This window comes from Vagococcus hydrophili (assembly GCF_011304195.1).
GTDB classification, from domain to species: Bacteria; Bacillota; Bacilli; order Lactobacillales; family Vagococcaceae; genus Vagococcus; species Vagococcus hydrophili.
Window position 1 is genome coordinate 807398 of record NZ_CP049887.1, and the last position, 57671, is coordinate 865068.

53 protein-coding genes and 1 riboswitch (1 of these 54 cut by a window edge) are annotated in these 57671 nt (G+C 35.3%); of the genes, 15 read left to right on the forward strand and 38 right to left on the reverse strand.

What is annotated here, in order from left to right; genetic code table 11:
* On the forward strand, positions 1-1695 hold the 3' portion of the coding sequence (locus G7082_RS03930) for an ABC transporter ATP-binding protein (RefSeq protein WP_166033919.1). The gene continues 66 nt to the left of window position 1, outside the view; the window shows 1695 of its 1761 coding nt (coding positions 67-1761); the start codon falls outside the window, past its left edge; it ends in the stop codon at positions 1693-1695.
* A gap of 128 nt (positions 1696-1823) precedes the next feature.
* On the opposite strand, the gene G7082_RS03935 is transcribed toward G7082_RS03930, so the two are convergent.
* The 3 genes from G7082_RS03935 to G7082_RS03945 form a co-directional block, all read right to left on the reverse strand.
* Entirely contained in the window at positions 1824-2300 is a 477-nt protein-coding gene (locus G7082_RS03935) for an LURP-one-related family protein (RefSeq protein WP_166033920.1), read from the reverse strand.
* Positions 2301-2373: 73 nt separating this feature from the next.
* The gene (locus G7082_RS03940) at positions 2374-3063 is read right to left on the reverse strand and encodes a YjjG family noncanonical pyrimidine nucleotidase (RefSeq protein ID WP_166033921.1); all 690 of its coding nucleotides are present in this window, start codon (positions 3061-3063) and stop codon (positions 2374-2376) included.
* Positions 3064-3083: 20 nt separating this feature from the next.
* On the reverse strand, positions 3084-3569 hold the full coding sequence (locus G7082_RS03945; protein ID WP_166033922.1) for a MerR family transcriptional regulator: 486 nt from the start codon (positions 3567-3569) through the stop codon (positions 3084-3086).
* Positions 3570-3656: 87 nt separating this feature from the next.
* Between G7082_RS03945 and G7082_RS03950 the strand changes: the two genes are divergently transcribed.
* The gene (locus G7082_RS03950; RefSeq protein ID WP_166033923.1) at positions 3657-4391 is read left to right on the forward strand and encodes an SDR family oxidoreductase; all 735 of its coding nucleotides are present in this window, start codon (positions 3657-3659) and stop codon (positions 4389-4391) included.
* Positions 4392-4714: 323 nt separating this feature from the next.
* On the opposite strand, the gene G7082_RS03955 is transcribed toward G7082_RS03950, so the two are convergent.
* Together G7082_RS03955 and G7082_RS03960 are read right to left on the reverse strand one after the other, a co-directional pair.
* Positions 4715-5239, reverse strand: a complete 525-nt coding sequence (locus tag G7082_RS03955; RefSeq protein ID WP_166033924.1) for a folate family ECF transporter S component — start codon at positions 5237-5239, stop codon at positions 4715-4717.
* Between the two features lie 41 nt (positions 5240-5280).
* Positions 5281-5385, reverse strand: a riboswitch (THF riboswitch).
* Between the two features lie 59 nt (positions 5386-5444).
* Positions 5445-5822: a methylglyoxal synthase gene (locus G7082_RS03960; RefSeq protein WP_166033925.1), complete on the reverse strand. Its 378-nt coding sequence runs from the start codon at positions 5820-5822 to the stop codon at positions 5445-5447.
* 126 nt (positions 5823-5948) lie between these two features.
* Between G7082_RS03960 and G7082_RS03965 the strand changes: the two genes are divergently transcribed.
* Positions 5949-7055 carry an ABC transporter ATP-binding protein gene (locus G7082_RS03965; RefSeq protein WP_166033926.1) on the forward strand — a complete coding sequence of 369 codons (1107 nt, stop codon included), beginning with the start codon at positions 5949-5951 and terminating at the stop codon, positions 7053-7055.
* Between the two features lie 147 nt (positions 7056-7202).
* Here the strand turns inward: G7082_RS03965 and G7082_RS03970 are convergent, their stop codons facing one another.
* The 6 genes from G7082_RS03970 to G7082_RS03995 form a co-directional block, all read right to left on the reverse strand.
* Positions 7203-7784, reverse strand: coding sequence for a hypothetical protein (locus tag G7082_RS03970; protein ID WP_166033927.1), 582 nt, complete (start codon positions 7782-7784; stop codon positions 7203-7205).
* Between the two features lie 76 nt (positions 7785-7860).
* Positions 7861-8748: a 16S rRNA (adenine(1518)-N(6)/adenine(1519)-N(6))-dimethyltransferase RsmA gene (gene rsmA, locus G7082_RS03975; protein WP_166033928.1), complete on the reverse strand. Its 888-nt coding sequence runs from the start codon at positions 8746-8748 to the stop codon at positions 7861-7863.
* Positions 8741-9319 (reverse strand): ribonuclease M5, encoded by a 579-nt coding sequence (gene rnmV, locus G7082_RS03980; protein WP_166033929.1) that lies wholly within the window; start codon positions 9317-9319, stop codon positions 8741-8743. The genes rsmA and rnmV overlap by 8 nt, the downstream gene beginning before the upstream one ends.
* Positions 9319-10089: a TatD family hydrolase gene (locus G7082_RS03985; protein ID WP_166033930.1), complete on the reverse strand. Its 771-nt coding sequence runs from the start codon at positions 10087-10089 to the stop codon at positions 9319-9321. The genes rnmV and G7082_RS03985 overlap by 1 nt, the downstream gene beginning before the upstream one ends.
* A gap of 83 nt (positions 10090-10172) precedes the next feature.
* The gene (gene metG / locus G7082_RS03990; RefSeq protein WP_166033931.1) at positions 10173-12179 is read right to left on the reverse strand and encodes a methionine--tRNA ligase; all 2007 of its coding nucleotides are present in this window, start codon (positions 12177-12179) and stop codon (positions 10173-10175) included.
* A gap of 306 nt (positions 12180-12485) precedes the next feature.
* A complete protein-coding gene (locus tag G7082_RS03995) occupies positions 12486-12755 on the reverse strand; it encodes a GNAT family N-acetyltransferase (RefSeq protein WP_166033932.1) in 270 nt (89 codons plus the stop codon).
* A 126-nt stretch (positions 12756-12881) separates the two neighbouring features.
* Here G7082_RS03995 and G7082_RS04000 point away from each other — a divergent pair, with 126 nt between their 5' ends.
* From G7082_RS04000 to G7082_RS04010, 3 genes are all read left to right on the forward strand, one after another.
* A complete protein-coding gene (locus G7082_RS04000) occupies positions 12882-14228 on the forward strand; it encodes an Nramp family divalent metal transporter (protein ID WP_166033933.1) in 1347 nt (448 codons plus the stop codon).
* Between the two features lie 81 nt (positions 14229-14309).
* The gene (locus G7082_RS04005; protein ID WP_166033934.1) at positions 14310-14846 is read left to right on the forward strand and encodes a hypothetical protein; all 537 of its coding nucleotides are present in this window, start codon (positions 14310-14312) and stop codon (positions 14844-14846) included.
* 143 nt (positions 14847-14989) lie between these two features.
* Positions 14990-15838: an AraC family transcriptional regulator gene (locus G7082_RS04010; RefSeq protein WP_166033935.1), complete on the forward strand. Its 849-nt coding sequence runs from the start codon at positions 14990-14992 to the stop codon at positions 15836-15838.
* Between the two features lie 574 nt (positions 15839-16412).
* Here G7082_RS04010 and G7082_RS04015 read toward each other — a convergent pair.
* A complete protein-coding gene (locus G7082_RS04015) occupies positions 16413-17063 on the reverse strand; it encodes an HD domain-containing protein (RefSeq protein WP_166033936.1) in 651 nt (216 codons plus the stop codon).
* 106 nt (positions 17064-17169) lie between these two features.
* On the opposite strand from G7082_RS04015, the gene G7082_RS04020 reads away from it, so the two are divergent.
* Positions 17170-18585, forward strand: a complete 1416-nt coding sequence (locus G7082_RS04020) for a cryptochrome/photolyase family protein (protein ID WP_166033937.1) — start codon at positions 17170-17172, stop codon at positions 18583-18585.
* Positions 18586-18632: 47 nt separating this feature from the next.
* On the opposite strand, the gene G7082_RS04025 is transcribed toward G7082_RS04020, so the two are convergent.
* Genes G7082_RS04025 through G7082_RS04035 form a run of 3 tightly spaced genes read right to left on the reverse strand, consistent with a single transcriptional unit; the run spans position 18633 to position 21231 of the window.
* Positions 18633-19787, reverse strand: coding sequence for a hypothetical protein (locus tag G7082_RS04025; RefSeq protein ID WP_166033938.1), 1155 nt, complete (start codon positions 19785-19787; stop codon positions 18633-18635).
* Complete coding sequence (locus tag G7082_RS04030; RefSeq protein WP_166033939.1) at positions 19774-20403, reverse strand: ATP-binding cassette domain-containing protein; 630 nt, start codon at positions 20401-20403, stop codon at positions 19774-19776. Before G7082_RS04030 ends, G7082_RS04025 begins: the two co-directional genes overlap by 14 nt.
* A gap of 12 nt (positions 20404-20415) precedes the next feature.
* Positions 20416-21231, reverse strand: coding sequence for a helix-turn-helix domain-containing protein (locus G7082_RS04035; RefSeq protein WP_166033940.1), 816 nt, complete (start codon positions 21229-21231; stop codon positions 20416-20418).
* Between the two features lie 269 nt (positions 21232-21500).
* Here G7082_RS04035 and G7082_RS04040 point away from each other — a divergent pair, with 269 nt between their 5' ends.
* From G7082_RS04040 to G7082_RS04060, 5 genes are all read left to right on the forward strand, one after another.
* Complete coding sequence (locus G7082_RS04040) at positions 21501-22562, forward strand: DUF871 domain-containing protein (protein WP_166033941.1); 1062 nt, start codon at positions 21501-21503, stop codon at positions 22560-22562.
* Positions 22563-22565: 3 nt separating this feature from the next.
* The gene (gene murQ / locus G7082_RS04045) at positions 22566-23453 is read left to right on the forward strand and encodes an N-acetylmuramic acid 6-phosphate etherase (protein ID WP_166033942.1); all 888 of its coding nucleotides are present in this window, start codon (positions 22566-22568) and stop codon (positions 23451-23453) included.
* 15 nt (positions 23454-23468) lie between these two features.
* Positions 23469-24893 (forward strand): PTS transporter subunit EIIC, encoded by a 1425-nt coding sequence (locus tag G7082_RS04050; protein ID WP_166033943.1) that lies wholly within the window; start codon positions 23469-23471, stop codon positions 24891-24893.
* Between the two features lies 1 nt (position 24894).
* Positions 24895-25530, forward strand: a complete 636-nt coding sequence (locus G7082_RS04055) for an HAD family hydrolase (protein WP_166033944.1) — start codon at positions 24895-24897, stop codon at positions 25528-25530.
* 69 nt (positions 25531-25599) lie between these two features.
* A complete protein-coding gene (locus tag G7082_RS04060; RefSeq protein ID WP_238842692.1) occupies positions 25600-26445 on the forward strand; it encodes a MurR/RpiR family transcriptional regulator in 846 nt (281 codons plus the stop codon).
* Between the two features lie 215 nt (positions 26446-26660).
* Here G7082_RS04060 and G7082_RS04065 read toward each other — a convergent pair whose 3' ends face one another.
* Genes G7082_RS04065 through G7082_RS04080 form a run of 4 tightly spaced genes read right to left on the reverse strand, consistent with a single transcriptional unit; the run spans position 26661 to position 30306 of the window.
* Entirely contained in the window at positions 26661-27626 is a 966-nt protein-coding gene (locus tag G7082_RS04065; RefSeq protein WP_166033945.1) for a siderophore ABC transporter substrate-binding protein, read from the reverse strand.
* A gap of 18 nt (positions 27627-27644) precedes the next feature.
* On the reverse strand, positions 27645-28403 hold the full coding sequence (locus G7082_RS04070) for an iron ABC transporter ATP-binding protein (RefSeq protein ID WP_166033946.1): 759 nt from the start codon (positions 28401-28403) through the stop codon (positions 27645-27647).
* Positions 28400-29347 (reverse strand): iron chelate uptake ABC transporter family permease subunit, encoded by a 948-nt coding sequence (locus G7082_RS04075; protein ID WP_420825025.1) that lies wholly within the window; start codon positions 29345-29347, stop codon positions 28400-28402. The genes G7082_RS04070 and G7082_RS04075 overlap by 4 nt, the downstream gene beginning before the upstream one ends.
* An 8-nt stretch (positions 29348-29355) precedes the next feature.
* The gene (locus G7082_RS04080) at positions 29356-30306 is read right to left on the reverse strand and encodes an ABC transporter permease (protein WP_166033948.1); all 951 of its coding nucleotides are present in this window, start codon (positions 30304-30306) and stop codon (positions 29356-29358) included.
* A 150-nt stretch (positions 30307-30456) separates the two neighbouring features.
* On the opposite strand from G7082_RS04080, the gene G7082_RS04085 reads away from it, so the two are divergent.
* Genes G7082_RS04085 through G7082_RS04095 form a run of 3 tightly spaced genes read left to right on the forward strand, consistent with a single transcriptional unit; the run spans position 30457 to position 32456 of the window.
* Entirely contained in the window at positions 30457-30915 is a 459-nt protein-coding gene (locus tag G7082_RS04085; protein WP_166033949.1) for a DUF1694 domain-containing protein, read from the forward strand.
* Positions 30916-30972: 57 nt separating this feature from the next.
* A complete protein-coding gene (locus tag G7082_RS04090; RefSeq protein WP_166033950.1) occupies positions 30973-32055 on the forward strand; it encodes a serine hydrolase domain-containing protein in 1083 nt (360 codons plus the stop codon).
* A gap of 23 nt (positions 32056-32078) precedes the next feature.
* Positions 32079-32456 carry a hypothetical protein gene (locus tag G7082_RS04095; protein WP_166033951.1) on the forward strand — a complete coding sequence of 126 codons (378 nt, stop codon included), beginning with the start codon at positions 32079-32081 and terminating at the stop codon, positions 32454-32456.
* A gap of 195 nt (positions 32457-32651) precedes the next feature.
* Here G7082_RS04095 and G7082_RS04100 read toward each other — a convergent pair whose 3' ends face one another.
* From G7082_RS04100 to G7082_RS04190, 19 genes are all read right to left on the reverse strand, one after another.
* On the reverse strand, positions 32652-32900 hold the full coding sequence (locus G7082_RS04100; RefSeq protein WP_166033952.1) for a hypothetical protein: 249 nt from the start codon (positions 32898-32900) through the stop codon (positions 32652-32654).
* A 110-nt stretch (positions 32901-33010) separates the two neighbouring features.
* Positions 33011-35290 carry a bifunctional glutamate--cysteine ligase GshA/glutathione synthetase GshB gene (gene gshAB / locus G7082_RS04105; RefSeq protein ID WP_166033953.1) on the reverse strand — a complete coding sequence of 760 codons (2280 nt, stop codon included), beginning with the start codon at positions 35288-35290 and terminating at the stop codon, positions 33011-33013.
* 147 nt (positions 35291-35437) lie between these two features.
* A complete protein-coding gene (locus tag G7082_RS04110) occupies positions 35438-37342 on the reverse strand; it encodes a PTS fructose transporter subunit IIABC (RefSeq protein ID WP_166033954.1) in 1905 nt (634 codons plus the stop codon).
* A 21-nt stretch (positions 37343-37363) separates the two neighbouring features.
* Positions 37364-38278 carry a 1-phosphofructokinase gene (gene pfkB, locus G7082_RS04115; RefSeq protein WP_166033955.1) on the reverse strand — a complete coding sequence of 305 codons (915 nt, stop codon included), beginning with the start codon at positions 38276-38278 and terminating at the stop codon, positions 37364-37366.
* Positions 38275-39027 carry a DeoR/GlpR family DNA-binding transcription regulator gene (locus G7082_RS04120; protein WP_166033956.1) on the reverse strand — a complete coding sequence of 251 codons (753 nt, stop codon included), beginning with the start codon at positions 39025-39027 and terminating at the stop codon, positions 38275-38277. The genes pfkB and G7082_RS04120 overlap by 4 nt, the downstream gene beginning before the upstream one ends.
* Before the next feature lie 275 nt (positions 39028-39302).
* Complete coding sequence (gene ftsY, locus G7082_RS04125) at positions 39303-40592, reverse strand: signal recognition particle-docking protein FtsY (RefSeq protein ID WP_166033957.1); 1290 nt, start codon at positions 40590-40592, stop codon at positions 39303-39305.
* A gap of 14 nt (positions 40593-40606) precedes the next feature.
* The gene (locus tag G7082_RS04130; protein WP_166033958.1) at positions 40607-41419 is read right to left on the reverse strand and encodes a Cof-type HAD-IIB family hydrolase; all 813 of its coding nucleotides are present in this window, start codon (positions 41417-41419) and stop codon (positions 40607-40609) included.
* Positions 41420-41434: 15 nt separating this feature from the next.
* Positions 41435-45010, reverse strand: a complete 3576-nt coding sequence (gene smc / locus G7082_RS04135) for a chromosome segregation protein SMC (RefSeq protein ID WP_166033959.1) — start codon at positions 45008-45010, stop codon at positions 41435-41437.
* Positions 45011-45028: 18 nt separating this feature from the next.
* Entirely contained in the window at positions 45029-45733 is a 705-nt protein-coding gene (gene rnc / locus G7082_RS04140; protein WP_166033960.1) for a ribonuclease III, read from the reverse strand.
* Positions 45734-45852: 119 nt separating this feature from the next.
* Positions 45853-47634 (reverse strand): oligopeptide ABC transporter substrate-binding protein, encoded by a 1782-nt coding sequence (locus G7082_RS04145; RefSeq protein WP_166033961.1) that lies wholly within the window; start codon positions 47632-47634, stop codon positions 45853-45855.
* A gap of 23 nt (positions 47635-47657) precedes the next feature.
* Positions 47658-48503 (reverse strand): ABC transporter permease, encoded by an 846-nt coding sequence (locus tag G7082_RS04150; RefSeq protein ID WP_166036014.1) that lies wholly within the window; start codon positions 48501-48503, stop codon positions 47658-47660.
* Positions 48504-48584: 81 nt separating this feature from the next.
* Positions 48585-49547: an oligopeptide ABC transporter permease gene (gene opp4B, locus G7082_RS04155; RefSeq protein ID WP_166033962.1), complete on the reverse strand. Its 963-nt coding sequence runs from the start codon at positions 49545-49547 to the stop codon at positions 48585-48587.
* A gap of 1 nt (position 49548) precedes the next feature.
* Positions 49549-50496 carry an ATP-binding cassette domain-containing protein gene (locus tag G7082_RS04160; RefSeq protein ID WP_166033963.1) on the reverse strand — a complete coding sequence of 316 codons (948 nt, stop codon included), beginning with the start codon at positions 50494-50496 and terminating at the stop codon, positions 49549-49551.
* Positions 50496-51500, reverse strand: a complete 1005-nt coding sequence (locus G7082_RS04165; RefSeq protein ID WP_166033964.1) for an ABC transporter ATP-binding protein — start codon at positions 51498-51500, stop codon at positions 50496-50498. The genes G7082_RS04160 and G7082_RS04165 overlap by 1 nt, the downstream gene beginning before the upstream one ends.
* 514 nt (positions 51501-52014) lie before the next feature.
* The gene (acpP, locus tag G7082_RS04170; RefSeq protein ID WP_166033965.1) at positions 52015-52254 is read right to left on the reverse strand and encodes an acyl carrier protein; all 240 of its coding nucleotides are present in this window, start codon (positions 52252-52254) and stop codon (positions 52015-52017) included.
* Positions 52255-52360: 106 nt separating this feature from the next.
* Entirely contained in the window at positions 52361-53365 is a 1005-nt protein-coding gene (gene plsX / locus G7082_RS04175) for a phosphate acyltransferase PlsX (RefSeq protein ID WP_166033966.1), read from the reverse strand.
* Between the two features lie 51 nt (positions 53366-53416).
* The gene (gene recG, locus G7082_RS04180; protein WP_166033967.1) at positions 53417-55456 is read right to left on the reverse strand and encodes an ATP-dependent DNA helicase RecG; all 2040 of its coding nucleotides are present in this window, start codon (positions 55454-55456) and stop codon (positions 53417-53419) included.
* Between the two features lie 75 nt (positions 55457-55531).
* On the reverse strand, positions 55532-57169 hold the full coding sequence (locus G7082_RS04185; protein WP_420825026.1) for a DAK2 domain-containing protein: 1638 nt from the start codon (positions 57167-57169) through the stop codon (positions 55532-55534).
* A 94-nt stretch (positions 57170-57263) separates the two neighbouring features.
* Positions 57264-57626, reverse strand: a complete 363-nt coding sequence (locus G7082_RS04190) for an Asp23/Gls24 family envelope stress response protein (RefSeq protein ID WP_166033969.1) — start codon at positions 57624-57626, stop codon at positions 57264-57266.
* Positions 57627-57671 lie beyond the last annotated feature (45 nt).

Here is a 57671-nt window from a genome sequence, read left to right on the forward strand (position 1 = left end):
AAAGAAATTATTTTAGCTACTATTTTTGGAATTCTTAACGGTCTTTCTGTTGTCACAACCACGTATTTTATTGGTAAGTCGGTGGATACAATGGTTGGAATTCACCAAGTTAGGTTAAAAGAATTGTCGCATATCGTGATTCTTTTATTAGCGATTACAGCAATTACAGCTTTTTCTCAGTGGTTTATCCAAACATTAGGTAATCATGTTGCTTATTTTTCTGTTGCTAAATTAAGAAAAGATACCTTTAGTCACCTTAATAAGTTACCACTCCGATACTACGATCAGACAGCACACGGTGACATTATGAGCCGATTTACGAATGATTTAGATTACATTTCAGAAGCCTGTGCTGCCATTTTTAACAATGTTTTTTCAGGCATGACAATTGTTATCATTTCTTTAATCAGCATGTTGAAACTAAGTCCTATCTTAACTTGTGTTGTTCTTCTTTCTACAAGTTTTATTTTCTTAGTTAACTGGGTGGTCGCTAAAAAAAGCCAAAAAAATTTCGCTGAGCAACAAAAAAAAGTTGGAGAAATTTCTGGCTTCTTATCAGAAACGATTCAACAACAAAAAGTCATTAAAGCATTTCAATTTGAAGATACGTCTCAAGAGAACTTTGAAGGATTGAATCAACAATTACAACACGTTGGAGAAAGAGCTCAATTTATCTCTTCTCTAACAAATCCATTATCTCGTTTTATTGATCATTTAGGGTATTTGATGATTGGCGTTATTGGTGGAATCTTCGTGATTAAGTCTCCTGAAACAATGACTATTGGAATTATCACCAGTTTTATTATTTATTCGAGTCAGTTCTCCAAACCTTTTATCGAACTTTCTGGCATTACAACTCAAATCCAAACAGCCATTGCAGGCTTAGACCGAATTTTTAGTTTAATCGATCAACAAGAGGAACCATCAGATACTACCACTGATTCCTCCTTTTCCATACATTCTGGGAAAATTGTTTTTGATCATGTTTATTTCTCTTACTTAGAGAATCAACCATTAATTGAGGATTTTAATTTAATTGTTGAGCCTGGTGAAACTGTAGCGATCGTCGGGAAAACGGGAGCAGGAAAATCGACTTTAGTTAATTTGTTAATGCGTTTTTATGACGTGAATCAAGGAAGTATTTCGATTGACGGTAGGCTCATTCAAGATATTCCGCGGGACAAATTGAGGCAATCTTTCGGGATGGTTCTTCAAGAAACGTGGCTCTTTGATGGAACGATATGGGATAATCTCACCTTTGGTAATCAGCATGCCACTGAAGAGCTAGTTATCTCTGCGTGTAAAGAAGCTGCTATTTATCATTTTATTGATACCTTACCTGATAAGTTTAATACTCATCTAGGTCAACGTGGACTAAGTATTTCTGATGGTCAAAAACAATTACTAACCATTGCTAGAACAATGATTAGCCAACCACACATGTTAATTTTAGATGAAGCAACTAGCTCTATTGATACCTTGACGGAGCAAAATATCCAAGCAGCTTTTTTGAAAATGATGAAAAATAAAACAAGCTTTATTATCGCTCATCGTTTATCTACTATTAGAGAAGCAGATAAAATCATGGTCATGGATCAGGGAAGTGTTGTAGAGATTGGTACCCATGAAGAATTACTCCAAATAAAGAATGGTTTTTATTACACCCTTTACCACGCTCAGTTTAAACATTCTTAAAAAATAATAAAAGGCATTAACCAAGCGTCCTCTTGGTTAATGCCTTTTACACTAGTAGTGATTGTGAAAAATATTCCTGTTTTATTATACAAATATTAGCCATTTTAAAAGATTAACTGTTATTATTTTCAAGAAACAGTGCTGAAATTCACAAAATCTAATAAAGAAAGCAATGCAACTAGAGAAAGTTCATTCTCAGGTTCAAAAATAGTTAGCTCGTATGAATCTTCTGTTGCTATCCATCTTTTTCTTACTTTAGCTACTTTACGATAGCCTAACATTATCTCAAATGACATTTTTGATAAATAGCCTTCAGTATGCATTTCTTTGCTTTCAACTATATAATTTGATCCATGAGTTAGCATTTCTTTTTCTACATTAAATACCACCTCATTATCAACTTCAATTATGTATTTTTCTTCTGCCCCCATCTCTACTTCCTTAACAACGGCGACAATTTCTTTTCCAATCGTTTTCACAGTTATTTTAGGAGTGTCTTTTTCTGAGGATATTATAACAGTATATTCTTCCTTACCTTTTCGATTCACAACAGTTGTTGTTTCTCGAATACTAGTCTCACCTTGTTTCATAATCAGTTGCTTCATTAAACCACTCCTTCTTGTTTAATTTCTACACCTGTATTATAACACAAAAGTATGTGATTTTGGTTACAATTCACTAATTATTTAATATATTTTCTATTTGTTTTAAATTAGTACATATAAAAGTAGGTTTATCATCTCCAACCGATTCATTAAAGTTATTTATCCAGATAGAATCAATCCCTACTCGATTAGAACCTTTTATATCAGAGGTTAAGCTGTCTCCTACCATCAAAACTTTACTTAAATCTTTTATCTGTTCTTGAATAAAAATCGCTTCAAAAAAACGCATGTCAGGCTTTTCAAACCCTACCTCTTCTGAAATGTACAACTCTGTGAAAAATTCACTTATATCTGCATTTTTTAGACGTTTCCTCTGTGTTCGTCCGACACCGTTTGTTCCAGCATAAATACTATAACCATCCGCTTTAAGCTGTTTTAATAACTCAACGGTCCCATCCATAACGTCATTGCGATTTTCCAGAAAAGTTCGATACTCATCGTCTGCCACTTTCCCATCAACTTGAAGACCTTTTAAAGCAAAAAATTTAGCAAATCTTGTTTCTAAGACGGTTTCTTTTTTTATTCGTCCCTCTTCTAATTTTGTCCATAATTCATGGTTAATCTCTTTATATTCAGCAAATGTTTCCTCATTAAAAATCACACCATACTTTGTAAACATTGCTTTTAAAGCGTGATGCTCCGATAAACTGAAATTTAATAATGTATTATCTAAATCAAAAATGATATGTTCATATTTCTTCATAAAAAAATTCCTCCTAATAGTTACTTTTTATAATGATGTGGCGTATCACTCACTCGCCACTTTTCTTCACTTTGGTTGCTATTATACTGTTTTAAGACCTCTGGGTTCAAGGATCTTGTCCCCTCTTTAAAATGGATCGATTCAGTTTGAGCTTCGCAAGCTGTCTCATAGTACCATTTCTTCCACTTTAAAAAAGCAAGCATCATTTCTAAAGATTTAATTTTTCCCTGTAAAGCATGCTCTTTTTCAGAGAAAAAAACCTTCCTTTGTTTTAAAGTAGTGTCACCCAACATAGTCCATTCTACAAATTGCCCAATTTCTTTAACGGGAACATCTGATAATTTCAAACACTGAATCACTTCTAAATATTTTAAATCCGTCTCACTAAATTCACGGTAACCAGATTCATTTCTTTTAACAAAAGGAAGCAAACCATTTTTGTCATAATAGCGTAATGTATCTGTTGAGATATTTGTGATTTTTGCCACTTCTCCTATGGTATACATTTTTTTCCTCTTTTCTCTTGCCTTGAAGTTAGCTCCAAGGTTTATGCTTCTATTAGTTTCTATAAATAATAAGGATGTGTGTTAAAAATGTCAACTAAACCATTAATCGTCATTACAGGAGCCAGCTCAGGATTCGGTGCTAAGGCGGCTCAACTATTTAATTCAAAAGGATATCCTATGTTGTTACTCGCTCGCCGGATTGAAAAGATCGAGGAACTTCCTCTGAATTTTGAAAATGTCATGATTGAACAAGTAGACGTCGTTAATAAAGAAGCGTTTCGACAAGCGATTAGTAAAGCTGAAGCTATATACGGATCGACAGACTTACTAGTTAATAACGCTGGTGTCATGCTCTTAGGAAATATTATGAGCCAAGAAGAAACAGAGTGGGAAACAATGCTTCAGACGAATGTTTTAGGCGTTTTAAACGGGATGAAAGCTGTTTTAAGTCAGATGACTAAAAGAAATCACGGAACAATCATTAACGTTTCTTCAATCGCTGGTTTTAAAGCATTCACTGATCATACGGCTTATGTTGCAAGTAAATTCGGGGTTCACGGACTAACAGAAACCATTCGCCAAGAAGTAGCCGATAGCAATGTCCGAATCTCGCTTATCTCACCAGGAGCTGCTGAGACAGAGCTTTTAAGTCACGTGACTAATCAACAGTCTCACGCTGATTATATTGCTTGGAAAGAAAGTATGGGCGGTTTAACTTTGGATCCAGAAAAAGTAGCCGAAGCGATTGCCTTCATTTACGAAATGCCACAAGAAGTCACCATAAGAGAAATAACCATCGCCGCCACTAAACAACAAGCGTGATGAAAAAGGCGTTCAGCTCCAAGCAACTGGAGGAAAATAAAAATAATTCGTGCTTTTTGAATTAATTTTATTTTTTGAAGTTGCCGCAGGAGTTGCCTTTTGAATCCATACTAACAAGCGTGATGAAAAAGGCGTTCAGCTCCAAGCAACTGGAGGAAAATAAAAATAATTCGTGCTTTTTGAATTAATTTTATTTTTTGAAGTTGCCGCAGGAGTTGCCTTTTGAATCCATACTAAACAAGCGTGATGAAAAAGGCTGTTTTACTCCAAGCAGCTAAAAAAAAGAGATTCTAACATTTTATATGTCAGAATCCCTTTTTTAATTAAACGCTAAATTTAACAATTTGTTTTTGAAACACTCTAATATTCACCATTGAATAGGTGATAAACACTTGAATCACACACATAATACTTGAACTGATAATACGAGCAGGTAAAAAGCCAAACACAGCGTTCCCTTGCATCATATATAACCATAATGTATTAAGTGGCAGACTTAAAAGAAATGTTACAATAACATTTACTAAAATAATACGAGTTAATGTCAGATCTTTTTTGTGGTAAAAGCTACTATAGATGATCCCTGCTAAAAAGGCAGTCAATGTAAATCCTGGGAAGTATGCACCACCTGCCGGGAAAAGCATCGCTCCGATAAAATCACATAAAGCATTCGCACTACCAGCTACGATTGGACCAAATAAAATGGCCATAATCACCACTGGAATAAAGAAAAAGCTAATCTTAACAAATCCCGTTGTAATTGATAAAAATTGCGACAACACAATGCGCAGAGCCATTAACACCCCCATCAAAGCAATTGTCTTCGTTGTAAAAACTTGTTTTTCCATTCTAGCATCTCCTTTTTTAGATAGAGTTGCTACATCCATTATGCAGCGAATGCGAAAATAATGTCGCAAGTGCTCCTCTAGCACTTTTCGTCCAGTGAGCTACATCCCATCCCACTGGCACTTGACGCTTTATTTCCTACTCTGTTTCATTTTACACTAAGAACTATATCACATTTTTGAGGGATTACAATAAAGGGGATGACGGTCAATTTTCCGCCAAATTTTGGAGTTCTTTAAATAATAAAATTGCTGTACTTTTATTTGTTGCTAAAGGAACTTCGTAGACGTCACTCAGACGAATCAACGCGTTCACATCTGGTTCATGAGGTTGCGCTGTTAATGGATCTCTTAAAAAGATAATCATGTCCATCTCACCTTCTGAAACTTTCGCACCAATTTGTTGATCTCCGCCTAAAGGCCCTGATTTGAAACAATGAATACTCAACTTAGTTCTCTCCATTATTTTTGTTCCTGTTGTCCCTGTCGCAAATAATTCATGCTGATTTAGAATAGCTTCATACTTCTGGGTAATTTGAATCAAATCTTCTTTCTTTTTATCATGAGCAATTAACGCTATTTTCATAATAACACTCCTTATTTATTTTTTAGTCATTTTGACATAAATGATTGGTCACTTTTAACATTGTAAGCGTATTACATTTTCTATTATACTCTATGTAACAAATGAATCGAAAGAAGGAAACTCGACATGGTAGAAATCGCATTAAAACATATACATAAAAAATATGATGGTAACCCAAATTATTCAGTAACAGACTTTAACTTAGATATTCAAGATCAAGAATTCATCGTTTTTGTTGGGCCATCAGGCTGTGGTAAATCAACAACATTACGTATGGTTGCTGGTCTTGAAGATATTTCAGAAGGTGAATTATGGATTGGAGACCGCATGGTTAATGATGTTGCTCCTAAAGACCGTGATATCGCCATGGTTTTCCAAAACTACGCACTATATCCACATATGACTGTTTTTGATAACATGGCATTTGGTTTAAAACTTCGTAAATATGACAAAGCTGAAATCCAAAAACGTGTGGATAATGCTGCTGATATTTTAGGATTAACTGAATACTTACAACGTAAACCTGCCGCTTTATCAGGTGGACAAAGACAACGTGTGGCTTTAGGTCGTGCCATCGTTCGTGATGCTAAAGTGTTCTTAATGGATGAGCCTTTATCAAACTTAGATGCTAAATTACGTGTGGCAATGCGTGCTGAAATCGCTAAATTACACCGTCGTTTAGAAACAACAACGATCTACGTTACCCATGACCAAACAGAAGCGATGACAATGGCTGACCGTATCGTTATTATGAAAGATGGTTTCATCCAACAAATCGGAACACCAAAAGAAGTATATGATACACCTAACAACGTTTTCGTTGCGGGCTTCATTGGATCACCTGCAATGAACTTATTCAACGTTACTTTAGGCGAAGATGGTTACATGACAGACGATGCTGATTTACGCCTTCAAGTTCCTGAAGGTAAATTTAAAGTTCTTAAAGAAAAAGGTTACGCTGGTAAAAAAGTTGTCTTTGGTATTCGTCCTGAAGATATCCACAGTGAGCCAATCGTAAAAGATGCGTCACCACATAGCGTTGTGACTTCTGAAGTAGTCGTATCTGAATTATTAGGCGCTGAAACAATGCTTTACACTCGTACAGGTCAAACTGAATTTATCTCTAAAGTAGATGCTCGTTCTGCTTACGTTCCAGGTGAACAAATTGAACTTGCTTTCAACTTAAATAAGAGCCACTTCTTTGACGCTGAAACAGAAGAAGTTATTCGTTAATTAAACTTATTCCCTCTTTTCACTTTTTATTAACCAATTAAGTGAAAATTAAAAGCTTGATCCTAGAAGTAAAAGGATCAAGCTTTTTTATTCTATGTTAGATTGTTTAGTCCAGATTCAAGCGGCAGTCCCTCAACAACTTCACAACTAAACGCCTCTTTTATCTCTCTGTTTAGCCGCTAAGTAAACAGGTAGCTTAAACTTCGTCCCAATTTTTTCTGCAATCGTAAACGCTATGGTGAAGTCAACTAAGCTATGGATAAAGCCACCAATTCCAACAAAGACAAACACACTAATGAAGAATCCTGATGTATAAGTTTCTGCTGATAACCTACCATTCATAAAGAAGATCGTCACAACTAAGGTTTCACAAATCGCATGAATTAACCCAATCACCACATTAAACGCGATCATTTTTTTAGGCGAGCTGATAATATTTGGTCTCTTCGATAAGAAAAGCGCCCCTAAAAACGCAAAAATCACATGAGATAAAGCTCTCATTGCAATAATAAAAGGCGTCGTTAAGAAAAAACCAAAGGCTGTCCCTAAAGCAACTAACACAGCTACTGTAGGAGACACGAACATTGCTAAAAATACTGGTACGTGACTTGCTAAAGTATATGACGCAGGACCTAACACAATCCTGACTGGCATAACCATCGGTATCATAATCCCTAACGCAATTAACAGTGCTGCGTAAGTTAATGATTGAACTGAATTTTTTTTCATTTACATTCATCTCCAACATCTTTTTCAACTATGATAACGATTGAACAGACTTTTGTCAACGAACATTGTTTATGAACTAGGCTTCTTTATTCGCAATTAAGCTGTTTGATAGGTTTCCAAATTCTTGTATACTTAAAGTTTCCCCGCGACGCTTTGGATCAATCTCGCATTCTGCTAAGGATTTTTCTAACCACGCTTTAGTCGCTTCATCTTTACCAAAGAAACTTATTAAGTTGTTCCACAAAGTTTTTCTACGTTGCATAAAAGCTGATTTCGTTAATTTGAAGAAGAATTTTTCATCTGTCACTTCCACAATTGGCGTTGTTCTCTTCGTTAATTTAATGATCGCTGAATCAATATTAGGTTGTGGAATAAACGCTGTCTTAGGAACAATAAACGCTAATTCTGCTTCCATGTAATATTGAACAGCAATTGATAATGAACCATATGCTTTTGTACTAGGTACAGCCGCAATTCGGTCTGCCACTTCTTTTTGCATCATCACAACCATTGTTTCAATATCTAAATTAGACATTAATAAGTGCATCATAATCGGTGTCGTGATGTAGTAAGGTAAGTTTGCCACCACTTTAATTCCACCATCTGTTGAAAACGTCTCTCTTGCTACCGTTTCAATGTCAGCTTTCAACACGTCTTCGTTAATAACGGTCACATTATCATAAATACTCATGGTATCATCTAGCACTTCAATTAAGCGTTGGTCAATTTCAAAGGCTAAAACTTCCCCATTAGAACGTGCTAAGTGTTCCGTTAGTGCACCAATCCCAGGACCAACTTCAATAATATGGTCTTGATCTGTTAATTCAGCTGCAGCTGCGATATTTCTTAAAATATTTGGTTCTGTTAAAAAGTTTTGACCTAAACTTTTTTTAAATGAAAAACCGTATTTTTTTAGTATTTCTTTGGTTCTACTTGGTGTTGCAATATCCTTATATTCACTCATTTTTTTCACCCTCTAAAATTTCTTTCATCGCTTTTGTAAAAATCTCTTTTTCAATATGGAACATCTTCAACCGTTTTTTCAATTGCTTCCCATTAGTGTAGCCAATATTTAGTTTTTCTCCTAATAATTCTCTTCTAACTTTAGCGTGAGGTCCTGCAATTAAGCCAAAACGAATTAAATCTTCTGTTTCTATCTCTGATTCAAATAATTCAACAGTTGGCGTTGAGACATTTTTCAGTGCATCAATGATCGTTTCATTACTCGCATGCTCCACACCTAAACTGTTCCCCTTTTTTTGAGGTTCTCCTTTTTTCCGAGAAATAAAGGCATGTTTAGCTGTCGGTACAATTTCTGCAATTTGTTTTCTAATTTTCTCACCGGAAAAGTCTGGATCAGTAAAAACAATGACGCCTCGCACTTTTTCTGCATGTTCTATCTTTTGTAAGGTTTCTTGACTTAAAGCTGAACCATTCGTTTCAATTGTGTCAGCATCGACTACCTGTTGGATTCGCTTGGTATCAGATTTTCCTTCCACAACAATAATTTCTTCTATTCTTATTTTTTTTGTCATTATTCACCAATCCTAAATAAACGATGGGCATTTTCTCTTGTCACCTGTGCTACCTCTTCAAAAGGAATATTTCTCAACTCAGCGATTTTTTCTGCCACATAACGCGTATACCCTGGTTCATTTCGTTTACCACGATAAGGCATCGGCGCTAAGTAAGGAGCATCGGTTTCAACCAATAACTTATCCATTGGTACAACGGTTGCTGCTTCATGAACTTCAAAAGCTTTCTTAAAGGTCACCACACCACTAAAAGAAATGTGCATTCCTAAATCTAAAAAGCGTTTTGCCCATTCACCGTCACCACTAAAACTATGCATAATCCCGCCAATATTATGGATTTTTTCTTCTTTTAGTATTTTATAAGTATCCTCAATAGCATCTCTCGTGTGAATACTAATCGGTAAGTTCATTTCTTTAGCAATCGCAATTTGTCTTCTAAAAATTTTATCCTGAACTTCTTTGGGATCTTCCATCCAGTAGTAATCTAAACCAATTTCACCTAGTGCCACAACTTTTGGCGTTTCTAATTGATGTTGTAATTTAGTTTCTATTTCTTTTGAATAACTACCCGCTTCTGTTGGATGCCACCCAATAATGCTATAAATATCTTCATAGGTATGACTTAATTCTAAAGACTTTTCAATTGTTGGGGTATCAAAGCCCACAACAGCCATTTCAGTCACACCAAGTTCACGTGCTCGCTCAATCACTTCTGGAATTTCTGATTCAAAAGCTTCTACATTTAAATGAGTATGAGTATCAAAAATCATTTTTTCTCACTCCAATCTTCTTCATTTTAACACAAAAGAAAACGACTGAAAGAACTAACGCTTCCTTTCAATCGTTTTTTTAATTAGGCAATAATCGCGCCATTTTCAGCACATTTTGGTGCTTCCACAACATATAATTTACCATCCGCATTTTCAGCTGATAAAATCATCCCTTGACTAATTTCACCGCGCATTTTACGAGGTTTTAGGTTAGCAACAATCACGACTTTTTTACCAACAAGTTCAGTTGGTTCTGGATAAAATTCTGCAATTCCTGAAAGAATTTGACGGTGACCTTTGTCCCCTGCATCTAAACGGAATTGAAGTAGTTTATCGGCACCCTTCACTTTACGGCAATCAATGACTTCTGCTACTTTTAATTCAACTTTATCAAAGTCTTCATATTTAATTTGTTCTTCTTTAGATGAAACAAGTTCTGTTTCTTCTGGATTGAAGACTTCTTCTTCTTTCACATTCGTTGTTTGAGCCATTTGCTCTTTAATGTAAGCCACTTCCACTTCCATGTCTAGACGTGGGAAGATTGGTGTTCCTTTACTAATAACTTTTGTATTTTTAGGAAAATCACCGAAACGAATATCTAACATAGATAAAGTTTCTTCACCTAAGCCTAACTGGCGTAAAATTTCTTTTGGCGCTTCTGTTAAGACAGGTTGTAATAGAATCGCTGCAATACGTAAACTTTCAGCTAAATGGACCATGACACTGTTTAATTCAGCTTTTCTCTCAGGATCTCTTGCTAACACCCAAGGCTCAGTCTCATCTATATATTTATTAGCGCGAGAAATTAATTTCCAAATTTCGCCTAACGCCACGTTAAATTCCATTTTTTCCATTGCTTTATTATATTTACCGATAATATCAGCAGCTGTTGTTGATAATTCACTATCAAATTCAGTCACTTGTGATGCATATGACGGGATATTTCCCTCACAATATTTATTAATCATCGCAATCGTACGATTTAATAGGTTTCCTAAGTCATTGGCTAAATCGTAGTTTACACGAGCCACAAAGTCTTCAGGTGTAAAGACGCCATCTGAACCAAATGGAATAGCGCGCATTAAATAATAACGTAAAGCATCTAAACCATAGCGTTTAACTAACATTTCTGGGTAAACAACGTTACCTTTTGATTTAGACATCTTACCGTCGTTCATTACTAACCAACCGTGAGCAAAAATCTGTTTTGGTAATGGTAAATCTAGGGCCATTAACATAATTGGCCAATAGATTGTATGGAAACGGACAATTTCTTTTCCAACCATATGGACGTCAGCTGGCCAATATTTTTTAAAGTTACTATCATCTTCAGTACCATAACCTAAGGCTGAAATATAGTTTGATAACGCATCAATCCACACGTAAACTACATGTTTTGGATCAGCATCAACTGGAATTCCCCATGAGAATGACGTACGACTAACTGCTAAATCACCTAAACCAGGTTTAATAAAGTTATTAACCATTTCGTTTTTACGAGAAACAGGCTCAATAAAATCAGGATGAGCATCGTAGTATTCTAATAAACGGTCCGCATATTTGCTCATACGGAAGAAGTAACTTTGCTCTTTAACAAGCTCTACTTCGTGTCCACTTGGTGCTTTTCCGCCGATTACTTTACCATCTGCATTACGGTAAACTTCAGCTAATTGGTTTTCAGTAAAGTACTCTTCATCAGATACTGAATACCAACCTTCATATTCGCCTAAGTAAATATCACCTTGGTCTAACAATTGTTGGAAGATTTTCTTCACTGTTTGCATATGACTTTCGTCTGTTGTACGAATAAATTTGTTGTAATCAATGTCTAGTAAGTTCCATAATTTTTTAACATCTGTTGCCATATCGTCAACATATTCTTTGGGTTCAATCCCTAATTGTTCTGCTTTTTGTTCAATTTTTTGACCATGCTCATCTAAACCAGTTAGATAAAACACATCAAAGCCTTTCAAGCGTTTGTAGCGAGCCATTGCGTCACAGGCAATTGTTGTGTATGAACTACCAATGTGCAATTTTCCACTTGGATAATAAATGGGGGTTGTGATATAAAACGTTTTTTTATCCTCCATTTGTAAACCTCCTCGATTATTATGGGCAAAATGACACCCATTTTTACATATAGTCCTCAATATTATAACACAATTCAAAGTCTTATTTAAGAAAAACAAAAAAAGAAGCAAAAAGCTTGCTTCTACTGACTTTTACTATCTGTTTTTCTGCCCATTAACAACACTATTTCATTCAAAAATCACTTTTTTGTTTTTGTTCCACATAAAATACGGTTGTTTTATTTAAATGAATCCCTTATAATCATAAACTGTGGTGTTCATTCATCATATTTTAGGCTAAGGCTGTCTTCGGGCAGTCTTTTTTTGTTATTTTTTAAGTAAATCTTGATACTCTAAGTGTGTTTCAAAATACTTCACAACATAAGAACAAGTTGGAATAATTTTGATGTTTTCATTTCGGGCTTTTTTTATAATTTCTAAAACTAATTTTTCTGCCAATCCTTTACCTCTTTGACTCGGATCAACAAAAGTATGATTTACCTCAATAACATCATCCATTACTGTCTCCCAAGTAATTTCAGCCACCATTTTTCCATCTTCATTTAAATAAAATCGCCCATTTTCTTCTTGAAACATGCGTCCCACTCCTTTTCATTTATCTCTCTTTAACTATATACAATTCAGCTTCTTAAAACAATTCTCTTGCTTTTTTGTTTATTTAAAAGCATAATTTAGGTACACCTAAAAAGGAAGTGTCTTTATATGAATAAACACCAAAATTTACTTACTGATAAGCTTAATGGTTTAAGCTTACCCGAAATAAACAATACCGTTTCCGTCCCAAAAAATGCAAGTTTTTTAAGGAAATTACTCGCCTATTCTGGTCCAGGAGCTCTGGTTGCTGTTGGTTACATGGACCCAGGTAATTGGGTAACCTCCATTGCTGGTGGGGCGCAATACGGGTATTTACTCTTATCTGTTATCTTAATTTCTAATATCATTGCCATGATGCTACAGTACATGTCAGCGAAATTAGGTATTGTCACAGGAATGGATTTAGCCCAAGCAACACGCGTTCACACAAATAAAAAAATGGGGATTTTCCTTTGGATCATGAACGAACTTGCTATTATGGCAACAGATATTGCTGAGGTAATCGGGAGTGCAGTTGCTTTAAATCTTTTATTCGGGTTTCCTCTGCTACTCGGAGTCTTTATTACTGTTCTGGATGTCTTTTTACTCCTCATGTTAGCAAAACTTGGCTTTAGAAAAATCGAAGCAATTGTCATGACTTTAATTGCCACTATTTTTGTTATTTTCATGTACGAGGTTATATTAGGACAGCCCAACATGAGTGACTTATTTCAAGGGTTTATCCCTAGAAAAGAAGTATTAACTGATAACGGTGCCTTACTTCTTGCTCTAGGAATTGTAGGGGCGACAGTTATGCCTCATAACTTGTACCTTCATTCTTCGATTGTCCAATCAAGACAGTATGATCGTGAAGATAAAGCTGAACTAAAAGAAGCAATTCGCTTTGCTAAATGGGATTCTAATATTCAATTATTTTTCGCTTTTATTGTTAACTGTTTACTATTAACACTTGGAGCGACATTATTTTTTGGTCATGGTGACTCATTAACAACACTGGGCTCTCTATACCATGCCTTATCTGACTCAACTGTCGTAGGAGCGATTGCTTCACCAGTGCTTAGCGTTCTGTTTGCTGTTGCTCTACTGGCTTCTGGTCAAAATTCAACGATTACAGGAACCTTGTCTGGGCAAATTATCATGGAAGGTTTTATTAAATTACGACTTCCAACTTGGGCTAGACGTTTAGTCACACGTCTTCTCGCCATCATTCCTGTCGTAATTGCGATTATTTTATTTGGAGACTCTGAAGAAGTTGTAGAGAAATTACTAATCTATTCACAAGTCTTTCTAAGTGCAGCCCTACCTATTTCGATTATTCCTTTGACTATTTTTACTAGTCAAAAGAAATTAATGGGCGACTTTACCAACCGTTTGTGGGTAACCGCTTCGGCTTGGATTATCACGGTTGTCTTAACTATTCTTAATGGCTACCTTATTATCTCGACTTTTGTGTAAAATATCATAAATTGTATTGGTACTTTCTCTGACATCGTTTATAATAAAGGTATAAAAATACTATTATTGGAGGCCTACAACATGTTTCAACAACAAAAAGTTTACAAAAGCATGGAGAACCGCAATTTTACCCCTGAAAGTTTGTTAGCAGAATTAGAAGATCTTAAACAATTTAAATTTGAAAATATTTCTTACACTGGTATTAGCTTAAACATGGAAATGTTGATTACTCAATATTTACGTGACGCAAAATTCAGTTTAATCGAAGTTCAAGGCGGTTTAGCTAAGAAGAATTTCACGACTTGGCATGCCGATTTAACGTTAGCTATCAACATCTTTAATCACTTTGCTGAATTTACTCAAAATCATTTCAACTACTATTTAGAAGAAGCTAAAAAATATCAAGCTGAAACTGGCAATAGTAATACATCAAAAGAATACAAAGCTTACTTTGAACAAGGTAATTCTATGTACTTCCATGATGTTTTACACAGTGTGTTTGATCTTTCTAGAAAACTTGATTTAAGCATCGATGATTTCAAAGAAGCCTTAGCTTCTGATGAGTTAAACCTTGCTGATTATGAATTACCTGAAAAGAAAGTTTTCGAAGGTAAATAATTCAAAAAAGAGCTATCCTTCACATCCGTTTTAGTGAAAGATAGCTCTTTTTTATGACTGACTTTTTTTGCCAAGTATTATCCATTTCCTTATCATAAATTTAGTTATGATTACTTCAGAAGAGAGAAAGGCGGAAACCATTAGTGAATGAATTTGCTGCAGTTTTAGAATACATTGAGGAACATTTATCCTCAGAAATCAATATGAAAGATATCGAACGCTTGGCCCAAATGTCAGAATATAATTTTCAAAAAATATTTTCTATTTTAGCTGGTATTTCTTTAGGTGAATACATTAGAAAAAGAAAACTCTCTCACTCTTTATACGATTTAAAAGAAACAGATATGAAAATCATCGATATTGCTTTTAAGTACGGCTATCAATCATCTGAAAGCTACAGCAGAGCCTTTCAACAATGTTTCCAAACTTCTCCTTCTAACGCTCGAAAAAATTGGGATAACCTTAAAATTTTCCCCAAATTATCGATTCGAGTTCAAATTAAAGGAGGAAATGAAATGAATTATTACATGACAAAAGAAGCTACTTTTTTAGTCACAGGAATTAGAGAAAGTTACACAACTGTTAATGAAGGACAAGCAAAAATTCCACAATTTTGGGATAGGTTTAACGATACAACTCTTTTTGATCAAGTTATTAATGAGAAAGATGCCACAACACCTAACACAGTTCTTGGTATTTGTTTACCTGGTGAAGGTGAGGCTTATGATTATTTCATCGGCGTTAGAAGTAGTGAAGAAACAACTAATTCTGAACTAGAAACAATCACCCTTCCTGAAACAGATTGGGCTGTTTTTAAAGCTGTCGGAAAAGTCCCAGAAGCTATTAGAGAGACGTATCAAGAAATTTATGAATCTTTCTTCCCTAGCACGTCTTATCAGCAAAGAAACTTACCCGATTTTGAATCCTACCCACTTGATTTAGACCCAATGTCAGAAAACCACGTAACAGAAATTTGGATCCCTGTTAAATAAGAGTGAATAAAAAATCGTTTTGCTCTAAGCAACTGGAAGGAACAGCAAACAATCCGTGCTTTTGGGATTGATTGCTGTTCCTGAAGTTGTCGCAGGAGCAGATTTTTTATTCCTGACTAAACAAGCGTGATGAAAAAGGCGTTTAGCTTCAAGCAATTGGAAAAAATGAAAAATAATTCACGGGTTTCGAATTAATTTTCATTTTTGAAATTGCCGCAGAAGCTGCCTTTTGAATCCATACTAACAAGCGTGATGAAAAAGGTGTTTAGCTTCAAGCAATTGGAAAAAATGAAAAATAATTCACGGGTTTCGAATTAATTTTCATTTTTGAAATTGCCGCAGAAGCTGCCTTTTGAATCCATACTAACAAGCGTGATGAAAAAGGCGTTTAGCTTCAAGCAATTGGAAAAAATGAAAAATAATTCACGGGTTTCGAATTAATTTTCATTTTTGAAATTGCCGCAGAAGCTGCCTTTTGAATCCATACTAACAAGCGTGATGAAAAAGGCGTTTAGCTCCAAGCAACTGGAGGAAATAGAAAACAAAAAAGAGGATGCTGCATCCTCTTTTTTTGTTACTCTCCCCAATCAGAGATAAAATCTTCCACAAACAATTCCATCAATTGTTGGCGTTTCTCCGCTAAATTCTTGGCAGCCTCTGTGTGCATCATATCTTTTAACAAGAATAATTTTTCATAAAAATGGTTGATCACAGTTTGATTAATTCGGTAATCTTCTTTTGTCATATTTTTACGAGCAGGAATAGCCGGATCATACATCGCGTGTCCTTTTCGCCCTCCATAATAAAAAGTTCGCCCGATTCCAATGGCTCCAATTGCATCAAGACGGTCCGCATCTTGAACAATTTTTGCCTCTAAAGATAGAACCTCATTTGGATTTTCTAATTGGTGGCTAAAAGAAACATGATCAATCACTTCGAAAATATGCTGACTATCTTTTCTATCAATACCAATTTCATTCAGAAAAGCAGTTAACGACTCCCTAGCAAGACTGACATCAGATACTAATTTATCATCCATCACATCATGGAGATATGCCCCCGAAAAAACGATAAATACGTTACCACCTTCTATTTTTTGAATTTTCTCGGCAGATCTTACTACGCGATAAATATGATCCATATTATGTCCCGTTTTATCATTTAGTAATACTTTTTCAGTGTATGCTTTGATTTGTTCTAGTTGTTTAGCTTCTATTTGGTTCAAAATTAGTTCCCCCCACTCTTTTTTACTAGTTTACCAATAAAAAATAAACTTGGCGATTTTATAGATTAATTAATTTTTGTTACAATAAAAGAAAAGGAGGATTTTTATGTCGACTCATGTTTTATGGTTCAGAAAAGACTTACGACTTGAAGACAACACTGCTCTTCAAGAAGCTCTAAACTCTTTATCTCCTAACGATAAACTGCTATGTATTTTTCATATCAACGAACAACAGCTACATCCTAAAACGCACAGTCATGATTACTTCTTTTCAACGTTAGATCATTTTATCTCGAACGCTAAAGAAAGTAACTTAACTATTCATGTCTTAACAGGAGAAATCACCGATGCCTTTGATAGACTACTACAACTTTATCCAGACATTACCAAAGTTTTCTTCAATTTAGATAATCGTGGCTTTGGACAAAAACGAGACTTAAGTATCACTTCTTTTCTTGAATCAAAAAATATTCAAGTTAATTATTTCGAGGAAAACCACCTTCATCAAGCCGAAACAATCAAAAAACCTGATGGAACACCATATAAAATGTTTACACCTTATTATAAACAGTGGCGACAATTACCAAAACGTTCTTTTCAGAAAATTAATTTAAAACAGTACTCTCATCAATTAATCTGTCATGAGGATAACTTTTTATTAGGAACTCAAGCTCTAAAAGAGTTATTAGCCAATAGAAACACTGATTTTTCAAATATCGTAGGCGAACAACTTGCTAACAAACAATTAAACACCTTTATCATGGCATATTTAGATAGTTACGACACAACAAGAGATTTTCCCTTTTTAGACAGTACGAGTCGTTTATCTCCTTATCTTTCAACTGGTACTATTTCTATTCGTAAAATCTATCAAGCTTGTCAACATTTACCTGATAGTAATGGGAAAGAAACCTTTATTAAGGAACTTGCTTGGCGAGATTTTTATCATATGATTTATTTTTATCATCCAAATCAATATAAAGAAGAATTGAAAGAAAAGTATCGACAGCTACCTTGGCAACAAGAAAATATCAACTTTGAAAAATGGACAAATGGACAAACAGGATTTCCTATTATTGATGCAGCGATGAGACAATTAAATGAAACCGGTTGGATGCATAACCGTTTAAGAATGCTAGTAGCTTCATTTCTGACAAAAGATTTACTCATCGATTGGCGACTAGGGGAACGCTATTTTTCGGAGCAACTCATTGATTATGATGCCGCGAGTAATATTGGTGGTTGGCAATGGGCCGCCTCCACCGGAACAGATGCCGTTCCATATTTCCGAATTTTTAACCCTACAACACAAGGGCAGAAATTTGATCAACAGGCTGAATTTATTAAAAAATTTGTTCCTGAATTAGCTCAACTCCCTAGTAAATATTGCCACGAGCCTTCACTATTACCTATAGAACTTCAGAAAGAGTTGAATTTTGAGGTTGGTATTAATTACCCTTTGCCTATTGTGGATCATAAGATGGCGAGAAACCGTGTGTTGGAGTGGTTTAAAGAATATTAGATAAAAAATGAGGATGACGTAAGAGACTGTCATTCTCATTTTTTTATCTAGTATTTCTTTATTTTAAACTGAGTTCCCACTATCAATCCTAGCATTAAAATACAGCTTATTACCATTATCTGCAGTCCCATGCCTAAGTTAACTTGGGCGTTATTAAGCGAACTACTCAACATACCACTTGTACTTCTCAAACTACTTAAATAAGTCGTTGGTAAAAGGTGAGCTATTTTACTCATTGGCTGTATTACATAAATCAACAACATCGGTGAAACAATTAATATAAGAGAAATAAAGAGAGCTGTTAACTGGTTTCTTAGAACATAATTTAACCAATAAACTAACAAGATACAAAACACCAACGCTAGTAGAAATAAAGTGACACTTGGTAAATATAATGTTTGAAGTCCTTGATAATAAAACTCTTCCTTAGAAAAGTTATACATCAGAATCGGAAAATCACTTGAACCAAAACCAAATATCAAGCCTGAAACAACCAATGAGAAGAATAGAAAAATAAAGAAAAGACTACTTCCTACAACAATTCCTAATAATAAATTTTGACTAATATTCTTCATTTTTGAGTACGGGAAAAGAGAAGACTTATTAATTTGTTCGTAAAATTTTTTTGAGTAGACATGCGTCAATATATAAATCACTGAAATAACAACAATCAGTGGCAACACATGACTTAAACACCACATCATAAAAGTAAATCCCTTTGTAGGAAAATCAGGATCTTGATAAGGCATATCCTGTATTTTTAAATATTGATAATACATTTTTTCTTTTTTTATTGCTTGTTCAACATCGTGATAGTCCTCTTTACTACTTTCAAACATTTCCTTATCTTCAGCATTTATTTTTAATAAACGCTCATAGGTAGACTGCCAATTTTCTGAATTCATGTAACTAATCACATCTTCTTCTTGTTTTAATCTTTTTTTAGTAGACTCAAGGTCATTTCTTAGATTGTTTATTTCTCCTTCTGTATTTGAGTCCTTTTTTAACTCTTCTGTCTGTTTTATACTCATTTCTTTATTTTCTTTTATAGAGGTCATTAAATTAGCTCTTAAGCCTGTCTTATCATAATTTGATGCATTAGAAAACAAACAAACCAAAATTAATACTAAACCTAAAATCACAGGTACATAATTAAATTTATTCTTCAAAATTCCCTTCAACTGAAATTTAAAGTATGCCATTGGAATGCACCTCCATAACAGTAGATTCTAAGCTCATGCAATAGTCACACTCACTTATGATGTCTTCTTTATAATGGGAAGAGATGATAATCATTTTATGCTCTTCTTTTACCATTTTTGAAAGTTGCTCAAACAATTTTCTTCGACTCACTTCATCCAAGCCACTTGTAATCTCATCCATAAACAAATACTTAGCATCACTCACAACATACATCGCAATGATCAATCTTTGCTTCATCCCGAGTGAATACTTTTTTATTGGTAAATGAATGTATTCCCTCATGTCCCAGTAGTCAATCACCTCTGCTAATTCTTTAGGCGACTTCCAAGCTTTTTTAACAAAATTCAAATAATCTTTCCCTGACAAATTTTTATCTAGCCACTCAGATAATTCAAAATAAAACATCTCTTTTTTACTTTGAGAAACTGCTTTACCCTTAATTTTAATTTCACCCTTTTTAAAAGGAAGTAAGCCTGTGATTGTTCTAAAAAAAGTAGTTTTTCCTGCCCCGTTAATCGCTACTAGTCCGTATAAATATCCTAAATCAAATTGGTAACTAAACTCATTAATAATCGGTTTTCTTGAAACGATGGATAGATTGTTTACTTCTAACATCTTCCTTACCTCCTAACTATTAATCGACTGATACTCCCTCTCTGAGACTTTTTTAACTTCCAACAACTCTGCTCTATTCACATCTAAATACTCATTAATTTCTTTTTTTATTTCAGCATCATAGACATAAGAAACACGTTCATCGATTGGCTCCTTAGGCACATCATCTAAGTAGTTCATTTTTTCATCCACCCTAACAAGCAGGCTTTCAGAATTTTTAATAGGAACATACACAAGAAATGCTTGCTCATCTACATAAACCACGTTCAATATTTCTTCGCCACTTTTTTCATAGGAACCAGAAATTTTGGTTTTATGATTGAATTTCATATAATTATTTCTAAATTTTGAACCTAAACTTTCTTTTGCCACCATCAAATGAACTTTACCTTCATTTTTCTCATACAAATAAGTTTCTTTGGGCGCATTCGGGTCTTTCAAATCTGGATAATCCTCTTTAATCACTACTTCTTCCCAATTGTCACTAAAATATTTTTGTTGAATCATTATTCCTGAAACCCAGATAATATTCAATACAATAAATATTGTAACTAACAGACTAGCTCCTAAAATAATCCGTTGATATCTTTTTTTCAACTTAGCATCTTTTATAATCTTCTTCTCCATAAAGGTATCTTCTTTTAATAATTCATCTAAACTGATCTCGTAAACTTCACTTAATGTGATTAGACTTTCAATGTCTGGATAACTTCGCTCGTTTTCCCAATTTGAAATCGTTTGTCTTGAAACATGTAAACTTTGAGCCACTGTTTCCTGCGTCTGCCCTGATTCATTTCTCAATTTCTTTAATCTTTCACCGAATTTCATTTCTACCACAACCTTTCCTGATTTCACTGTAAAATACTTACTTAAATTATACTAGATAAGATAATGGGAATTCTTTTATTTTCATGTTTTTGTGATGCTTAGAATCTTTGCGAGTTGATTTGATAGGGTTTACTCTAACTCCTCAAATATAAATCACTTGTTTTAAAACAGAAATATTATTCCTTTTAAAAAGAAAATGATATCGTTTTATTGAAATATTATTCCGAACAAGTTATACTGAAGTCAAATAAATAAAGGAGGCGCTTTACATGTTTGGTTTTTCAGTGTTTCTAGGTTCTGACATGTCTCAAGAAACAGAAGACTACCTTATTGAGATGAGTCAAAACGGCTTCGTTGGTATTTTTACTTCTATGCACATTCCAGAAGATGATCAATCTCAATACGTTAATCGAATCACTCATCTCGGAAAATTAGCTAAAGAGCAACAACTTAATCTAATGGTTGATATTTCAACTAAAGGTTTAGCGACTTTAGGCATGGATATCAACGGTGACCTAAACAAGATCAAAAAATTTGGTATTACTGGTCTTAGAATGGATTACGGCATTCCAATGGAAACGATCGCTCATGTTTCTCACCAATTAACGGTCGGTCTAAACGCTAGCACCCTGTCACTAGAAGATGTGGCTGAGTTGAAAAAATATGATGCTCAGTTTTCTAATATGGAATTTTGGCATAATTATTATCCACGCGTTGAAACTGGTTTAGATCGAGATGACTTTATCAAAAAAAATATCTGGCTAAAAGAATTAGGTGGAAAGATTATTTCATTTACTCCTGGAGATAACGTCTTAAGAGGTCCTCTTTTCTGTGGTTTACCTACATTAGAAGAACATCGTTTCACTCATCCACTTGCTGCAGGAATTGATATGCTAACAGAGTGTTTAGTAGATGAGGTTTACATTGGAGATGGACAAATTCTCCCTGAAACCATCTCTCAATTTAAGCATTATAAAGAGCATGGTGTCATACAACTCAATAGCCAATTTGTTGCTGAGGAATACCAAGAGCTTTTAACAGGTGTTCATACTAACCGAATGGACCCTGCTCGAGATGTTGTTAGAAGTCAAGAAGCAAGATTTAAAGATTTACCACTTATCAAGCAACTTAATCCAATTACACGTTTTAAAGGAGCTATCACTTTAGATAATCAACTTTACGAACGTTACGCTGGAGAACTACAAATCATAAAAAATGAACTTGCTGCTGATCCTCGCGTCAATGTTATGGGAAGAGTCGTTGATAAGGATTTAGATTTGATTAAATGGATAACTGCTGGTCAAAAATACCAGTTTATTAGAAAGGATTAGCCGATGGATTTAACTAAATTAACAACTGAGAGAAGAAATGATCGTACCATGCATTTAGATGAGTTATCATCTCTTGAAATTTTAACGATCATGAACGAAGAAGATGCTAAAGTACCTTTAGCAATTAAAGAAGAGCTTCCAACAATTAATGTTGTTGTTGAGGAAATTATTAAGTCATTTAATAAAGGAGGTCGCTTAATTTATATTGGTGCTGGAACAAGTGGGCGTTTAGGTATTTTAGATGCCGCTGAATGCGTGCCAACTTTTGGAACTGATCCTGAAATGGTTCAAGGAATTATTGCTGGTGGAAACTCTGCCATGACCGTTGCGGTTGAAGGCGCTGAGGATTCTAAAGAACTGGCTATAGAAGATTTGAAAAATATCAAGTTAAACGAAAATGATACAGTGATTGGAATTGCAGCAAGCGGCCGCACACCTTACGTGATTGGCGGTCTAGAATATGCTAAGAGTGTTAATGCAACAACAGCTACGATAGCTTGTAACAAAAATGCTGAAATTAGTAACTATGCTAGTTTTCCAATCGAAGTAGATGCAGGTGCAGAAGTTTTAACCGGTTCCACAAGATTAAAAGCAGGCACAACGCAAAAATTAATTTTAAACATGTTATCAACTGTTTCAATGATTGGTATTGGAAAAGTTTATAACAATTTAATGGTAGACGTTAAAGCAACCAATGAAAAATTAGTGGAACGCTCAAAACGTATTATTATGGAAGCAACAGGGTGTGATTACCCTACAGCAGAACACACTTTTGAAACATCAAATGAAAATGTCAAACTTGCAATTATTATGATCTTAACTGATGTGACAAAAGAAGAAGCTTCAGAAAAATTAACTAAGGGAAAAGGTTTTATTAAAAATAGTATTTAATTGGGGGAAATTAAAATGACAGATCGTATACAAAATATTGCTCAAGGCATTTACGATAATGTTGGTGGCATGAAAAACGTGAATAAGATCGTTCACTGTATGACGCGCGTAAGAATGGAAATCGCTGATTACAATCAAGTCGATTTAGATAAATTAAAACAAGTTGAAGGTGTTATGGGTGTTGTTGAAGATGACACGTTACAAGTTGTCATTGGACCCGGAACAGTTAATAAAGTAGCTCAAGCAATGGTTGATATGGCTGGAGTTAAATTGGGCGAGCCAATTACTCATGCTACTTCTGGAAAAGATGCTGTTGAAGCTAAAGCGGCTCAAGTTAAAGCGGATGTTAAAAAGAAAAACCAAAAACCTTGGTCGAAAGCATTAAAATCAATCGCTAATATTTTTGTTCCTTTAATCCCTGCCTTTGTTGGTGCCGGAATTATCGGCGGGATTGCTTCAGTTTTAGGAAACTTAATGACGGCTGGACAAATTAGTGGCGATAACTGGGCACATATTATTACTGTCCTAAAAATCGTTCAAAGTGGTGTCTTTGCTTATCTTAATATTTATGTTGGTATTAACGCTGCCACAGAATTCGGTGCTTCGCCTAGTTTAGGTGGAGTTATTGGTGGAATTATCATGCTAACAGGTGTGACGCCTGAAAATCCATTACCAAATATCTTTACAGGTGGTGATTTAAGTCCTAACCAAGGTGGAATTATTGGTGTTATTTTAGCCGTCTTCTTAATGTCTATGATTGAGAAAAAATTACATAAAGTAGTTCCCGAATCAATTGATATTATTGTCACTCCGACTGTAACACTCTTAACGATGGTAATGATCACTATTTTCCTAATCATGCCAGTCGCTGGTGCGATTTCAGCTGGTTTAGTTGGTTTCATTAACTGGATTTTAGGTGTTGGTGGTGCTTTTGCTGGATTTATGTTGGGTGCTTTATTCTTACCAATGGTTATGTTTGGTCTTCACCAAATTTTAACGCCAATCCATTTAGAAATGATCACAAACAATGGTTACACATTATTATTACCTATCCTTGCTATGGCTGGTGCTGGTCAAGTTGGGGCTTCAATTGCTCTTTGGGTTCGTTGTCGCAAAAACAAACAATTAACTGAAATGATCAAAGGTGCTTTACCTGTTGGAATTTTAGGAATTGGTGAACCTTTAATTTACGGTGTAACATTACCTCTTGGCCGTCCATTTATTACTGCTTGTATCGGTGGTGGTATTGGTGGTGCGGTGATTGGTTTATTTGGTAACGTTGGTGCAACATCGATTGGACCTAGTGGAGTTGCTTTAATTCCTTTAATTAACAATGGTCACATGTTACAATATGTTATCGGTCTACTAGCTGCTTACGCTGGTGGCTTCTTAGCAACATACTTCTTTGGAACTAATCCAGAAATGCGAGTTGAACAATAACATGAAAAAAGCCGTTATTTTTGATATGGATGGCGTCATTATTCAATCAGAAATATTCTATCTTAAACGCCGAGAACTATTTTTTGAAGAACAAGGAATCATCGTCTCAGATGACTTCCAACAAAATACCATAGGCTCAAATCCAAAAGCGATGTTTGAAGCCCTTTTTCCTAATGATTTAGTAAAACAACAAGAAATGCTAGTTGCTTTTGCTAACTTTAGAAAAGATTTCAAAGTCAATTACTCCGAGATGTTAACTGATCATATTCAGGAAGTCTTAACTTGGTTAAAATCTAATGGTTATAAAGTAGGTCTAGCTTCTGCTGGTGAGTATCACTCATTAATCCATGTGCTAAAAGATACCAAACTCACCGAATTTTTTGATGTCGTCGTCAGTGGTGCTGATATGCCTAAGTCAAAACCAGCACCTGATGTTTATCTGGCTGCTGCAAAAAAATTAGGTGTAGACCCAAGCGAGTGTGTTGCCATTGAAGATTCTACTTACGGTATTCAAGCAGCCACATCAGCTGGAATAGATTGTTTAGCTTTAAAACCAAAAGACTTTGTCATTAATCAAAGTCAGGCGACAGAGATCATGCTATCTCTTCAAGAAATTCCAAACTGGTTAACGAGATAGATTTTAAGACATACAACCTTTATAATGAAGTTGTATGTCTTTTATTTTTTTATGAGAGGGCTGTATCCAATGAAATATAATATTATCTATATCATGAAAGAAAAATTGAATAGTTTGTCAAAAGCAGAAAAGCAATTGGCTCTCTGGATTATGGAAAATCCTCAAGAAGTTATTAACATGAGTGTAACGAACCTTGCCAAACAAGCTAATTCAAGCCCTGCAACGATTGTCCGCTTGTGCTACTCTCTTGGTCTGAGTGGTTTTACTGACTTAAAACTTCAGTTATCAAAAAATCTACCTCAAATCGAGGAAAACCTGCATACAGACATTGTTAAGAACGAAACCATTGATAACATTAAGAAAAAATTGAAGTTCAATTTAAATAATAGTTTTGAAGAAACCTTTAACTTACTAAATGATGACGTTATTTCTCAAGCAATCGACTACATTGAAGAAAACACAACCATTTTCACTTTTGGATTAGGTGCTTCTGGGATTGTTTCTGAGGACATTTATCAAAAGTTCACGAGAATCGGACGCAATGTGATTTTCAGTAAAGACCATCACTTAATGTCCACCTCTCTTGTAAGTAATTCTTTACCTGGCACATTTATTGCCATCTCTAATTCTGGAGAAAAACAAGAAGTGATTCATTTGGCTCGGATTGCTAAAAATCAAAACATTCCAGTCATTGTCATTACAAGCTCTCCTGACTCTAGCTTGGCAGTGATTGCAGATTGCTTGTTGATTACTTCAAGCGGTAGTGAAGCTCCTATTAGAAGTTCTGCGACGAACTCCATGATGGTCCAACTATTTGCAGCAGACATTTTATTCTCTACCTACGCCTCTAAAAACTATGAGGAAACAATGAATAAATTAAATGTCTCAAAACAGATAATTGAGACTTTGAAATAGCGTGGTAAAAAAGGCGTTTTGCTCCAAGCAACTGGAGTGAATACTAAATAATTCACGCTTTTCGAATTGATTAGTATTTGCGAAGTTGCCGCAGGATCTGCCTTTTGAACCCAGACTAAATAGCGTGGTAAAAAAGGTGTTTAAGTCTACGCAACTGGAGCAAAAAAGAACTAGTAATTAACTCTACACAAGTTAATCACTAGTTCTTTTATTTTCTATTCAAACCCTTTTGCTACATCCTTAATCATCAACTCAGTTGACTCAATCCCGCCACCTGATAAATACCAAACATCTGGTGTTAGCATAATAACTTTGCCATTTTTACCAGCATTGGTTTGTTTCACTAATGCGTTCTCTACCACATTATTTTTACTGTCATCTCCACCAATTGCTTTGGTACGGTCAATAACAAATAAAATATCTGGATTTTTCTCTAATACATACTCGTATGACACTTCTTGACCATGTGTTGAAGCTTCGATTTTGTCATCTGCCATAGCAACACCAAATGTATCATGAACAATCCCAAAACGAGAACCCTTACCGTATGCTGATAAAGAACCTTCATTAACTAACGTCACTAAACCTTTCGTTTTGCTTGCTTCTGCTTTTTCTTTTAATTCTTTGATATCTGTTTCTAATTTAGCAATTTTTTCTTTGGCAATGTCTTCTTTATCAAAAATTGTTCCTAGAGTTTCAATGTTTTGTTTCGTTGATTCCCACGTTTTAGTACTATCTACACCTAAATATAATGTTGGAGCAATTTTTTCTAAGTCTTTTTGAGCATCTTGTTGACGACCTGAAATAATAATCAACTCAGGTTGCATGGCATTGATTTTTTCCATGTCAGGTTCTTTAATGCCACCAGCTGATTCAACTGATTTAAACGTATCTAAGTATTTAGGCAATGTTTTTAATGGAGCACCAATCACAGCATCACCTGCTCCTAATTGGTTAATTGTATCTAATGATCCCATATCAAAAACGACTACTTTTTTAGGATTTTTAGGGACTTCTACTTCTTTGCCTTCCCCGTCTGTTACTTTGACTGTTGTCTCTTTCGCAACTTCGCTTGTTTTTGTTTCTTTTGTCTCTTTCTTAGCATCATTGCCACCACATGCTCCTAAAACAAGTGTTGTTAAGGCTAATACACTCATAAAACCAATTAATTTCTTCTTCATCTATTTTTTCGTCCTTTTCTAATTAAAATATAAACAGAAACGTTTTCCTTCAAGCTCACACACTCGGATGCTCATATCATACAGCTCATCCAAGACTTCTTTAGTGATTACCTCATCTGTTGTTCCTGTTTTAAAAATTTTTCCGTATTTCATTGCCACAATGTCATCTGCATAACTTGCGGCAAAATTAATATCATGCAGCACAATAATGACTGTCTTTTTCTTTTCATCGACTAAACGACGAATCGTTTTCATCAATTGAACCGCATGATTCATATCTAAATTATTGAGTGGTTCATCCAAAAACACATACTCCGTGTCTTGAGCCAGAACCATCGCAATATAAGCTCGTTGTAATTGTCCCCCTGATAACGTATTGATGTTTTCCTCTGCCAAATCAAGTAGATTCAAATAATTCAAGCTTTCGGTAATTTTTTCTTGATCAACTTTTGATAGCTTACCTTTACTGTGTGGAAACCGACCAAACGCAACGAGCTCTCTCACTGTTAAAGTAAGTTGAACCCCATTGGCTTGTTTTAATATTGCTAACTTTTTCGCTAACTCTTGTTGATTCCAAGCTTTGATTTCATTCTTTTCTAAATAAATACCGCCCTGGTCTTTATCTAGTAGCCGACTCATCATTGACAGTAGGGTACTTTTTCCCGCACCGTTGGGACCAATGAATGCTGTTAACTTACCAGTCCTAACCTCGTAATCAATGTTACTAACCACTTCTTTTGCGCCATATTTTTTAGTCACTTGACTGACTTCCATCATACGTTTCCTCCTCTCATTTTTAGTAGTTTCCAAATAAAGTAAAGACCGCCGCTAAATTCAATGACCACACTTAACGTTGTGTTCATTTGAAACACTTGTTCCACTAAAAATTGTCCCGAAACAAGAAATAAAATACTGAGAATCGCACCAGAGATAAACAGATAGGTATGTTTGTAAGTTCCTATCCACTGATACGTGACGTTGGCTACAATAAACCCTAAAAAGGTAATCGGCCCGATTAAAGCTGTTGCTAGTGCTACTGATAAGCTAATTAAAAACAATAAATATTTTCTAAAACGGTTCACATTAATTCCTAAATTTGTCGCTTGCTCCATTCCTAAATGAAGGACATCTAGTTTTTTAGCGGCTAACATAAATAACACAACTAAGATAATTACAACCGGGATCACCAAAATAAGTAAGTAAACTTCTATATTACTGAAACTGGCAAACAATTTTCCTTGTAGTTTGTCGTATTCGTTAGGATCCATCATCACTTGTAAGAAGGTACTCATACTTTTAAAAAGTGTTCCTAAGATCATTCCAATCATTAATAGTAGAAATAAATCTTGTTTCTCTTTTTTTAATAATGTTGAAAATAAGAGAACGCTGATTAGTACCATGAGTAAAACATTTAAAATAAACAATCTAGGTTCTCGTTGATGAGAACTTCCTAAAAAGAAAAATAAAATTGTTTGGATTAAGACATAGAGTGAATCAAAGCCTAAAATACTTGGTGTTAAGAAATGATTCTGAGAGATTGTTTGAAAAGTAATCGTTGAAAAACTCGTTAATAAGCCGACAATGACAAACGCGAGTATCTTTTTCCCTCGAAGTTCTAAAGCAAATTCCCAGTTACCATACGTATGATAGGTTAAAAATAAAAAAATCATTCCTAAAGTTAGAAGACTTAGACAGGCGATTTTAGTTGCTTGACGATTCATAACTTTTCTCATGCTTTTCTTGCCCCCTTTAATAAAAGGAAGATAAAGACTACACTACCAATAACACCAACAATTAGACTCACAGGTACTTCATAAGGTTGTCGAATCACTCTTGATAAAATATCACACATCACTAAGAATAAGCTCCCTGAAACAGCTGTGATAAACAACGTCTGCTTCATTTGATCCCCGTAAAACTGTGAAACGATATTTGGAATAATGACACCAATAAATGGTAGGCCTCCAATCGTAACTAAAGTCACACTACTAGCAATGGCAATCAAAAGTAGCCCTAACATTTGCGTTTTTTCATAATTCAAACCAACATTGGTTGCCATATCTTCTCCCATCCCAACAATCGTAAAACGGTAAGCAAACACATAGCAGATAATTAAAATTGGGACCGAAACATAAATCAACTCATAATCACCTTTTGTGACAGTGGCAAAGTTACCTTGAAGCCAGGAAGTCATGTTTTGGATTAACTGAAATTGATAGGCAAAAAAAGTAACCACAGAACCGATAATATTTCCAAACATGACACCTATTAAAGGAATCATGATTTGATTTTTAGCTGGCATTAGTTTGATTAACTTTAGAAATAAAAACGTTCCGCCAAAAGCAAACAAAAACGCCACAAATGAACGCGTTAAAATGGAGCCTGAAGGGAAAAATAGCATTGCTACAAGCATGCCTAATCTGGCGCTGTCCATTGTTCCAGCCGTTGTTGGGGAAACAAATTTATTTTGTGTTAAATGTTGCATGATTAATCCACAGACACTACTTGTTGCTCCTGCGATAATTAAACTTGCTGTACGTGGAATTCTCGTGTTCCATAAAACTAATTGTTCTAGTTCGTTAAAATTAAAAAGGTGGGTTATTGAAATACTTTGTACACCAATAAACAATGACAAACAAGAAAAAAAGATTAGTAAACTAATCGGAAGTTTTTTTTTCATAGAAAACATTCTACTTTCTAATTGATAATGATTTTCATTTCCAATTAATTTTAACCAAATTGAAACAAAAATGCAACAATTTTCTAAAATCTTTCCTACCCTTACATATGTTATACTTAGTGTATAAAACTTAAAGAGAGGAGTTATGTAATGGCCGGTAAAGATGTACAAGATTATTTAGACAATGCCCTTTACGGAACACCGCAAATTAAACCTGATGAGCAAAAGAAATACCTGGGAACGTTTAGAGAAAGAGTTGTGTTTGTGCTTACCACTGAAGAAGCAAAAAAAGCTATTTTTGACAGCTTCTCTTTAAAACAGTTTACAGATTTTCCAAACGGCACACTCTTAATTGATGCCAACTGTGATGTGACCAGTCAAAATCGTTTGATGAGTTTAGCTCAACGAAAAAACATTGAATTTAAATTTGTGGACCGAGATGAAGATGCCCTTAGTGAGGATGATATTGCAATGGTTTACGCCTTAAGTACTCCTATCAATCGTGAAGATATTTCTGTTAAAAATAACAATGATTATAATAAAAAAACAACAAATGAACCTAAAACAGAAACAAAAAAAACAGGTTTTTTCAGTAATTTATTCAAATAATCTTCAAATTCTCCTGTTAAATTTAATAATATAATAACAAATTAAGTGAGGTAAGATATGACGTTCAAAAAATTAAAAGAAAAAAAAGTTATGATCCTTGTCGCTTCTGTTTCCTTGGTTGCCCTTATATTATTTGGTGCTGTTTCTAAATCTAATTCATTTCACGCTGAATCTAAAACAAAACCAACGGAACAAGAAACAACTATGAACGAAATCGACAGACTTGTTGATGATTCAAATATGTTTGGTTCACTTGTTATGATGAAAAATGGCGAAGCTATCTATACACAAAGTTATGGGATGGCAGATGCTGAAGGTAAAATTAAAAACGATCAGGATATTATTTATCCGATTGCCTCACTACAAAAAAGTATGACGGCTGTCATGATTGCCCAATTAATTAGCGAAGATAAATTAACTTATGATACAACTATTGATAAATTCTATGAAGATTTAGATCACGCAGAGGAAGTTACGGTTCGTGATTTGATTGACCATACTAGCGGTTTTGTGATGCCAGAAGTCGCAAGCGATTCTGTTCTAAAAACTGAACAAGAACAACTAGAAAACGCCCTAAAAACGAGTGAATACAATGGTAATAGAGAATTTCAATATTCAAATGGAAACTATTCATTCTTAGCTGGAATTATCATGAAATTAGATGAGCGTTCATATGAAGAAAGTTTACAAACGAGAATTCTTAATCCACTTCATATGAAGAATACTTATCTTTGGAGTAATTTACCTAAGGATGTCCAATTACCTAAAGAATATTTCTATCATGAAGATAAGAATTATCAAACAGATACATTGGTTTATTCTGAAGAATTAATGAGTACCCTTCTTGGTGCTGGTAATGTTTATGCGACAGCTGAGGATGTGGCGATTTTTGAAACTTCTTTAAACAATGGGGTTTTACTTAAAGATGAGGAATACCTTGAATTATTTGGTATTCAGCATAATGATTTGATGGCTAGAATGGGAAATATCTCATCCCAAGGTGCAGGTGGTGGATACAGTAGCTACGTTTACGGTGATATTACTAATCAAAATGTAGTGGTCTTCCTTGTTAATCAATCTTCACCAACTGATTCGATACCAGTAATGGAAAACTTGTATCAACAACTATTAGAATTTTAAAAAAGTAAAAGGAGTGGTTTTAGATGAATAACGAAACAATGATCAAACAAGAATTAGCTCAAGCTTTACATGCTCACATTATGTTACTAAAGGATATTGATACGATTGACGCTAGGTCTGATGAAGGCTTGCGTTTTATCTTCAAGAGTTTTGGTTTTATGCTCGAGAGAATTCCTGAAGCTCTTGTTTCTGATAATGAAGAAGACATTTATTTTGCAGCGTTTCAATACTATAATTTATTAGCTGAATTAAAAAATAACCTAACTCTTTCTTATCCTCATCTAACCACAATTGACCTTTCTCACTTCCCAGATAGCCACGTAGATATTCTAAACAAATGGTGGGAAGAAAAAACTGGACTAAAAGTAGACGAACCAACAAAACAAACAATGACACTATAGAGTGAAAAAAAAGACGGTTTGCTCCTAGTAACTGGAAGGAATAATACTTAATCGGTTTTTTCGATTGAGTATTGTTCCTGAAGTTACCTCGGAGCAGGCTTTTTTTCCGGACTTCGTAGAGTGAAAAAAGTTGTTAAGAAAGCGGTTTATTTCCGAAGAAGCAGCTTTAGAAACACCGTAAAAAAGGACTGTGATTTAATTACCACGGCCCTTTTTTCTTATATCTATTATTTTATCTGCCGCAAAGAATAGCACTGCAACGACTATCATTACTTTAAAAAAGATAACCCATCTCGTCAGACTAGGCATTAAATAGATCCATAAACAAAATAAACTAACAATAAAAAATACTTTAAAAACAATCTTTGACTTTCTTATTAGTAACCACTGTAAAAAATCATCTTCTACACTTTTTGTTTCTAAGTACTCATCCCAAATTTTCATAAACTTAGCTCCATCCCTTTATTTTTATTATACACTAATACGTTATATAGAACTATATTTATCGTATTTCCACAAAAAAAGAACCCTATTATCTAGGATTCTTAAAAAGATTATTTTTCTAATTCTGGATAAAGTAATCGCAACACATCCATTGTTAATCGACGATTCTTTCCTGCAAACGGGTAAATGTGCATGTGCATCGCAGGGTTAAAGTTCCCTTCGATAATGCCGTACGTATTACTTTCTTTAGTACCTTCTATATTTCGATCTGGGATAATCAAATCAATCCCACAAATCACTGCTCCTAAACTTTCTGTGGCTGCTTCTGCGATTTTTTTATAACTTTCATCCATTTCATCTGTAATATCAATCGAATCACCACCTGTACTCACATTGGAATTCTCTCGGAGATAAACAATTTGCTCTTTTTCAGGGATACTATCAATCGTTAATCCCTGTTCTTTTAACATTAACTGTTCCAAGTCACCTAATTGAATTAACTCAAGAGGTGAACGATGATGAGTTCCTCTTAAGCTGTCTTTATTTTTTTCTGAAACTAAGGCTTCAATTGTGCGTACGCCATCTCCCACCACATTGGCTGGCACACGTAACATCACTGCTCGAGTTTTACCATCTAAGACAAAGAAACGGTATTCTGTTCCTGGTAAAAATTCTTCCACTAAAATATCAGAATCTTCTTTAAAGGCAATTTCTAGAGCTTTTTGGTAATCTTCAAGAGAAGCGCCATCTTTAAAAATAGAGATACCTAATCCATAGTTGGTTGATTTAGGTTTCACCACAAAGCCTTTTTTGGCAAACAATTCATAACTAAGTTCAGCTTTCTCAACACTAGAGAATTCTTTCCCTAAAGGAACTCTGAAACCTGCTTTAGCTAGCACTTTTTTCGTCACCGTTTTATTTTCCATTAGAAGTGGAACCACATAAGAGTCTTTACTTGTCATGTTACCATTTTTGACATACTCTACTCGGTTGTTGAAAGTTAGTTTTAAAAATTGATCATTTTCATCTAAGACTTCTACTTTCACCCCATTTTGAATGGCATCAAACATTAAAATTTGTGTGGATAGTTCCATTTGTCGGTAACCTGATAACTGGTAAGGTTTCTCCCACGCTTTTTCGTAATAATCTTCTGCGATTTTTGTTCCTAATTCTTGATTGCTGACACCAGATTTTTGTTCCTCTAAAACAATTCTTCCAGCTAAAGTTTCTTCTGGTTTCTCTAATCGTAACGTAGCCATTTCAATCACAGCTTGTTGTTCTTTTGTTAAACCAATACTTTGGGCCATGTCTTTCATTTCTTTTAACAACCATATACCTTCGTCTAAATAAGCCGTTTGATCTAGTGGATGTTCCAAAGAAACATCTTCATTGATTGCTGTTCCTTGTGCTAATAAATCATCTGAACTGATGTCTTTTTCGTCTAGCCACAACATCGTCATCACAAATAGGTGTAGGAAGGTTAGGGTTTCTTCCGAAATTCCATACTCAGAAAATGGATCTAAATCGATGTTTCGAAGCTCTATGTATGAGACACCTTTTTCAAGCAACTCTTCCAAATCATCCGTCCCTCTTAGTCGCACAGAAGAATAAAATTCCTTCGCCTCAATTAAATCGCCATTATCAATTAAATGCTCAATGTCTGCCACGTATTTCTCAATTGATTCGTATGATGCTTTGATTTCTGGACGGTTGGTATAACCAAAATGACTATTACGGATACTTCTTACTGGTTCATCTGGGCGTTCATTTAAGAAATAACCCTCTTCTGCAAAAGGACTTGCCCCAAATAAATAAGTAATCAACCAACGATACCTTAAATAATGACGTGACGTCTTCAAATAAAGCTCTGTTCTAAAGCCTTCAAATGTTTGTTTTGTTTGTGATTCTTCGTATAATTGTTGAATCATCTCATCTGAAAATTCAAAATTGTAATGAATCCCACTCACCATTTGTTTTCTCTTACCGTAAACTTTAGCTAAGTAGCGACGATAGTTCACATCTCCCTGATCACTAAGTTTAGCAATCACAATCTCACGATGACACTTAGGTAAAACTGGTGGCATACTTAGAGGCCATAATCTTTCCTTATCATCTAAAGAGCGCAAGGTCACATCATGAAGTGCTCCTAAAAAACGTAATGTTTCTTCATTTGATTCAAAAACTGGGGTAATTAGTTCAATTTGTGTTTCACTAAAATCTGTTTGAATATAAGGATGGAAATCTCGTGAGCCAACTTTTTTGGGATGCTCTGTTTTGGCTAAATCACCTAATGGGGTCACACGCTGACTTTCTTTTTCTAAACCAAGTCGAAACTCTTTAAATAAGGGTTTTATCATTTCTGATGCTAATTTATTTTTAATTGAGTTCATATATCTTCACCTTTTAGTTTTCTTTTACATTTGTAAATTATTATACCACTTCATAAAATCTTTCTCTAAAATTATGTTTCAAAAACTAACAAAAAATAAGTTGCAAGAAAATCAAAATTGATTTTCATACAACTTATTTTTTTAAATCTATACTTTCTTCTTCAATAACCCTAAAACAATCGCACTAACAAATGAACCGATTAAGATAAAACCTAAGTAAAGAATTGGTTTATTAACTAACATGATAACAAAAATCCCGCCATGTGGTGCCATTAATTTAATGCCTGCACCACCAACTAAAGCGCCAGTTAACGCTGAACCAACCACAAAACTTGGAATCATTTTTAATGGATCAGAAGCTGCAAATGGAATAGCTCCTTCTGTAATAAATGAGAATCCCATGACTAAGTTTGTTAGTCCTGCATCTTTGTCTTTTTTAGTAAATTTATCTTTGAATAAAATCGTTGCAATGGCAATAGCAAGTGGTGGAACCATCCCACCAGCCATCACTGCTGCCATCATTGGACTACCACCTGTAGCTACTGTTGCTGCTAGGGTTCCTGTCCCAAAGACGTAAGCAGCTTTATTTACTGGACCACCTAAGTCAATCGCCATCATTCCACCTAATAACGCACCAAGTAAGGCAGCATTTCCGCCTGATAAACCGTTTAAGAAATTATTCAAGCCATCATTGATCGCTGCCATTGGAACATTAACCACTAACATGATTGCGCCTGTAATTAATACACCAAACAGTGGATAGAATAAAATCGTTTTGATTCCATCTAATGATTTTGGTAATCCTTTAAGAATTTTTCTTAAGAATTCCACCACGTAACCCGCAATGAAACCACCTAGTAAAGCACCTAAGAAACCTGCACCACCTGTATTAGCTAAAGCACCTGCAGCAAAACCAACCACTAAACCGGGACGATCCGCAATACTTGAAGCAATAAATCCGGCTAAAACTGGTAACATGAAACCAAATGCTGCCCCACCAATGGTATTTAATTGAGCGGCTAACTCATGGTAACTACCTAGTTTTGACAATTCTTCTTGAGGAACACCCATAAATTGATCCACCATGAATGACAAGGCAATAATAATTCCCCCACCAATCACAAATGGCAACATATGACTAATCCCATTCATTAAATGTTTATAAATTTGAGAACCAATGCTTCCACTAGCTTTTTCTGAACTTTCTTCTGCTTCAGAATTACCGCTATGATGATAAATTGGTGCTTCTTGTTTAAGTGCTAAATTAATTAATTCTTCTGTTTTTTTGATACCATCACTAACGGGACGATTGATTAAATGCTTCCCTTCGAATCTAGCCATCTCGACATTTTTATCTGCGGCAACAATCACTCCCGCAGCGCGCTCAATGTCCTCCGCCGTTAAATGATGTTTCACACCTTCAGAACCATTTGTTTCGACTTTAATCTCAACATTCATCTCTTTAGCTTTGTTTTTCAGAGCATCTTCTGCCATGTACGTGTGAGCAATACCTGTCGGGCAGGCTGTCACCGCAATCACAAAAGGACGTTCTGTTGCTGTTTGGACTTCCTCTTCTGCTGCTTGCGCTTGATCATACTCTTTTTGCGCTGTGTCAAAAATTGAAATCACTGCTTCTGGGTTTGTTGCCTGTTTTAAAGAGGTAATTAACTCTGGGTTTAAAAGCAAACGAGACAATCCAGCTAAAGCTTGTAAATGTGTGTCATTAGCGCCTTCTGGAGCGGCAATCATAAAGAATAAAAAGGTCGGTTGACCGTCTAGCGCTTCATAGTCAACACCTGTTGAACTTTTAGCGAATAATACAGTTGGTCTAACTACCGCACTATTTTTTGAATGAGGCATCGCAATTCCATCACCTAAACCAGTTGATGTTTGTTCCTCACGTTTAATAATCCCTACTTCAAACATTTCTTGATCATTAATACGACCTGCTTCGTGTAACTTACTCACCATCTCTTTAATCGCAGACTTTTTATCAGTCGCTTTTAAATCCATGATCATACAGTCCATTGCCAATAAATCCGTTACTTTCATTGTTAATCCCCTATTTTTTTATCACGTTAATTTATTTATTTTAACTTTTTCGACTAATGCTAAAATATCTTTACCTGGTGCTAAATCATCATTAAAAGCTGTGGCGCTTCCTGATGCCACGCCGTACTTAAAGGCTTCTAATATCTCTTTTTCTTGAGAGAGTTGACTGACAAAGCCAGCTACCATTGAATCCCCTGATCCAACTGAATTTTTCAATTGACCGACTAATCCAGGTGCTCTGTAAACACCTGTTTCATTGAATAATGCTGCACCATCTTTCCCCATTGATAGTAAAACATTTTCCGCTCCCATAGCGACCAACTTTTGACCGTAAGGAATCATCTCTTCAAAACTATTGAATGATGTATTAAATATATCTGCCAACTCATGATGATTCGGCTTGATAAGTGTTGGTGAGAATTTTAAAATATCCAATAATTTCTCACTACTAATATCCACCACAAAGGGAATATTTAATTCACTCACTAGCTGAACTAATTCTGTGTAAATATCCTCAGATACGCCTTTTGGAATACTTCCTGAAAAGACGATTAAATCAGATGACGTACAATCTGATAGCTGTGATTTTAAAGCGTGTAAGTGAACAGATTCAATTGTAGGACCTTGACCATTGATCTCTGTTTCAACATCACTCTTTAACTTAATGTTAATTCGTGTGTCTCCTGGTACTTCGATAAAATCTGTGATTAAGCGTTCTTCACTTAATTTATTTCTGATGAATGAGCCCGTAAACCCGCCAACAAAACCTAAATTTATTGATTCCACATCCAAGTTTTTCAAAATTCTAGAAACATTAATTCCTTTGCCTCCTGGAAACTTGTATTCCTCAGTTGTTTTGTTCAGTTGATCCACTTGAAACTCAGGAACTCGAATCACATAATCAATCGCTGGATTTAATGTGACAGTGTAAATCATTTTAAAACCTCCTTGATTGTTGTTTTATTTTTAAGACGGGCTAATTGTTCTTCTTGTAGTAAATCTGTAATGAGTAATGCCTCTTCGATATTACCAATTTTAGAAAAATTCACCTTGTCAAATTTCGTCTTGTCTGCTAAAACAAACACTTGTTGCGACTGATGCATGGCTACTTTTTTAATCGCTGCTTCTTCTGCATCAACTGTTGTATAACCATATTCATCATGAACGCCATTAGCTCCCATAAAAGCTTTATCAAAATAACACATTTTGATTTGCTCAATGGCTTGATGACTAACCGCCGCTTTTGTCGTGTTTCTAATCGCGCCACCAATCATGGTTATTTGAAGCCCTAAATCAATACCTGCACTGGCATGTTGAACAGAGTTCGTCACAACATGAATCGTTTTATCCTTTAAAAAGGGTAACATTTCATATGTGGTTGTTCCTGCATCTAGGTAAATAAATTCACCTTCTGTCACAAGAGAGGCTGCATAAGCACCAATTGAATTCTTTTCATGAACGTTTTTGGATGATTTAGCTTCCATATCTAGTTCAGATTCTAATTTAATGGTTCTCTTAGCACCACCATGAACACGCTTTAAAATTCCGGCAGCTTCCATTTCTTGTAAATCACGACGAATCGTTGATTCAGAAACATCTAAAGATGACATAAGTTCTCTTGTTTTAATGATATTCTTTTCATTGAGTAAAGATAAAATCGCTTGTTGTCTTTCTTCTGTTAACATAATGATCACTCCATATTTTTATAATACTATCAAATACTTTCTTTTTCAATCAAAAACATTCAAAAATAAAAAAATAACTGTCAATTTCTGACAGTTATCTATTTGTTTAGTTTAAATGACTTCCAGTTGATTGGAGCAAAGCCCTCAAAAATGCACGCTAGTAGTCCGGCATTGATAAGCTGCTCCTTCGGTAACTTCACTATCAATAGTCAATCAAAAACCGATTGATTATTGATACCTCCAGTTACTCAGAGCATAACGCTTATAAATGCACTTTAGTCTTCATACATTTCCATTAGGTCTTTGAATAATCCGTAGACGAATTGGTTTGGATCGAAGTCTTCTAGGTCTGTGATTCTCTCTCCTAATCCAACTAACTTAACTGGTAGGTGTAGTTCGTTACGGATGGCTAGAACCATTCCACCTTTGGCTGTTCCATCTAATTTAGAAAGAACAATCCCTGTTACATCTGTCGTATCTTTAAATTCTTTGGCTTGAACCATAGCATTTTGACCTGTTGTTGCATCCACTACAAGTAATACTTCGTGAGGAGCAGATGGGTATTCACGTTCAATAATACGTTTCATTTTTTCAAGTTCTTTCATCAGATGAACTTTATTTTGTAAACGTCCTGCTGTATCCACTAATAGGATATCGTAGTTCTCTTTTTTCGTTTTTTCAACAGCATCAAATACAACCGCTGCAGGATCACTACCGGCAGCATGTTTTACAACATCCACTCCAGCTCGTTCACCCCAAACAGCTAACTGATCAATTGCTCCGGCTCTAAAGGTATCTGCGGCTGCAAGTAAGACTTTTTTCCCGTCTTGCTTGTATCGATGAGCCAGTTTCCCAATGCTCGTTGTTTTCCCAACGCCATTGACTCCAACAAATAAAATAATTGTTGGACCATCTGTTTGGATATTCAGCTCGTTATTCTCATCAGCACCCTCAGCGTCATAAATTTCAACTAATTTTTCGATAATTGTATTCTGAACGTCAGATTGTTTTTTAACATTTTTCAGTTTTACTTCTTCTTGAAGTTCATCTGAAATTCGCATAGCTGTTTCAAAACCAACATCGGCTCTGATCAACGCTTCTTCTAATTCTTCGAAAAACTCATCATCCACCATACGGAAATTCGAGAATAAATTATTCATAAATTGTCCGAATGTCTTACGTGATTTTTCTAAGCCTTTGTCGTATTTTTCAACCGTTGTTTCTTCCTCTACTTTTGGTTGTTCCACAACAACTTCTTCTTGAATAGGGGCTTCTTCGACTACTGGTTGTACCTCTTCAACTATAGGCTCCTCAACACTGACCTCTGATTCAACTTGCTCAGGTTCTTCAGCTTTAATTTCAGTTGTCTCAAAAGCCATTTCTTCTTCCACTTTAATCGGTTCAGAAATCATTTCTTCTGTCACTTCAACTACTGCTTCCACTACTTGCTCAGCAGGTTCCTCTATTTGAGGCGTTTCTTCTATCTCAACAATTTCTTCTTTTATTTCAACTTGTTCTGACTTTTCTCCTAGAACAGCTTTTTTTATCTTATCAAAAAATCCCATGATGAACCTCCTTTTTAATCCCTTAACACAAATTTTTCAACAGCATATGCCACGCCGTCTTCCTCATTTGATTTTGTAATAAATTGGGCTAGTTTTTTGACGGTTTCGTTCCCGTTCTCCATTACAACGCCCATACCAGCATACTCAATCATCGAAATATCATTTTCCTCATCACCAATTGCCATAACTTCTGATTGCTTAATGCCTAATTCTTTCGCAAGTAAATCAATTCCATTTGATTTACTTACATCACGGTGGATAATTTCAAGTAAACATGGACGAGATTTCATAATATTGAATTTTTCTTTCCAGATGTCGTCTAAGCTTTTTAGTTTTTCATCTAAGTACTCAGGTTCAACGCCAACTACCATTTTATTGAAGATAATGTCTTCTGTTAATTCATCTGGTGTCATAGTTTTATACGTTAAGATTGGGTTCAACGTTTGATAGATTGATTTCTTACTTTTAGACGTTGTTAAATTAATACAAGTATCTACTGAAATAATATCTAAAGGTAAATCTAATTCAGTCATCACCTCAGCCATTTGTTTCACTTCTTCAAGGCTTAATGAATAAGAAAGTAACTCTTCACCTGTATCATTTTTTTGAATCGCTCCACCATTAAAGGTAATGCTATAATCCTCTGCATCTCTTAATTCTAAACGGTTCAAATAAGTTTCAATCGCAATCAAAGGTCGTCCCGTACATAAAACAATTTTTGTTCCTTGTTCTTTTGCTTTAGTTAAAACTTCTTTATTACGATCAGTAATTTTCTTTTCATCTGTTAACAACGTGCCATCTAAATCTATTGCTACTAATTTAATCATTTATATCCTCCTAAGTTAAGGCATATCTAATAATTCTTGATTCTCTAACTCTTCTAAATGAACGGAAACAATCTTAGAAACACCTGATTCTTGCATGGTTACTCCGTACAAAACACTAGCCGATTCCATCGTCCCTTTACGGTGAGTAATCACGATAAACTGTGTCGACTCCCCAAATTGGCGTAAATAATTACCATATCTTGCCACGTTGGCATCATCAAGAGCTGCTTCGACTTCATCTAAAATACAGAAAGGCACTGGACGCGCTTGAATAATCGCAAATAATAAAGCAATTGCCGTTAAGGCTCTCTCCCCGCCTGATAAAAGACTTAAATTTTGTAATTTTTTACCAGGTGGTTGGGCAATAATATCTATCCCTGTATGAAGTAAATCAGTAGGATCTGTTAACACTAAATCTGCGTGACCGCCACCAAACATGTTCGGGAATACCACTCTAAATTCTTCACGAATATCACAGAAAACGTCATGGAATTTCTTAATTACTAGTTCATCCATCTCATTCATTGTCTCAAACAATTCATTTTTTGCAAGGATCAAATCTTCTTGCTGGCTCACAAGGAATTGATAACGCTCATTGACTTCTTCATACTGCTCGATTGACGAGACATTCACCACACCTAACTGTTGAATGCTTGCCTTTAACAGTTGAATGCGTTCCTTACCTTCTTCAAAGTCAACCATCTCTGGATAAAGGGCTTTTCCACCTTCATACGTCATGCCGTACTCTTCTTGAAGGTACGTTAAACATCTATCTAAAGCAATACCTGAGCTATTTTTAGCGACTTCGATAGCCGTTTTTTCATCCATCACTTTTTGGATACTTTGATTTTTAAGAACGACTTCTTTTTCTAATACCTCAATTGCTTTATACAGTTCTTCACGTTGATTTTTTAATGTTTCCAATTCAGTCGTGATAACTTCTCGGTTTTCTCTTAAACGGGTCATCTCTACATAAATCTTTTGACTCGTTTCTCCTTGAGTGAGATGCTCATGAGACTGATCATCTAATTGAGAGACAATTGCTGCTTTTTGATTCGTTAACTCTGTTTGTTCTGCATTTTTTTCAGCTTGTCTTGAAACCAATTGACTGATTTTTTCTGTTAAGACAGCAAGTTCTGATTGCTGTTTGTTTAACTCTTGTTGGGTTTCTTCTTTTTTTAGCGTATTCTCTTCTTCTAATTGGCTTGTTTGAGCCATTAGCTGATCTAGCTCTGCTTGTTTCTCATCTAGTTTTTCTTTCGCTTCTGTGAGTTGCTCTTTTTCTTCCTGATAATCTTCTAAGAAGCGTTGCAATTCTCGTTTTTCATATTCAAAGGCACGACGTTCTTTTTCTTGTTGCGTGCTTCTTGTTTCAAGTTGATTGACTTCGTTGGTTAAGTTTTGTTCTGAAAGACGGGCTTCCTCGCCAGATTTTCTTAACGCATCTAAATCCGTTTCTGCCTTTTGACTTGTTGCTTTTAAGTCTCTAACTTCTGCTTCTTTTGTTTCGTAAAGCTTGGTCATTTGAGCAATTTGCGTTTCTAATTCTTTCAGTTCATGCCCTTGTGAGAAGAGTTGGTTATTTTGACCATTTTTACTCGCCCCACCAGTCATTGAACCCCCAGGATTCATCACGTCGCCCTCTAAAGAAACAACTCTAAATTGGAAGTTAATCTGTTTAGCTAGTTCATTGGCTGATTTTAAATCTTTGGCAATAATCGTTAGACCTAAAATATTTTGAACCACGCTTTTAATTGATTCATCATAGCTGATCAACTCACTGGCAACACCCACATAACCTGAATGTTGAGAGACTCTACTTTTCATCGTGTCATTGAGCTGGCGTGCCTTAATCGTTGTCAAAGGTAAGAACGTTGCTCGACCCACACGTTTTTGTTTTAAATAGGCAATCGCTTGTCTGGCACTCTGCTCATTTTCAGTAATGACATGTTGGGCTGAGGCTCCTAACGCTGTTTCAATGGCTAAACTAATTTCTTTTGGTACTTCGATTAATTCTGCCACCGCACCAACAATTCCGCCAAGTTGTTCACGGTCTTTTAAGACAGAACGAACCCCTTGATAAAACCCTGAATAATTCGCTTGTAAATCTTTCAAACTTTTTTCTTTGGCTTGACCTTGTTGTAAGATTTTCAGTGCTTCATACATTTGACGTTCATTAGCTGTGACTTGTTGTCTTAAAAGTAGGACTTCTTTTTGCTTTTCTTGGAAATTCTCAAGTAGCTGAGTCACTTGCTCTGTTTGGTCCACTAATTTCTTAGCTTGTTTTTCCTTTTGAGCTTTGGTTTCTTTTTCTTCTAACAATAAGCGGTCATAGGTAGATACATCTTTTTCACTACGTACCATTTCTTGCTGGTATTGTTTTTCTAAATGTTTCAAATCATTGTTAATATTGGTTTGTTGTTGCATCACATCTACATAGTCACTTCTTAAATCTTCTAATTGTTCCTTAGCTGATTTACTGAAACGCATCACTTGCTCACTTAAACTAGCTACAGAAGCTAGTAACTCTTTTTCACTCTGAGTTAATTGCTCTTGCTCTTCTAGTAGGCTTGCTACTTCTGTTCTTAACAGTGATTCTTTTGTCTCAATGGCTTGTAAACTTTCTTGATAAGACGATTTATTTTGTGTTGAAAAGCGCTGACGTTCTTCAAGCACATTTTTTTGACCTTCTAATTGCTCGTAGCCTGTTGTCACTTCTAATAGATGACTTTGTTTTTCATCAACAGTCTTTTCAAGTTGCTCCCGTTTTTCTTTTAATGTTTCTAACTGAGTTTCTGCCTGCTCTAAAGCATGACGTTTTTCTTCAATATCCTTCAATAAAATATTAAGAGCCGTCTCTTTTTCGTCCCAGTTTTGTTTATTTTTTTCAATTTCTTGAACAGAGACATTCACATCAACTTCTGTTAATTGCTCTTTTAAATGAAGATATTTTTTAGCTGTATCACTTTGTTCTCTCAAAGGATTTAACTGAACTTCTAATTCATAAATAATATCTTGCACACGACTTAAATTATCATCGGTTTCACTTAATCTACGTTCTGCTTCTTTTTTTCGGGTTTTATATTTTAAAACACCTGCTGCCTCTTCAAAAATCCCGCGACGATCTTCTGGTTTACTATTAAAAATAGCTTCCACCTTACCTTGCGAAATAATCGAGAATGATTCTTTTCCAAGACCTGAATCCATAAAGAGATTCACAATATCTTTCATCCGACAGCTTTGTTTATTAATAAAGAAATCACTGTCCCCACTACGAGTTAAACGCCTTGTGACACTAACTTCGCTAAAATCAAGTGGTAAGAACCGTTCTTCATTATCCAAGACAAGGGTTACTTCCGCACGATTTAGAGCCGCACGTGAAGAAGAGCCAGCAAAAATCACGTCTGGCATGGTTCCCCCACGTAAATTTTTGGCTGACTGCTCCCCTAATACCCATCTAATGGCTTCCGTTATATTACTTTTTCCACTTCCGTTTGGTCCAACTACTGCGGTTAAGCCTTGGTTAAATTCAATAATCGTTCGGTCAGCAAATGACTTAAACCCAGCTATTTCAATTCGTTTTAAATACACTAAAGTTTAGTCTCCTTCCTAAGATTGCTTATTATTCGCAATATCTGCTAAGGCAACTTCCGCGGCCTTTTGTTCTGCTGCTTTTTTGCTCTTACCTGAACCAATTCCTAATGATTTTCCACCTGCGTTGATTTCTACATGGAAAATACGGCTATGAGCTGGCCCTTCTTCTCTTACTAATTGATAATCAATTAAGATGTCTCCATTTTTTTGTAATACTTCTTGTAAGGCTGTTTTGTGATCCATCTCATGTGAAAAAGCACCCGCTTCGATTCTTGGAATAATCACTTGATCAATAAAGTCTTTCGCTGCTTCTTGTCCTTGATCAATAAATAATGAACCTAAAAAGGCTTCAAACAAATCACATAAAAGTGATGAACGTGTGCGTCCATTAGAATTTTCTTCACCTTTTCCAAGACGAACGAATTTATCAAACTGGCAATCTTTAGCAAACATAGCTAAACTATCTTCACGAACGATTGTGGCACGTAACTTTGTTAGTTTCCCTTCAGGTAGGTCTTGATAATGATGGTATAAGTAATCAGAGATAATTAATTCTAATACCGCGTCTCCTAAAAATTCTAAACGCTCATTATCCGTCATTTCCAAATGTCGATGCTCATTCACATAGGATGAATGGGTAAAAGCTTGTTCTAAAAGACCGATGTCCTTAAATGTAATCCCGTACTCGTCTTTGATTAAATAAATTAGTTCTTGAATCATGTTTGCTTTTCTTCCTCTCAATCCAAATGTCATATAAACATTATACGTTTTTTTCATTGCTTTTAAAACAAAAACTATCAACACAAGAAAGTTTTCTTGCGTTGATAGTTAAAAAGGTATTATTTTTTCTCAGTTACTCCGATTGTAGACCATGGATTAACTTGAGTAGAGTATGCCCAGTCGTATCCTGCTACACGATCAGTAACTGGTAACACTGCATCTCTAAATAAAATCGGTAATACATATGCTTCTTCACTTGCATATTCTTGCCACTCTTTAAATGCTTTCACTCGGTAGTCTTTATCAAAGGCTTTTTCAGAATCAATGTTACCTAATAATTCAGTGTTTTTCTCTGATTCGAAACGAGTGTAGTTAAATGGTGCTGCTTTACCGTATAAACCTGATTGAGATGGGTCACTACTTACACCCCAAGCTGCTTGGTATACATCGATTTCTGGATCATCATTTTTCAACTTGTCATAGAATGAGTTCATTTCGATTAAACGGCCTGTTGCCAATTTAACGTCTAAACCAATTTCTTTCCAACAGTTGATATAGTATTCTGCTAATGGTTGTGCTGTTTCTCCACCTGACATAGCAGCATATTTAATTTCTAATTTTTCACCTTTAGGATCGCGACGGAATTCTTCGCCATCTTTTTTCTTGTAGCCAGCGTCATCTAAAATTTTGTTTGCTTTTTCAACATCTTGTTTCGCATAGCCTTCTAATTCTTTATCACTAAATTCATTAAAGATTGGTGGTACTAAAGCGTTAGCAGATTGACGTAAACCGTGGTAGAATTTATCAGCCACTGCTGTGTTATCAATCGCATATCCCATTGCTTGACGTAATTCTTTGTTCGCCATTTTAGCTTCTGGGTTATAAGCTACAGCTTTTTTATCTGTATCCCATTTACCTAATTTGAAACCAATGTAACTATATGCTAAATCCGCACGACCTAAGATTTCATATCCTTCAATGTCTTTGTATGATGGATAGTTGTCTGTTGGCATACTGAAAATCATGTCATATTTTTTAGCTTTCATTGCTTCTGTTAATGAATTAGTTGGTGCAACACGCAAGATTAATTTATCTAATTTTGGTTTTTCACCATAATAGAATTCATTTGGTGCATACTCTACAGATTCACCTTGAGTGATTTTAACCATTTTGTAAGGTCCTAAGGTTACTGGCGTCTTACGAACTGGGTCACTTGATTCCATACCTTTAACTGGCATATCTTTAAAGATGTGAGATGGCATAGCACTTGACCATACTGTTTCACTTGTTTGTTTCATTCCAGGATTCATTTCTTTATAAGTGATTTCAATTGATTTGTCATCAATTTTCTTGATTCCTGAAATATCTTTTGATTTACCATCATGGTATTCTTCAACACCCACTACGTTAGTGAAATCTTCACCATAACGAATACCTGCATAATCAGGATGAGCAATAACTAAATATGGTTGGATTAAATCTTCTGCAATTAAAGGTTTACCATCTGACCACTTAGCATCTTTAGTAATTGTTAATTTGATTTTTTTGCCTTTTACATCAATATCTTTTTTAACTAAACCATTCTCAGTTGTTTCGAAGTTTTCGTCTGAAAAGAAAATAGCTTCGTGAGAAGGATCCATGAATAATTGATCCACATTATTTTCATAAAACTCAGCTGCAAATAATCCAGCAAATTGGGAATCTGTTGCGACACCAGCTTCTAATGTGCCACCTTCGATTACTTTTTTGTCGTTACTTGTTTTAGATGGGAACTTAGAAACGTCTTCCTTTTTAGTATCTCCCGACTTTTTACCAGTATCTTTTCCTCCACCACAGGCAGCTAAACCAACTGTCACTGCAGCACCAAGTGCCATAGCACTAACTAATTTTTTGTACTTCATCCTTCATTTCCCCTTTGATTTTTTTAACCTAAACGTTGACGCGCATCAGCTGAACGCTTAAATGCTTGACCAACATAATTTATACTCAGCATCATTACTAAGATAAGTATTGATGCGGGAGCCCAAATCCATGTCATAGTAGATAATACATCACCATTAGATGCATATCCGATTAACGTACCCAAACTTGGTGTTGCTGGTGGCAACCCAAAACCTAAGTAAGATAGGGTTGTTTCAATCCCGATGTTAGCAGCGAAATTGATTGTTAAGTTAGTGATAATCAATGAACTTAAGTTAGGCATTAATTCACCAAACATAATTTTAAAATCGCTAGTTCCTAACGTTTTAGAGGCGCTAATATAATCACGACGACCTTCTGATAAAGTTTTCCCTCTAAATAAACGAGCTTTCGCTACCCAGAAGAATAAACTCATAATCATAACAAAACTTGATACATTGTATTTTGGTGTAATTGTTACAAATACAATAATTACCATAGTAATTGGAAGAATCATGATAAAATCAACAATTCTCATAATAACTGTATCTATCACTCCACCATAGTACCCAGCAATAATCCCTAAACCTACCCCAATAATTGAAGTGATAATAGTGATTGTGAAACCGATGACCACAGAGTTTCTAGCTCCAATAATTAATTGACCAAAAACATCACGTCCACCTTCATCGGCTCCTAACAAGAAACCGTTACCTGGTGGTGCATATTTATCAAAAATACTAACTTTCATAACTGCTGATTGATCTAATACCATAGCACCTATAAAAATAGTTAACATGATAATAACCAATAGACCTAATGAAAATAAGGCTAATTTATCTTTTTTAAATTCTCTAATAATCATTTTCATACCTGTAGGAGGTACACTTACTACTTCTTGTTCTTTCTTTTCTTTACTCACACTTATTCTCCTTTCTTATTCCTTGTTTGGTTACTGAATACGAATTCGAGGATCCACAATACTCATTACAATATCAGAAATTAAGTTTCCGACAATTGTTACAATACCTAAAATTAAAACTAAGGCAGTAATAACTGAGTAGTCACGACCATTAATTGCATCAATAAATAATTTACCAATACCTGGATAAGCAAAGGTTTGCTCAATAACAACTGAACCACTAATAAGCGCTGATACTTCATAACTTAGTTGGGCAGCAATTGGTAAAGAAGCGTTTCTAAAAATGTGTCTTGTAAAGACTTTGTTTGTTGGAACTCCTTTCGCACGAGCTGTACGAACAAAATCCATTTGTTGTGCGTCAATTACTTCATTACGTAAGTACTGAATCGTCACAGCTGTAGCAAGTATGGCTTGTGTGATGGCTGGTAAAATCATATGGTAGAATTTGCTACCAAAGTATGCCATTGAACCTGGCTCTAAACCACTACCCACAGAACCTGTTGTTGGAAACCAGTCTAAACGATAACCAAAAATAAATAACATTAATAACGCAAAGATGAAAATTGGAACAGCAAAACTTACAAAGTTGTACACTACAACTGTTTTATCAAATAATGAGTTTTGGTATCTACCTGAGAACAAACCTAAAGGTAAAGCAATCAAGTAAGTTAAAACAGCAGTTAATAGTGATAAAATAATTGTATTTGTTGCACGTTGCCCAATAATATCTGTTACTGGCAATTTATAAAGGAAACTTTGTCCAAAATCACCTTGAACAGCATTTGTTACCCAATCCCAGTACTGGACGTACCATGGATTGTTCAAACCAGCTGCTTCACGCATTTTATCAATGGTCGCTGGGTCCATGTTTGGATTAATTAATCCCGTAAACGGATCCCCCGGCATTGCTTTAGCTAAAATAAAAATGAATAAGCTCAAAATAATTATTTGAGGAATCATGGCTAAGACACGGCGTAATATTGTTTTCCACATACTATTTTCCTCCTCCTTCGCCTAAGTTAACAGCAGCTCGATGAGTTGGGCTGATAGTTTGTAGGTCATACACGCGACCATTTTCATCATAATAATGATTGTATAACTCGTCGTATTCTCTTTCGACTTTACGACGGTTTTCTTTGTGCTCTGCACGGTTGTCCACATCAATTTTTGGAATCGCTGATAATAAGCGTTTTGTATAAATATGTTGTGGGTCGTTATAAATATCTTCTCTTGAGCCAATTTCAACGAAACGGCCTTTGTTCATGATGGCGATGTTATCACACATGTGTTTAACAACCCCTAAATCATGAGAGATGAATAGATAACTTAAATTGTATTCTTCTTGAATACGTTTCATGAAGTTTAGTACTTGCGCTTGTACCGATAAATCTAGGGCTGATACTGGCTCATCTGCGATAATCAATTTTGGATTCGTCGCAACGGCACGGGCAACACCTAAACGTTGTCTTTGACCACCTGAGAATTCATGTGGGTATTTGTAAAGCGCATCTGTTGGCATCCCAACGATATCTAATAAACCTTGAACTTTTTTCTTTTCTTCTTGATCAGATAATTTTTCAAAGTTACGAATTGGTTCAGCAATAATATCAATAACACGTTTTTTAGGATTTAAACTAGACATTGAATCTTGGAAAATCATTTGAACGTCTTTGTTATAGCCAATTTTTTTACGAATGCTACGATTAGTAACATCACTATCCTCAAAAATAATTTCACCTGATGTTGCTTTTTCAAGACCAACAATTGTTTTACCAATCGTTGATTTACCTGAACCAGATTCTCCTACTAAACCGTAAGTAGTTCCAGCTTCAATTTCAAAATTAACACCGTCAACTGCGTACACGTAATCAACGACTTTATTGAAGAAACCTCCACGAATAGGATAGTGAACTTTTAAATCTTTAATTTGAATTAATCCCATTACGCTTTACCCTCCTCGTTAAAATGAAAATGCTTGTAACATGTACAACGAACAAAATGTCCTGGTTCAACTTCATGTAATGTTGGTGTTTTTTCATGCTCTTCTTCTTTAATCCATGGGATACGTTCAGCAAAACGACAGCCTTCGCGTTCCATGTTTTTAAGAGTTGGCACAACCCCTTCGATTACGTGAAGATCACTATCATGCGCATCTTCTTGTGGAATTGAGTTTAGTAATGATCTTGTATATGGATGTTGTGGGTTTTTAAATAATAAATCAACTGGAGCTTCTTCTACTATTTGTCCACCGTACATAACAGCGACACGGTCAGCTGTTTCGGCTACAACACCTAAGTCATGGGTAATTAAAATAATGCCCGACTCTGTTTCTTTTTGCAGATCATTTAGTAAGTCTAAAATTTGAGCTTGGATCGTTACGTCTAACGCCGTTGTAGGCTCATCTGCAATAATAATTGGTGGTTTACAAGCAATGGCAATTGCGATAATTACACGTTGTCTCATTCCTCCAGATAACTCATGTGGGTATTGTTTTGCAACGCGTTTAGGATTAACAATTCCTACTTGATCAAGTAAATCAACCGCGCGCTCATTTCTTTCGTCTTCTTTTAAATCAGTGTGATAAAACAGCGATTCAGCAATTTGGTCACCGATTCTCATTAAAGGGTTAAGTGCTGATAAAGGGTCTTGGAAGATCATCCCAATATCATTTCCTCTTACTTTATTATATAGCGTTTCATTTAACCCAACGAGATTCAAATCATTATAGATGATATCTCCTGTAATTCTAGTTTTGTTTGGATCTTGTAATCCCATGATTGTCATAGCTAAGGTACTTTTACCACAACCTGACTCCCCAACAATCGCTAAAATTTCATTTTTGTCTAACGTAAGTGATACGTCATCCACTGCATCATAGTAATCATCCTTAAAGCGAAAACCAGTGTGCAAATTTCTAATTTCTAATAACTTGTTGTCAACAAACAATAGAATTCTCCTTTCTGTTCTATTCCCGTACTGATTTCATTTCTTATTTAAAATTTAACACTTCATTTATTTTGTCCACAGATTTTTCATAAAAAAACCCTAAGATATCTTATAATTATATTAGAATAACTCATATTAATCAATACCTAGGGATTAGATAAAATGAGATTATGATTAAAAAATATAGTGTTTATACTCATAATAAGCTTAAAACAAACAGTCCTCTCTAATTTAATTTTTTAGTTTTTATAGATAAAAATGTAACTTAATATAAAATTAAAAGCTCTTTACAGTCTTTATTTATCAAATAAGCGTTAAAAATAACCGCAGAATAATAACCAACATTTCTTTTTATAAAGACAACTTAAATGAGAGTTTTCTAATAAATTTTACTTTAATATCTCATTTTATCTTTTTTTATTTTTTTTACGACCTTTAAAAGAACAAAAGACTTCTAAATGAGTTAAAGTAAAATAAAAAAACAAGTGACAGGTCTATACCTATCACTTGTTTTTTATTGATTACTCATAATATAATCTACAGCTGCACCGATTGTTTCAATTTTCTCAGCATCTTCATCTGAAATTTCTGCTTCAAAGACATCTTCAAGTTCTAAGACGAATTCCATAATGCTAATTGAATCAGCTTCTAGGTCATCCTTGATACTTACTGCTTCTGTTACTTTATCTTCATCGATTTCAAAATGCTCAATCACGATTTCTTTTATTTTTCCAAAGACTTCTTGACGTTCCAATTGACTAACACCCCCGTTCGCTCTTTCTTGCGTTCACTATGATCTTAACCCTAATTTTACTTGTAAAGGGTTGATTTGTCTATCTCTTTACTAATAAAAGCCTATTTTACGCCTCTTTATTATCAAAAAAGGTCTGTAATTCTTCAACTAAATTAGTTTCTAGCATGGTTTTGATTTGTCCCATTGTATGACTCACAGCTTCTGGACCAGTTGATCCATGAGTTTTAACGACTGGCGCCTTCACACCAAACAACACGGCACCACCGTGGCTTGAATAATCTAAAGTACTCTTCATGCCTTTTAAACTATCTTTTAACATCAATGCACCCATTTTACCTTTAAGACCACTATCCATAATCGAAGATTTCAAAATCGTCATTAAAGACATTGCTGTTCCTTCAACTGATTTCAAGACTGCATTTCCAGTAAAACCATCTGTCACCACAACATCAGCCACACCATTAAACAAATCACGAGCTTCAACGTTACCGATAAAATTAATACTTTCTTCTTTTTCAAGGAGTTCATAAGCCGCTTTAGTTAATTCGCTACCTTTTGTGGCTTCCGTCCCATTATTTAATAACCCAACACGAGGATTTTCAATACTACGAACTTTTTTTGCATAAAAAGAACCCAAAATTCCGTAAGTTAACAAATGCTCTGGTTTATTGTCTGCATTTGCTCCCATATCGATAAAATCAAAACCAGCTCCTGCTTCACCAGTAAAAACTGGCATAGTTGTCATCAGACCTGGACGCTCTACTTTTTTGATACGTCCAACAACAAATAATCCAGCTGCCAATAAAGCACCTGTATTCCCTGCTGAAAACAAGGCATCCGCTTCTTTATTCTTAACCGCATGCGCAGCTAAAACCATCGAAGCTTGTTTCTTTTGGCGAATCGATTTGACAGGTTCATCATCACTATTAATCTTTTCATCTGTATGGATAATCGTGACATTTTTCTCGTCAGTCAAATATTTTTTAATTTCATTTTCTTTACCAAATAATAAAAATTCAAGTTCCGGGTAATTTTTTTTAGCTAAATTAATCCCTTCAACAATCGCTTGTGGGGCATTATCCCCACCCATAGCATCTATCGCTATTCTCACATGATTCCCTCTTTTCTCTTACTCAATCTTTTACATTCTACCATATTCTGATTAATCTAAGAACTCTGTTTCTTCATCTCGTTCTTTTAGACTTTTAACGAGTATCTGATTCTCCGTTTTTTCCTGCCAACTTGAATCTGCCAACAACTCTGTCGCTTCTACTCTAGCTGTTTCTAAAATCATCACATCTGCGACAATATCCCCGACTTTAAATACGGGTAAACCTGATTGTTTCGCCCCAAAGAAATCTCCCGGACCACGCATTTCTAAATCTTTTTCACTTAAGACGAAACCATCTGTGGTTTCCGTCATGATTTTCATTCGCTCTTTTCCTTGATCACTCTTAGGATTAGCGACTAAAATACAATAAGAAGCCAAACTACCACGGCCAACACGCCCTCGTAATTGATGAAGTTGTGCCAAACCAAAGCGATCCGCATCCATAATCATCATCATCGTCGAATTAGGTACATTCACCCCAACTTCAATAACTGTTGTTGAAACAAGAACTTGGAGCTGATTATCTTTAAATTCTTCCATAATAGCGTCTTTTTCTTGAGATTTCATTTTCCCGTGAAGCAAACCAACTTTGTAGGTTGGGCTAAAAAACTCACTCAGATGTTCATAGATTTCTGTCGCATTTTTTACGTCCAACATTTCAGATTCTTCTATTAAGGGACAAATAACATACGCTTGTTGCCCTGCTTGGAGTTGTCTATTCATCCATGTTAAAACCGAATCCACTTGTTTAGGTAAAATCCATCTCGTTTCGATGGGAATTCTTCCAGCTGGTAACTCATCAATAACAGAAACATCCATTTCTCCATATGCGGTAATCGCTAGAGTTCTTGGAATCGGAGTTGCTGTCATGAATAATACATCTGGTCGATCTCCTTTTTCACGGAGCATCTTCCTTTGATTTACTCCAAAACGATGCTGTTCATCTGTAATAACAAGTCCCAGATGATTAAACCTGACTTCTTCTTGAATTAAAGAGTGCGTCCCCACAATAATATCAATCTCACCTGAGTCTAGTTCAGCTAAAATTCGGCGTCTTTCGGCGGTTTTAGTGGAACTGGTAAGTAACGCCACACTCACTTCTAATGGATCAAACAAGCCAAGTAAACTTTCCATGTGTTGTTCTGCTAAGATTTCTGTAGGCACCATTAAAGCTCCTTGATAACCAACACTAACCACTGCATACAAACAAATTGCCGCAACAATGGTTTTACCGCTCCCAACGTCCCCCTGAAGCAAGCGATGCATATGTTTTTCATTTCTTAAATCAGAACAAATTTCATTCACCACTCTTTTTTGGGCTTTCGTTAACTCAAAAGGTAAAGTTTCAATAAAAGCTTTTAACTTCTTCACATCATAAAGAATCGCATTTCCTTGTTCTTTAGAGGTTTCTTGATTTTTCAATTGAATCATTTGCAGTTGGAATAAGAAAAACTCTTCAAAAGCTAACCTTCTTTTAGCTAAGCGATTTTCTGCAGTATCTCTAGGAAAATGCATCGCATAGGCTGCTTGTTTTTTAGGCATTAAGCGATATTTATCAACTAACCATTGAGGAAGGTTCTCTTCCAGCTCATCTCCGTACATTTCCCAAGTACTACGAATTAAATCAACTAAGGTTTTCTGTTTAATTTTTTTATTCACGTGATAAATCGGTGAGAAATCCTCTTCATCATCTTGAGTAGCCAAAATTTTCATCCCTGTTAAGGCTTTTCTCTTACCGTCCCATTTTCCGTAAATGGCTATTTCTTCTGATGCGTTAATTTTCGATTTTAAGAAAGGTTGATTAAAGAAAGTCACTCCGATAACAGCTTGTTCGTGCATCATCCGAAAGACTAAACGACTCTTTTTAAACCCGAAATAACTAACGACAGGTTCTGCTAGCACTGTGCCTTTTAAGACTACTTTCTCTTGATCTTGAATCTCATCTAAGGTTTTCTCTTGAATATCATCGTATCTAAACGGATAGTACATTAACAAGTCCTCAATCGTTTTGATTCCTAAACTTTGAATCACTTCTGCTCTTTTTGGTCCCACACCTTTTAACGTGTCGATTGATTGTTTTAGATGACTCATCAAACTCCCCCTTTATGACAAAAAAGAGGCGAGTTCAATTAAACTCAACCTCTTTTATTTTTGTTTTAATTTATTTTACTCTGCAGCAAAAAGATATGGGTAAACCGGTTGATCCCCTTGGTGGATTTCAACTTCTAAATCTTCGTTCATTGAAATAAGTGTTGCTTCAATGCGCTCAGCTTCTTCAGCGTCGCCATCTTCACCAATGATGATTGTCACAATTTCAGTATCTTCTTGAAGCATTCCTTTTAAAGTTTCAACTGACGCATCTAAACGATCTGGATTAGACACAACAATCTTTCCTTCAATCATACCGATATAGTCGTCTTTAGTAATCTCAACACCGTCGATTGTTGTATCACGAACGGCAGTTGTTACTTGACCACTAATCACTTCTTCAAGCATATCTCTCATAGCAGATGTGTTATCTTCTAATGACATTTGCTCATTGAAGCCTAATAAAGCTGTCATTCCTTGAGAAACCGTTTTTGACGGAATCACAACTGCTGGAATTTCACTTACTTCAGCTGCTTGATCAGCTGCCATGAAGATATTTTTATTGTTAGGTAAAATAATGACTTGTTCTGCATGAACGGCATCAATTGCCTTTAAGATATCTTCTGTACTTGGGTTCATTGTTTGCCCACCACTAATAATGTAGTTTGCTCCCATGCTAGTAAATAGCTCTTGAACCCCTTTTCCAGCTGCCACAGAAATAATTCCGTAAGGCACACGTTCTTTAGGTTTCTCAGCTTTTGCTGTACTTTCAGTTTCTAAAATCGTTTCATGTTGAACACGCATGTTATCCACTTTAATTTTAATTAATGAACCGAATTTTTGACCGTAATTCATGACTTCACCTGGTTGCTCTGTATGAACATGAACTTTGATAATTTCATCATCAGCAACCACTAATAAACTATCACCTAGTTCATTTAAGTAGTTTCTAAATGTATCATAATCAAATTCACTATCAACAGTTGGTCCTTCGCCGATACGTACCATAATTTCAGTACAGTAACCAAATTTAATGTCCTCAGTTGCAACAGAACCAGAAACACTTCTGTGATGTTCCGCATTAACCATCGCGTCCATTTGTCCAGGTGTTGGTTGATGTAAGTCACTCTCAACAATTTTTCCTGATAATGATTCTAAGAAGCCTTCATAAACAAAAACTAACCCTTGACCACCACTATCAACCACGCCAACTTCTTTTAAGACTGGTAACATATCTGGTGTTTTTGCCAAAGCTTTTTTAGCGCCTTTAAGAGCTGCTTCCATAACTTCGATACAATCATCAGATGTTTTTGCTTTTTTCTCAGCGCCAATCGCCGCCCCACGAGAAACAGTTAAAATCGTTCCTTCAACAGGTTTCATGACTGCTTTATAAGCTGTTTCCACACCATTTTTAAAAGCGTCTGCTAAATTTTGAGCGCTTAGTGTTTCTTCTTCAATAATTTGTTTTGAAAAGCCACGGAAAATTTGTGATAAAATTACTCCAGAGTTTCCACGAGCTCCCATTAACAATCCTTTTGATAGAATTGCTGCTAATTCGCCAACATGTTCACTAGTCGAGTCTCTGACTGCTTTAGCGCCACTTGTCATTGATAAATCCATATTCGTTCCTGTATCACCGTCTGGTACAGGGAAAACATTTAAAGAGTTTACAAATTCTGCATTTTGATTCAAACGATTCGCACCTGCTTGAACCATTGCTTGAAATTGCCCTCCGTTGATTGCTTTCACTTCCACTAAAATGTTCCTCCTCATTTCTTTCAAAAACATAATCATCTATTATGTGCTTATTTTACTCAGGTTGTACTCGGACACCTTGGATAAAAATATTAACTGAATTTGCGACAACACCTAACATTGTCTCTAGGTTGTATTTCACACTTTCTTGCACATTACGACTTACTTCAGAAATTTTTGTACCATAGCTTACCATGATATAGACATCAACTGCAACGCCATTTTCTTCCTGACGAACAACCACGCCTCTTGAATAATTTTCTTTACCTAAAATATCATTTACATTATCTTTAATTTGATTTTTACTTGCCATGCCAACAATCCCATAGATATCTGTTGCAGCGCCGCCGACAACAGTAGCGATGACATCATTTGAAATTTCAATGGTTCCAGCCTGTGTTTTAATTTTTACAGCCATTTTGCTACCTCCCTATAGTCAGTATTTTCCCATTTTCACGCTTAA

Bases quoted from the DNA above. Each gene is read 5' to 3' on its own strand.
- rnc (WP_166033960.1), bottom strand. From the start codon at position 45,733: ATGATTCAAGAACTAATTTATTTAATCAAAGACGAGTACGGGATTACA.
- G7082_RS03995 (WP_166033932.1), bottom strand. From the start codon at position 12,755: ATGTTTCAAGAAGAAAATGGGCGATTTTATTTAAATGAAGATGGAAAA.
- G7082_RS03970 (WP_166033927.1), bottom strand. From the start codon at position 7,784: ATGAAAAAAAATTCAGTTCAATCATTAACTTACGCAGCACTGTTAATT.
- murQ (WP_166033942.1), top strand. From the start codon at position 22,566: ATGGATTTAACTAAATTAACAACTGAGAGAAGAAATGATCGTACCATG.
- G7082_RS03965 (WP_166033926.1), top strand. From the start codon at position 5,949: ATGGTAGAAATCGCATTAAAACATATACATAAAAAATATGATGGTAAC.
- G7082_RS04000 (WP_166033933.1), top strand. From the start codon at position 12,882: ATGAATAAACACCAAAATTTACTTACTGATAAGCTTAATGGTTTAAGC.
- G7082_RS04145 (WP_166033961.1), bottom strand. From the start codon at position 47,634: ATGAAGTACAAAAAATTAGTTAGTGCTATGGCACTTGGTGCTGCAGTG.
- G7082_RS03960 (WP_166033925.1), bottom strand. From the start codon at position 5,822: ATGAAAATAGCGTTAATTGCTCATGATAAAAAGAAAGAAGATTTGATT.
- G7082_RS04040 (WP_166033941.1), top strand. From the start codon at position 21,501: ATGTTTGGTTTTTCAGTGTTTCTAGGTTCTGACATGTCTCAAGAAACA.
- pfkB (WP_166033955.1), bottom strand. From the start codon at position 38,278: ATGATTTACACTGTCACATTAAATCCAGCGATTGATTATGTGATTCGA.
- G7082_RS04090 (WP_166033950.1), top strand. From the start codon at position 30,973: ATGACGTTCAAAAAATTAAAAGAAAAAAAAGTTATGATCCTTGTCGCT.
- G7082_RS03985 (WP_166033930.1), bottom strand. From the start codon at position 10,089: ATGATTTTTGATACTCATACTCATTTAAATGTAGAAGCTTTTGAATCA.
- G7082_RS04100 (WP_166033952.1), bottom strand. From the start codon at position 32,900: ATGAAAATTTGGGATGAGTACTTAGAAACAAAAAGTGTAGAAGATGAT.
- recG (WP_166033967.1), bottom strand. From the start codon at position 55,456: ATGAGTCATCTAAAACAATCAATCGACACGTTAAAAGGTGTGGGACCA.
- G7082_RS04060 (WP_238842692.1), top strand. From the start codon at position 25,600: ATGAAATATAATATTATCTATATCATGAAAGAAAAATTGAATAGTTTG.
- opp4B (WP_166033962.1), bottom strand. From the start codon at position 49,547: ATGTGGAAAACAATATTACGCCGTGTCTTAGCCATGATTCCTCAAATA.
- G7082_RS04160 (WP_166033963.1), bottom strand. From the start codon at position 50,496: ATGGGATTAATTCAAATTAAAGATTTAAAAGTTCACTATCCTATTCGT.
- G7082_RS04050 (WP_166033943.1), top strand. From the start codon at position 23,469: ATGACAGATCGTATACAAAATATTGCTCAAGGCATTTACGATAATGTT.
- G7082_RS04035 (WP_166033940.1), bottom strand. From the start codon at position 21,231: ATGAAATTCGGTGAAAGATTAAAGAAATTGAGAAATGAATCAGGGCAG.
- G7082_RS04055 (WP_166033944.1), top strand. From the start codon at position 24,895: ATGAAAAAAGCCGTTATTTTTGATATGGATGGCGTCATTATTCAATCA.
- gshAB (WP_166033953.1), bottom strand. From the start codon at position 35,290: ATGAACTCAATTAAAAATAAATTAGCATCAGAAATGATAAAACCCTTA.
- G7082_RS04025 (WP_166033938.1), bottom strand. From the start codon at position 19,787: ATGGCATACTTTAAATTTCAGTTGAAGGGAATTTTGAAGAATAAATTT.
- G7082_RS03955 (WP_166033924.1), bottom strand. From the start codon at position 5,239: ATGGAAAAACAAGTTTTTACAACGAAGACAATTGCTTTGATGGGGGTG.
- G7082_RS03940 (WP_166033921.1), bottom strand. From the start codon at position 3,063: ATGAAGAAATATGAACATATCATTTTTGATTTAGATAATACATTATTA.
- G7082_RS04185 (WP_420825026.1), bottom strand. From the start codon at position 57,169: ATGGTTCAAGCAGGTGCGAATCGTTTGAATCAAAATGCAGAATTTGTA.
- rnmV (WP_166033929.1), bottom strand. From the start codon at position 9,319: ATGACAAAAAAAATAAGAATAGAAGAAATTATTGTTGTGGAAGGAAAA.
- G7082_RS04110 (WP_166033954.1), bottom strand. From the start codon at position 37,342: ATGAAAGTAACGGATTTATTGGCAATGGACTGTATGATCATGGATTTA.
- G7082_RS04070 (WP_166033946.1), bottom strand. From the start codon at position 28,403: ATGATGGAAGTCAGTCAAGTGACTAAAAAATATGGCGCAAAAGAAGTG.
- G7082_RS04020 (WP_166033937.1), top strand. From the start codon at position 17,170: ATGTCGACTCATGTTTTATGGTTCAGAAAAGACTTACGACTTGAAGAC.
- G7082_RS04150 (WP_166036014.1), bottom strand. From the start codon at position 48,503: ATGAAAATGATTATTAGAGAATTTAAAAAAGATAAATTAGCCTTATTT.
- G7082_RS04130 (WP_166033958.1), bottom strand. From the start codon at position 41,419: ATGATTAAATTAGTAGCAATAGATTTAGATGGCACGTTGTTAACAGAT.
- G7082_RS04120 (WP_166033956.1), bottom strand. From the start codon at position 39,027: ATGTTAACAGAAGAAAGACAACAAGCGATTTTATCTTTACTCAATGAA.
- metG (WP_166033931.1), bottom strand. From the start codon at position 12,179: ATGGAGGATAAAAAAACGTTTTATATCACAACCCCCATTTATTATCCA.
- rsmA (WP_166033928.1), bottom strand. From the start codon at position 8,748: ATGAGTGAATATAAGGATATTGCAACACCAAGTAGAACCAAAGAAATA.
- G7082_RS04005 (WP_166033934.1), top strand. From the start codon at position 14,310: ATGTTTCAACAACAAAAAGTTTACAAAAGCATGGAGAACCGCAATTTT.
- G7082_RS04085 (WP_166033949.1), top strand. From the start codon at position 30,457: ATGGCCGGTAAAGATGTACAAGATTATTTAGACAATGCCCTTTACGGA.
- G7082_RS04065 (WP_166033945.1), bottom strand. From the start codon at position 27,626: ATGAAGAAGAAATTAATTGGTTTTATGAGTGTATTAGCCTTAACAACA.
- ftsY (WP_166033957.1), bottom strand. From the start codon at position 40,592: ATGGGATTTTTTGATAAGATAAAAAAAGCTGTTCTAGGAGAAAAGTCA.
- G7082_RS04095 (WP_166033951.1), top strand. From the start codon at position 32,079: ATGAATAACGAAACAATGATCAAACAAGAATTAGCTCAAGCTTTACAT.
- G7082_RS03945 (WP_166033922.1), bottom strand. From the start codon at position 3,569: ATGTATACCATAGGAGAAGTGGCAAAAATCACAAATATCTCAACAGAT.
- G7082_RS04190 (WP_166033969.1), bottom strand. From the start codon at position 57,626: ATGGCTGTAAAAATTAAAACACAGGCTGGAACCATTGAAATTTCAAAT.
- G7082_RS04080 (WP_166033948.1), bottom strand. From the start codon at position 30,306: ATGAAAAAAAAACTTCCGATTAGTTTACTAATCTTTTTTTCTTGTTTG.
- G7082_RS03950 (WP_166033923.1), top strand. From the start codon at position 3,657: ATGTCAACTAAACCATTAATCGTCATTACAGGAGCCAGCTCAGGATTC.
- G7082_RS03935 (WP_166033920.1), bottom strand. From the start codon at position 2,300: ATGAAGCAACTGATTATGAAACAAGGTGAGACTAGTATTCGAGAAACA.
- G7082_RS04030 (WP_166033939.1), bottom strand. From the start codon at position 20,403: ATGTTAGAAGTAAACAATCTATCCATCGTTTCAAGAAAACCGATTATT.
- G7082_RS04075 (WP_420825025.1), bottom strand. From the start codon at position 29,347: ATGAATCGTCAAGCAACTAAAATCGCCTGTCTAAGTCTTCTAACTTTA.